This is a genomic window from Psychrobacillus sp. NPDC096426 (genome assembly GCF_044762745.1).
Taxonomy (GTDB): Bacteria; Bacillota; Bacilli; order Bacillales_A; family Planococcaceae; genus Psychrobacillus.
Window position 1 is genome coordinate 1 of record NZ_JBIWEX010000026.1, and the last position, 57,671, is coordinate 57,671.

Annotated in this window: 57 protein-coding genes, 1 rRNA gene and 1 riboswitch (1 of these 59 running past the window's edge); of the genes, 22 read left to right on the plus strand and 36 right to left on the minus strand. The window is 37.1% G+C overall.

Annotated elements, in window-relative coordinates; translation table 11 throughout:
- Positions 1-96 (minus strand): 16S ribosomal RNA (locus ACIQYS_RS18270); the annotation flags it as partial.
- A 464-nt stretch (positions 97-560) separates the two neighbouring features.
- Positions 561-1,427 (minus strand): nucleotidyltransferase-like protein, encoded by an 867-nt coding sequence (locus ACIQYS_RS18275; RefSeq protein ID WP_402983084.1) that lies wholly within the window; start codon positions 1,425-1,427, stop codon positions 561-563.
- Positions 1,428-1,559: 132 nt separating this feature from the next.
- Between ACIQYS_RS18275 and ACIQYS_RS18280 the strand changes: the two genes are divergently transcribed.
- Positions 1,560-1,904 carry a YgzB family protein gene (locus tag ACIQYS_RS18280; RefSeq protein WP_402983087.1) on the plus strand — a complete coding sequence of 115 codons (345 nt, stop codon included), beginning with the start codon at positions 1,560-1,562 and terminating at the stop codon, positions 1,902-1,904.
- Positions 1,905-1,978: 74 nt separating this feature from the next.
- Here the strand turns inward: ACIQYS_RS18280 and perR are convergent, their stop codons facing one another.
- The 3 genes from perR to bcp form a co-directional block, all read right to left on the minus strand.
- Complete coding sequence (perR, locus tag ACIQYS_RS18285; protein WP_402983090.1) at positions 1,979-2,422, minus strand: peroxide-responsive transcriptional repressor PerR; 444 nt, start codon at positions 2,420-2,422, stop codon at positions 1,979-1,981.
- A 120-nt stretch (positions 2,423-2,542) separates the two neighbouring features.
- A complete protein-coding gene (locus tag ACIQYS_RS18290) occupies positions 2,543-3,487 on the minus strand; it encodes a D-2-hydroxyacid dehydrogenase (RefSeq protein WP_402983093.1) in 945 nt (314 codons plus the stop codon).
- On the minus strand, positions 3,484-3,972 hold the full coding sequence (gene bcp, locus ACIQYS_RS18295) for a thioredoxin-dependent thiol peroxidase (RefSeq protein ID WP_402983096.1): 489 nt from the start codon (positions 3,970-3,972) through the stop codon (positions 3,484-3,486). The genes ACIQYS_RS18290 and bcp overlap by 4 nt, the downstream gene beginning before the upstream one ends.
- Before the next feature lie 124 nt (positions 3,973-4,096).
- Here bcp and ACIQYS_RS18300 point away from each other — a divergent pair, with 124 nt between their 5' ends.
- Both ACIQYS_RS18300 and ACIQYS_RS18305 read left to right on the plus strand, forming a co-directional pair.
- Entirely contained in the window at positions 4,097-5,413 is a 1,317-nt protein-coding gene (locus tag ACIQYS_RS18300; protein WP_402983099.1) for a glutamate-1-semialdehyde 2,1-aminomutase, read from the plus strand.
- A 14-nt stretch (positions 5,414-5,427) separates the two neighbouring features.
- Positions 5,428-6,510: an FUSC family protein gene (locus tag ACIQYS_RS18305; protein ID WP_402983102.1), complete on the plus strand. Its 1,083-nt coding sequence runs from the start codon at positions 5,428-5,430 to the stop codon at positions 6,508-6,510.
- A 331-nt stretch (positions 6,511-6,841) separates the two neighbouring features.
- Here the strand turns inward: ACIQYS_RS18305 and ACIQYS_RS18310 are convergent, their stop codons facing one another.
- From ACIQYS_RS18310 to mutY, 9 genes are all read right to left on the minus strand, one after another.
- The gene (locus tag ACIQYS_RS18310; RefSeq protein WP_402983263.1) at positions 6,842-7,729 is read right to left on the minus strand and encodes an ABC transporter permease; all 888 of its coding nucleotides are present in this window, start codon (positions 7,727-7,729) and stop codon (positions 6,842-6,844) included.
- Between the two features lie 24 nt (positions 7,730-7,753).
- Positions 7,754-8,758: an ABC transporter permease gene (locus ACIQYS_RS18315; RefSeq protein WP_402983266.1), complete on the minus strand. Its 1,005-nt coding sequence runs from the start codon at positions 8,756-8,758 to the stop codon at positions 7,754-7,756.
- Between the two features lie 301 nt (positions 8,759-9,059).
- Complete coding sequence (locus ACIQYS_RS18320) at positions 9,060-10,703, minus strand: ABC transporter substrate-binding protein (RefSeq protein ID WP_402983105.1); 1,644 nt, start codon at positions 10,701-10,703, stop codon at positions 9,060-9,062.
- Positions 10,704-10,727: 24 nt separating this feature from the next.
- Positions 10,728-11,711, minus strand: a complete 984-nt coding sequence (locus tag ACIQYS_RS18325; protein WP_402983108.1) for an ABC transporter ATP-binding protein — start codon at positions 11,709-11,711, stop codon at positions 10,728-10,730.
- Positions 11,686-12,705 carry an ABC transporter ATP-binding protein gene (locus ACIQYS_RS18330; protein ID WP_402983111.1) on the minus strand — a complete coding sequence of 340 codons (1,020 nt, stop codon included), beginning with the start codon at positions 12,703-12,705 and terminating at the stop codon, positions 11,686-11,688. Before ACIQYS_RS18330 ends, ACIQYS_RS18325 begins: the two co-directional genes overlap by 26 nt.
- A 241-nt stretch (positions 12,706-12,946) precedes the next feature.
- Positions 12,947-14,695 carry an ABC transporter ATP-binding protein gene (locus tag ACIQYS_RS18335; protein ID WP_402983113.1) on the minus strand — a complete coding sequence of 583 codons (1,749 nt, stop codon included), beginning with the start codon at positions 14,693-14,695 and terminating at the stop codon, positions 12,947-12,949.
- 194 nt (positions 14,696-14,889) lie between these two features.
- Positions 14,890-15,429 (minus strand): nucleoside tri-diphosphate phosphatase, encoded by a 540-nt coding sequence (ntdP, locus tag ACIQYS_RS18340; RefSeq protein ID WP_402983116.1) that lies wholly within the window; start codon positions 15,427-15,429, stop codon positions 14,890-14,892.
- 170 nt (positions 15,430-15,599) lie between these two features.
- Positions 15,600-15,869 (minus strand): gamma-type small acid-soluble spore protein, encoded by a 270-nt coding sequence (locus ACIQYS_RS18345; protein WP_402983119.1) that lies wholly within the window; start codon positions 15,867-15,869, stop codon positions 15,600-15,602.
- 45 nt (positions 15,870-15,914) lie between these two features.
- Positions 15,915-16,979 carry an A/G-specific adenine glycosylase gene (gene mutY, locus ACIQYS_RS18350; RefSeq protein ID WP_402983122.1) on the minus strand — a complete coding sequence of 355 codons (1,065 nt, stop codon included), beginning with the start codon at positions 16,977-16,979 and terminating at the stop codon, positions 15,915-15,917.
- 126 nt (positions 16,980-17,105) lie between these two features.
- On the opposite strand from mutY, the gene ACIQYS_RS18355 reads away from it, so the two are divergent.
- A complete protein-coding gene (locus ACIQYS_RS18355) occupies positions 17,106-18,086 on the plus strand; it encodes a metal-dependent hydrolase (RefSeq protein WP_402983125.1) in 981 nt (326 codons plus the stop codon).
- Between the two features lie 40 nt (positions 18,087-18,126).
- Here ACIQYS_RS18355 and ACIQYS_RS18360 read toward each other — a convergent pair whose 3' ends face one another.
- Genes ACIQYS_RS18360 through recX form a run of 3 tightly spaced genes read right to left on the minus strand, consistent with a single transcriptional unit; the run spans position 18,127 to position 19,526 of the window.
- Positions 18,127-18,393, minus strand: coding sequence for a YfhJ family protein (locus ACIQYS_RS18360; protein ID WP_402983128.1), 267 nt, complete (start codon positions 18,391-18,393; stop codon positions 18,127-18,129).
- Position 18,394: 1 nt separating this feature from the next.
- Complete coding sequence (locus tag ACIQYS_RS18365; RefSeq protein ID WP_402983131.1) at positions 18,395-18,724, minus strand: YfhH family protein; 330 nt, start codon at positions 18,722-18,724, stop codon at positions 18,395-18,397.
- A complete protein-coding gene (gene recX, locus ACIQYS_RS18370; protein WP_402983134.1) occupies positions 18,717-19,526 on the minus strand; it encodes a recombination regulator RecX in 810 nt (269 codons plus the stop codon). Before recX ends, ACIQYS_RS18365 begins: the two co-directional genes overlap by 8 nt.
- A 181-nt stretch (positions 19,527-19,707) precedes the next feature.
- On the opposite strand from recX, the gene ACIQYS_RS18375 reads away from it, so the two are divergent.
- The 5 genes from ACIQYS_RS18375 (at position 19,708) to ACIQYS_RS18395 (ending at position 25,000) form a co-directional block, all read left to right on the plus strand.
- A complete protein-coding gene (locus ACIQYS_RS18375) occupies positions 19,708-20,514 on the plus strand; it encodes a polysaccharide deacetylase family protein (RefSeq protein WP_402983137.1) in 807 nt (268 codons plus the stop codon).
- A 45-nt stretch (positions 20,515-20,559) separates the two neighbouring features.
- Complete coding sequence (gene rlmD / locus ACIQYS_RS18380) at positions 20,560-21,936, plus strand: 23S rRNA (uracil(1939)-C(5))-methyltransferase RlmD (protein WP_402983140.1); 1,377 nt, start codon at positions 20,560-20,562, stop codon at positions 21,934-21,936.
- A gap of 115 nt (positions 21,937-22,051) precedes the next feature.
- Positions 22,052-22,381: a DUF3889 domain-containing protein gene (locus ACIQYS_RS18385; protein ID WP_402983143.1), complete on the plus strand. Its 330-nt coding sequence runs from the start codon at positions 22,052-22,054 to the stop codon at positions 22,379-22,381.
- Positions 22,382-23,279: 898 nt separating this feature from the next.
- A complete protein-coding gene (locus tag ACIQYS_RS18390) occupies positions 23,280-23,705 on the plus strand; it encodes an SRPBCC family protein (RefSeq protein ID WP_402983146.1) in 426 nt (141 codons plus the stop codon).
- 155 nt (positions 23,706-23,860) lie between these two features.
- Complete coding sequence (locus tag ACIQYS_RS18395) at positions 23,861-25,000, plus strand: zinc-dependent alcohol dehydrogenase (RefSeq protein WP_402983149.1); 1,140 nt, start codon at positions 23,861-23,863, stop codon at positions 24,998-25,000.
- 93 nt (positions 25,001-25,093) lie between these two features.
- Here ACIQYS_RS18395 and ACIQYS_RS18400 read toward each other — a convergent pair whose 3' ends face one another.
- Both ACIQYS_RS18400 and ACIQYS_RS18405 read right to left on the minus strand, forming a co-directional pair.
- Entirely contained in the window at positions 25,094-25,540 is a 447-nt protein-coding gene (locus tag ACIQYS_RS18400; protein WP_402983152.1) for a hypothetical protein, read from the minus strand.
- A gap of 155 nt (positions 25,541-25,695) precedes the next feature.
- On the minus strand, positions 25,696-26,892 hold the full coding sequence (locus ACIQYS_RS18405; protein ID WP_402983155.1) for an MFS transporter: 1,197 nt from the start codon (positions 26,890-26,892) through the stop codon (positions 25,696-25,698).
- A 507-nt stretch (positions 26,893-27,399) separates the two neighbouring features.
- On the opposite strand from ACIQYS_RS18405, the gene ACIQYS_RS18410 reads away from it, so the two are divergent.
- From ACIQYS_RS18410 to ACIQYS_RS18420, 3 genes are all read left to right on the plus strand, one after another.
- The gene (locus tag ACIQYS_RS18410) at positions 27,400-27,588 is read left to right on the plus strand and encodes an SE1561 family protein (protein WP_402983158.1); all 189 of its coding nucleotides are present in this window, start codon (positions 27,400-27,402) and stop codon (positions 27,586-27,588) included.
- Positions 27,589-29,118: 1,530 nt separating this feature from the next.
- The gene (locus ACIQYS_RS18415; RefSeq protein WP_402983161.1) at positions 29,119-30,648 is read left to right on the plus strand and encodes a fumarate hydratase; all 1,530 of its coding nucleotides are present in this window, start codon (positions 29,119-29,121) and stop codon (positions 30,646-30,648) included.
- Between the two features lie 144 nt (positions 30,649-30,792).
- Positions 30,793-32,691 carry a heavy metal translocating P-type ATPase gene (locus tag ACIQYS_RS18420; RefSeq protein WP_402983164.1) on the plus strand — a complete coding sequence of 633 codons (1,899 nt, stop codon included), beginning with the start codon at positions 30,793-30,795 and terminating at the stop codon, positions 32,689-32,691.
- 17 nt (positions 32,692-32,708) lie between these two features.
- Here the strand turns inward: ACIQYS_RS18420 and ACIQYS_RS18425 are convergent, their stop codons facing one another.
- Together ACIQYS_RS18425 and ACIQYS_RS18430 are read right to left on the minus strand one after the other, a co-directional pair.
- Positions 32,709-33,674 carry a YihY/virulence factor BrkB family protein gene (locus ACIQYS_RS18425; protein WP_402983167.1) on the minus strand — a complete coding sequence of 322 codons (966 nt, stop codon included), beginning with the start codon at positions 33,672-33,674 and terminating at the stop codon, positions 32,709-32,711.
- Between the two features lie 22 nt (positions 33,675-33,696).
- Positions 33,697-34,071 (minus strand): YtxH domain-containing protein, encoded by a 375-nt coding sequence (locus tag ACIQYS_RS18430; protein ID WP_402983170.1) that lies wholly within the window; start codon positions 34,069-34,071, stop codon positions 33,697-33,699.
- Positions 34,072-34,294: 223 nt separating this feature from the next.
- Between ACIQYS_RS18430 and ACIQYS_RS18435 the strand changes: the two genes are divergently transcribed.
- The gene (locus ACIQYS_RS18435; RefSeq protein ID WP_402983173.1) at positions 34,295-34,516 is read left to right on the plus strand and encodes a DUF1128 domain-containing protein; all 222 of its coding nucleotides are present in this window, start codon (positions 34,295-34,297) and stop codon (positions 34,514-34,516) included.
- Between the two features lie 76 nt (positions 34,517-34,592).
- Here the strand turns inward: ACIQYS_RS18435 and ACIQYS_RS18440 are convergent, their stop codons facing one another.
- The 4 genes from ACIQYS_RS18440 to motA form a co-directional block, all read right to left on the minus strand.
- Positions 34,593-35,501 carry a pseudouridine-5'-phosphate glycosidase gene (locus tag ACIQYS_RS18440; protein WP_402983176.1) on the minus strand — a complete coding sequence of 303 codons (909 nt, stop codon included), beginning with the start codon at positions 35,499-35,501 and terminating at the stop codon, positions 34,593-34,595.
- Complete coding sequence (locus tag ACIQYS_RS18445; RefSeq protein ID WP_402983179.1) at positions 35,498-36,598, minus strand: PfkB family carbohydrate kinase; 1,101 nt, start codon at positions 36,596-36,598, stop codon at positions 35,498-35,500. Before ACIQYS_RS18445 ends, ACIQYS_RS18440 begins: the two co-directional genes overlap by 4 nt.
- A gap of 109 nt (positions 36,599-36,707) precedes the next feature.
- Positions 36,708-37,475 carry a flagellar motor protein MotB gene (gene motB, locus ACIQYS_RS18450; protein WP_402983182.1) on the minus strand — a complete coding sequence of 256 codons (768 nt, stop codon included), beginning with the start codon at positions 37,473-37,475 and terminating at the stop codon, positions 36,708-36,710.
- A complete protein-coding gene (motA, locus tag ACIQYS_RS18455; RefSeq protein ID WP_402983185.1) occupies positions 37,459-38,262 on the minus strand; it encodes a flagellar motor stator protein MotA in 804 nt (267 codons plus the stop codon). Before motA ends, motB begins: the two co-directional genes overlap by 17 nt.
- A 191-nt stretch (positions 38,263-38,453) precedes the next feature.
- Between motA and ACIQYS_RS18460 the strand changes: the two genes are divergently transcribed.
- The 4 genes from ACIQYS_RS18460 (at position 38,454) to ACIQYS_RS18475 (ending at position 42,456) form a co-directional block, all read left to right on the plus strand.
- Positions 38,454-39,686, plus strand: coding sequence for an aminopeptidase (locus ACIQYS_RS18460; protein WP_402983188.1), 1,233 nt, complete (start codon positions 38,454-38,456; stop codon positions 39,684-39,686).
- Positions 39,687-39,785: 99 nt separating this feature from the next.
- Positions 39,786-39,920, plus strand: coding sequence for a hypothetical protein (locus ACIQYS_RS18465; protein ID WP_402983191.1), 135 nt, complete (start codon positions 39,786-39,788; stop codon positions 39,918-39,920).
- Positions 39,921-40,804: 884 nt separating this feature from the next.
- On the plus strand, positions 40,805-41,812 hold the full coding sequence (gene mreBH, locus ACIQYS_RS18470; protein ID WP_402983194.1) for a rod-share determining protein MreBH: 1,008 nt from the start codon (positions 40,805-40,807) through the stop codon (positions 41,810-41,812).
- Between the two features lie 74 nt (positions 41,813-41,886).
- A complete protein-coding gene (locus tag ACIQYS_RS18475) occupies positions 41,887-42,456 on the plus strand; it encodes a beta-class carbonic anhydrase (RefSeq protein ID WP_402983197.1) in 570 nt (189 codons plus the stop codon).
- A 309-nt stretch (positions 42,457-42,765) separates the two neighbouring features.
- On the opposite strand, the gene ACIQYS_RS18480 is transcribed toward ACIQYS_RS18475, so the two are convergent.
- Together ACIQYS_RS18480 and ACIQYS_RS18485 are read right to left on the minus strand one after the other, a co-directional pair.
- Positions 42,766-43,311 carry a GNAT family N-acetyltransferase gene (locus ACIQYS_RS18480; RefSeq protein WP_402983200.1) on the minus strand — a complete coding sequence of 182 codons (546 nt, stop codon included), beginning with the start codon at positions 43,309-43,311 and terminating at the stop codon, positions 42,766-42,768.
- Between the two features lie 6 nt (positions 43,312-43,317).
- Positions 43,318-45,120, minus strand: coding sequence for a M3 family oligoendopeptidase (locus ACIQYS_RS18485; RefSeq protein WP_402983203.1), 1,803 nt, complete (start codon positions 45,118-45,120; stop codon positions 43,318-43,320).
- Positions 45,121-45,276: 156 nt separating this feature from the next.
- On the opposite strand from ACIQYS_RS18485, the gene ACIQYS_RS18490 reads away from it, so the two are divergent.
- Positions 45,277-46,002 carry a tryptophan-rich sensory protein gene (locus tag ACIQYS_RS18490; protein WP_402983206.1) on the plus strand — a complete coding sequence of 242 codons (726 nt, stop codon included), beginning with the start codon at positions 45,277-45,279 and terminating at the stop codon, positions 46,000-46,002.
- Between the two features lie 27 nt (positions 46,003-46,029).
- Here the strand turns inward: ACIQYS_RS18490 and map are convergent, their stop codons facing one another.
- A complete protein-coding gene (gene map, locus ACIQYS_RS18495) occupies positions 46,030-46,779 on the minus strand; it encodes a type I methionyl aminopeptidase (protein WP_402983209.1) in 750 nt (249 codons plus the stop codon).
- Positions 46,780-46,826: 47 nt separating this feature from the next.
- Positions 46,827-47,408 (minus strand): energy-coupled thiamine transporter ThiT, encoded by a 582-nt coding sequence (gene thiT, locus ACIQYS_RS18500; protein ID WP_402983212.1) that lies wholly within the window; start codon positions 47,406-47,408, stop codon positions 46,827-46,829.
- 63 nt (positions 47,409-47,471) lie between these two features.
- Positions 47,472-47,563: riboswitch (TPP riboswitch) on the minus strand.
- Between the two features lie 574 nt (positions 47,564-48,137).
- On the opposite strand from thiT, the gene ACIQYS_RS18505 reads away from it, so the two are divergent.
- Both ACIQYS_RS18505 and ACIQYS_RS18510 read left to right on the plus strand, forming a co-directional pair.
- Positions 48,138-49,205 carry a M20 family metallopeptidase gene (locus tag ACIQYS_RS18505; protein ID WP_402983215.1) on the plus strand — a complete coding sequence of 356 codons (1,068 nt, stop codon included), beginning with the start codon at positions 48,138-48,140 and terminating at the stop codon, positions 49,203-49,205.
- Between the two features lie 35 nt (positions 49,206-49,240).
- Positions 49,241-49,582, plus strand: coding sequence for a magnetosome magnetite crystal formation protein family (locus ACIQYS_RS18510; RefSeq protein ID WP_402983218.1), 342 nt, complete (start codon positions 49,241-49,243; stop codon positions 49,580-49,582).
- 261 nt (positions 49,583-49,843) lie between these two features.
- Here ACIQYS_RS18510 and ACIQYS_RS18515 read toward each other — a convergent pair whose 3' ends face one another.
- The 6 genes from ACIQYS_RS18515 to ACIQYS_RS18540 form a co-directional block, all read right to left on the minus strand.
- Positions 49,844-50,719, minus strand: a complete 876-nt coding sequence (locus tag ACIQYS_RS18515; RefSeq protein WP_402983220.1) for an SGNH/GDSL hydrolase family protein — start codon at positions 50,717-50,719, stop codon at positions 49,844-49,846.
- Between the two features lie 15 nt (positions 50,720-50,734).
- Positions 50,735-51,964 carry an aminopeptidase gene (locus ACIQYS_RS18520; protein WP_402983222.1) on the minus strand — a complete coding sequence of 410 codons (1,230 nt, stop codon included), beginning with the start codon at positions 51,962-51,964 and terminating at the stop codon, positions 50,735-50,737.
- Positions 51,965-51,966: 2 nt separating this feature from the next.
- Positions 51,967-53,118: a DEAD/DEAH box helicase gene (locus tag ACIQYS_RS18525; protein WP_402983225.1), complete on the minus strand. Its 1,152-nt coding sequence runs from the start codon at positions 53,116-53,118 to the stop codon at positions 51,967-51,969.
- A 1,012-nt stretch (positions 53,119-54,130) separates the two neighbouring features.
- On the minus strand, positions 54,131-54,289 hold the full coding sequence (locus ACIQYS_RS18530; protein WP_402983228.1) for a Fur-regulated basic protein FbpA: 159 nt from the start codon (positions 54,287-54,289) through the stop codon (positions 54,131-54,133).
- A 51-nt stretch (positions 54,290-54,340) separates the two neighbouring features.
- Positions 54,341-54,913 (minus strand): VanZ family protein, encoded by a 573-nt coding sequence (locus ACIQYS_RS18535; protein WP_402983231.1) that lies wholly within the window; start codon positions 54,911-54,913, stop codon positions 54,341-54,343.
- The gene (locus ACIQYS_RS18540) at positions 54,914-55,639 is read right to left on the minus strand and encodes an AAA family ATPase (RefSeq protein WP_402983234.1); all 726 of its coding nucleotides are present in this window, start codon (positions 55,637-55,639) and stop codon (positions 54,914-54,916) included. It lies immediately after the preceding gene.
- A gap of 54 nt (positions 55,640-55,693) precedes the next feature.
- On the opposite strand from ACIQYS_RS18540, the gene ACIQYS_RS18545 reads away from it, so the two are divergent.
- Both ACIQYS_RS18545 and ACIQYS_RS18550 read left to right on the plus strand, forming a co-directional pair.
- Positions 55,694-56,302 (plus strand): DUF3298 and DUF4163 domain-containing protein, encoded by a 609-nt coding sequence (locus ACIQYS_RS18545; protein ID WP_402983237.1) that lies wholly within the window; start codon positions 55,694-55,696, stop codon positions 56,300-56,302.
- A gap of 63 nt (positions 56,303-56,365) precedes the next feature.
- Complete coding sequence (locus ACIQYS_RS18550; RefSeq protein ID WP_402983240.1) at positions 56,366-57,142, plus strand: HAD family hydrolase; 777 nt, start codon at positions 56,366-56,368, stop codon at positions 57,140-57,142.
- Between the two features lie 147 nt (positions 57,143-57,289).
- Here ACIQYS_RS18550 and serA read toward each other — a convergent pair whose 3' ends face one another.
- Positions 57,290-57,671 carry the end of a phosphoglycerate dehydrogenase gene (gene serA, locus ACIQYS_RS18555; RefSeq protein ID WP_402983243.1) on the minus strand. Its footprint extends 1,205 nt past the window's final position, so only the last 382 of its 1,587 coding nucleotides appear in the window; the start codon falls outside the window, past its right edge; the stop codon is at positions 57,290-57,292.

Genomic DNA, 57,671 nt, shown 5'->3' on the forward strand with positions numbered 1-57,671 from the left:
ATCAGAAGAAGCAAGCTTCTTCATCATTCGCTCGACTTGCATGTATTAGGCACGCCGCCAGCGTTCGTCCTGAGCCAGGATCAAACTCTCCATAAAGTCCGACTGTCGATATACAGCGCATTGCGTTGTCAACTTCTTTCGTTCAGTTGGTCACGTACGTTAGTACGCTCCCTCCTTCTCTCAATCGTTTCCTAGCACTGCACCACATCTCGACAGCCGGCAAAATAAATAAGTTTAAAAGCTCATTTTGTTTTTGCTGGCATCATCATTAAATGATGTCAAAATTATTTTGCTATCGGACTAACTGAAGTTAGTCTTTCAAGCTATATGTCTTAACGTTTTGCATGTTCAGTTTTCAATGTTCATTTTGTTATGTCGTTTTTTGCGACTTCTCTACTTTATCACTTTCAACAAACAGAGTCAAGAAGTTTTTTGAAAAACTTTTTTGTCTTAAGTTTGTTGTTTCGTTTTTAACGACGCTTATTATAATACATCAGGTAGCATTAGATTGTCAACAATAAAAACGAACAAATTACTCGTTCGTTTTTATTGTGCACTCATTAACCCTTTACTTTGTAGTATCTATGCATGATTTTATTGCTTTTAGTAGTCTGTTCTTCTATTAAAATAAATCCCTTATCTACTAGAAACTCAATAAAAACTTCAAGATCTACTGAATATTTTTTCAGTTCTTCTTGTTCATGGATCTCTTGGATAGCCCAAAATTCTTTGGAAGACAAAACTTCTAATATATGTTGAGCTCCATCCTTTGTTCTTGAATGAATCAGAAACTCACTAGCTAAAAAAAGAAGTTCTAGTCTTTTCTCTAACGATTCCTTACTTGAAATAAGTTCATCATATAATTTATAAATAGCAGGATCTAGTTGTTTGACTTGTTTCCAAACCATCACCTCTGGATGCATCCCATTTTCGAATACAGCTAGACGAGCTAAATGATGTAAAGAATCTACTATATGGTTATAGGCATCTAGATAATTCAGCTGTTCAAAAAATACTTTACCTTCCATGTATCTTCTACTAAGCTTTGCAAATTCAATACCCATTCTTACCTTTCTTCCGTTTATCGGAAAATCATATAACTCTTTTTTCAGGTTTTCTACATATTCATTACGATCAAATACAACTCGTCCATTAATAATCCAATCAACTAGTTTAGGATTGGTTCCTACTAGTAACCATTTTCTTAATTGTTTTTCCGTAATAATATGCATTGCTGTCTTCTTTTCATCATATGAATAATGCTTTGTAAAAATTGGTTTTTCCGCTTCTAATGTTACTATCAATAAAATAGAATCAAAAGTATCTGTAATAGGGCTAACTTCCTCACGTTTTTCTACTGATATGATTCCTATCGTATTTGGATCACTTGCTCTTTCTTGATAAATTGGTCTCAATAACGCTTCCAAAATGAAGCCTCCTTTGTTTCCTTCTAATATAGCTTTTCGACAATTAGTTTTAATTTCCTTCTATGCTTACTTCAAAACATTACTTACTCCTAAAATATGATATAGTGGATTTAGAATTTAGGAGGATGAAAAATGAAACCTTATAAAAACAAAATAAATCGAATACGCTCCTTTGCCCTTGGACTCATATTCTTTGGATTTATCATAATGTATGGCGCCATTTTTTTTAGAGAAAATGCATTTTTAGTTACGATTTTTATGACGCTTGGATTATTATCCATTATAGGTAGTACAGTAGTATATGGTTGGATTGGTTTACTATCGACAAAAGCAGTTCAAGTAGTGTGTCCTAACTGCGGAAAGCATACAAAAGTTTTAGGTAGAGTGGATATGTGTATGTATTGCAAAGAACCACTTACACTTGATCCAAGTCTAGAGGGACAAGAATTCGATCAATCACTAAATAGAAAGAACTAATTGGACACTTAGCTTTTATAGTAACATAATATTCGAGTCCAATAAAAAACGAGCGTAGACGATACGCTCGTTTTTTATTGGACTTTTGTCGCTTGTTCTTTACAAGTAGGACATGTTCCGTATATTTCCATACGATGTGAACTTACATCAAATCCGGTTAGATGGGACGCTAAATGCTCGACTTCATCGAGACCAGGATAATGGAAATCCACAATTTTACCACATGAATTACAAATCATATGATAATGGTCATTCGTGATAAAATCGAATCTACTAGAAGAATCACCGTACGTAAGTTCTTTAACTAATCCCGCTTCTCTAAAAACGCGCAGGTTATTATAAACTGTTGCAACACTCATGCTTGGAAATTTACGTTCAAGTGCTTTATATATATCGTCCGCGGTCGGATGTGACATAGATTGGATAATAAATTCCAATATCGCATGGCGTTGAGGTGTGATTCGTACACCAGTTGATTTCAATGTATCTAAAGCATCTCTTAAATGTACTTCCGTCATCGCAATGCACCTCTCTTCATTCTCTTCATATTCATTATTAGTTTGTAATTGTTATAATAAGTATAATGAAGAAATGTAGGAACTGTCAAATTTTAAGGTATTATGGGAATTAGCGCTCTTTTAATAGCCTCTTTTTATATCAATAATATTTTCCAGTTGGTCACTACCGCTTATCCATTCCGTTAAGTTTCTACAAAAGATTTCTAGCGCTCTTACAACATATTGCGAAGAATGGCTCGAAGCATGAGGAGATATGATGACATTGTTCATCTTCCAAAACGGATGTCCTTCTTGAAGTGGCTCTTTTTCAAAAACATCTAATACAGCATATGCTATGCTCTCTTCTTTTAATGCTTGGAGTAATTCTTCTTCTTTTAAAACATCTCCTCTGCCAAAATTCATAAAGATGGCAGATCGTTTCATACATTGAAAATGCTCAGAGGTAAGCAAATGTTTTGTTTCTCCTGTGCTAGGTAAAATCGATATGACAATATCCGCATCCGGCAATACTTCTTTTAGTCTATTAAAAGAAACCATTGTATCCATAGAAGGTGCCATTTTGCCACTTCGATTACAACCAATGGTATGTACACCAAAAGCTTGTAAAATTCTACCAACCTCACAACCAATTGCACCAGTGCCAAGTATTACTGCTGTTGAACCAAATAGCTCCGATGAATTCAATTTTCGTGACCACTCCCCTTTTCGCTGGTTGTCAGCCATAATTGGAAGTGATTTTTTGATGGAAAGTATATGGGCAAGAATGGACTCTGCCATTGGAATTTTATGAATCCCTCGAACATTCGTCAACATAATATTCCGACTAACTATTTCATCTAGTGGCATCTTTTCTAGTCCTGCAGAAGCAACCATTATCCATTTTAGTTGAGTCGCCGTTTTCAAATGGGACGCACGAAGATCTTCTCCATACGTCACGAGTATATCAGCATTTTTTAAAGCTTCTTCATCTAACGGTTTTCGAAAGATGAAGTCTGCTTGTGGAAACTTTTCTATTAAGCTAGATTGTTGATCTTGTTTCGGATAAAAGGAGAATAATATCTTCACAGTTGCTCACCATTAGAAGCTAATATTTTTAATGTTTCTAATGCTTCTTCTACATGCCCATCCACTTTTACTTTACGCCATTCTTTCACGACAGTACCTGTAGGATCGATTAAAAACGTAGAGCGTTCAATCCCCATAAATTCTTTTCCGAACATCTTTTTCAACTTCCATACACCATATGCTTCGGATACTGCATGCGTATCATCGATTAATAACGAGAATGGAAGACCATGTTTTGCGATGAATTTGGAATGTGCATTTTCATCATCTGGGCTGACCCCTAAAATAACAGCATTTAAATCAGTAAATTTCTCATGGGCATCCCTAAAATCACACGCTTCTGTTGTGCAACCAGGAGTTGCGTCCTTTGGGTAAAAATACAAAACAACATATTGCTTTCCTGCAAAGTCATCTAATGATACAATTTTCCCTTGCTCATCTTTCAATGAAAACTTTGGTGCAATCATTCCTTCGAGTATTGTCATCCTTTTCCCTCCCTAAATTCTACTTCTATCGTATCGAATTACTGGGGGAGATTCAATTTCTTTAGCGTTTTTCAACATAATTGTCTACAATAGAAACATACGAAAATGGCGGAGGTTATAAATAATGAAACAATCAACATCTGAACAAATACAAATAGAAGCACAGGAACATATCGTAGGTGGTGTAAATAGCCCATCTAGATCATATAAAGCAGTTGGTGGAGGAGCACCAATCGTAATGGAACGAGCAGAAGGAGCTTACTTTTTCGATGTAGATGGCAATAAATATATTGATTACTTAGCTGCCTACGGGCCTATTATTACGGGGCATGCACACCCTCATATTACAGAAGCAATTACAAAAGCTGCACAAACGGGTTTACTATATGGTACTCCTACAAAGCATGAAGTGACTTTTGCCAAAATGTTAAAAGAAGCAATCCCTTCTATGGATAAAGTGCGTTTTGTAAACTCAGGTACAGAAGCTGTAATGACTACTATCCGCGTTGCACGTGCCTATACTGGTAGAACAAAAGTTATGAAATTTGCTGGATGTTACCACGGACATTCCGATTTAGTATTAGTAGCTGCCGGATCAGGTCCTGCTACACTTGGAACACCCGATTCCGCTGGAGTACCACAGTCCATTGCAAAAGAAGTTATTACGATTCCTTTCAATGACCCTAAATCATATGAAGAAGCAATGGAAAAATGGGGAGAAGAACTTGCATGTATTTTAGTAGAGCCAATCGTAGGAAACTTCGGTATGGTAGAACCCAATGAAGGATTTTTACCACTTGTTCATAAATTAGCAAAAGAAAAAGGTGCACTTGTCATATATGATGAAGTAATTACAGCATTCCGTTTTCACTACGGTGCTGCGTCTACAATGTTAAATGAAACACCAGACTTAACTGCACTTGGAAAAATTATTGGTGGCGGTCTACCAATCGGAGCTTACGGTGGGAAAAAGGAAATTATGGAACAAGTCGCTCCATTAGGACCTGCCTATCAAGCAGGAACGATGGCTGGGAATCCAGCTTCTATGCAAGCAGGAATTGCTTGTCTTGAAGTATTGCAAATGCCGGGAGTGTATGATGAATTAGACCGACTTGGTGCAATGTTAGAAGCTGGCATAATAGAAGCAGGGAAGAAGAATGAGATTACAATTACCGTAAATCGTATAAAAGGTGCACTATCCGTTTATTTTACAGATGTAAAAGTAGAAAATTACGAGCAGGCCGAAGCAAGTGATGGAGAATTATTTGCTAAGTTTTTCAAACTAATGCTAGCACAAGGGATTAATCTCGCTCCATCTAAATATGAAGCTTGGTTTATCACCATTGCGCATACAGAAGAGGATATTAAAGAAACGATTACTGCGGTCCATCATGCATTCGCCCAGTTAAAGCAGTTAACACTTGAAACCGGCACGAAATGAAAGGATAAGATTCAATGAAATTAGGAGCTCGCGTTTTTAAAACTGGAGTAGCCATCGTTTTCTCGTTATTCATAGCTGATTTACTCCAGCTTCCTAGTCCTGTTTTTGCAGGAATAGCTGCAATTTTTGCCATTCAACCTTCTATATATAGATCCTATTTGACTGTAATCGAGCAAGTACAATCTAATATAATAGGGGCAGCAATTGCAGTGATTTTTGCACTTATGTTTGGGAATCACTTTATAGCCGTTGGATTTGCTGCAATCGTTGCAATTATGCTCATGTTAAAATTAAAGTTAGAAAAAACAATTTCTTTAGCACTTGTCACTGTTATTGCCATCATGGAAATCCAAAGTGATAACTTTTTCACATTTTCTTTAATACGATTTTCAACTGTTTTAGTAGGTGTCATTTCTGCATTTATTGTGAATCTCATCTTTCTACCGCCAAAATTTGAATCCAAATTATTTAATGCGATACATTATACCCAAGACGAGATTATTCGCTGGACTCGAATAGCGGTCCGTAGTGCATCGGAGCATAGCTCTACAAAACAAGCAATCAATCAACTAAAAGAACGTCTAGCTCGAGTAGATCAACTATATTCATTTTTCAAAGAAGAACGTGGTTATACAAAAAAAGCAATTTATACGAAAGGGAGAAAATTAGTTATTTATCGTGAACTAATTTCCACTTCTTATAAAAGCTTAGATGTACTGAAAAGACTTCATCTCCATGAGAATGAGATTTTGGAACTTCCGGATCACTTCCGAATGATGATAAAGGAACGATTAGATGCACTTTTAGCTTATCATGAACAACTACATTTAAAGTTCATCGGAAAGTTAAAGCCAGAACATATTGAATGGAATGGATCAGAAGCTTTTATTCAAAGACAAGAAGTAATGGACATTTTCGTTCAACAAATTGCTTTAACTAGAATAGAAGAAGAATTCTCGACGTATCACTTATTACATCTATTATCATCCATTTTAAAATACGAAGAACAACTAGAGCATGTGGATACGTTAATCACATCCTATTTGAATTTTCATAGTGAAGAGCTTACCGTAGAAATAGAAGAAACGCCATACTAAGAAAAATGCATGCGCCTATGTCTGCCCCGACAGGCACGCTTTTCTGCGACGAGCTTTGCGCAGGAGCAAAATGGGGATGTGGTAGGTCTGCAAAGTACGCCACTTCCTGTGGCAAAGCAGACATGACCCGCTTCGTGCGGGCCCAGGAGGCAGCTCCTCAGCCAAGCCACCACAAGCGATTTTGTTTGCGATGAGCTTGCGCAGGAGCAGCTTTTTCACATTTGACCCCGAGGGGCTAGGCGCTGGAGCTCGATCGAAACTAAGTAAGAAAGTATATACTTTCTTATCTGCCAGAAAAAACGTGTCACCTAAATAGCTAGGTGACACGTTTTTAATTTTTCATACGTGGATCTAGTGCATCTCTCAACCCATCGCCCATTAAATTGAATCCTAGCACCGTCAACATAATAGCAATTCCCGGGAAAATCATCGCCCACGGTGCGTTACGTAAAACAACACGTGCGTCTGCAAGCATTTTCCCCCATTCAGGTGTTGGTGCTTGAGCCCCTAAACCAAGAAAGCCTAAAGCTGCCGCTTCAATAATTGCAGAAGCAACCGCAAGTGTACCTGCGACAATCACAGGAGCCATAGAATTCGGAAGAATATGAGAGAATAAGATTCGAATATCTTTCATCCCGATCGCTTTTGCCGATGTTATGTACTCCTCTTCTTTTATACTTAACACTTTCGAACGAATGAGTCGACCGAAGTTAGGAATATTAATAATCGCAATAGCAATTAACGCATTTTGTAAAGATGGGCCTAATACTGAAACAACCGCAATTGCAAGTAAAATACTTGGGAAAGCAAGCATAATATCAAATATTCGCGATATGATCGTATCAATCCACTTCCCGTAATAACCAGCAATTATTCCTAAAATACTTCCTACAACTACGGACCCAACCACGGAAGAGAATCCAACCCGTAAAGATATTCGAGCACCATGTATAATTCGTGAAAAAATATCTCGTCCAAAATCATCTGTTCCAAACCAATATTGACTGGACGGAGGAAGTAGACGATCTTTTAAAAGCTGATCATTAATTCCTTGTGGTGCAAAAAAAGGACCGATAAACGCTAAAACTACGAAAAAGAAGACGATTCCTGCTCCAACTAACGCCACTTTGTTTTTACGAAAGCTTCGCCATGCATCTAGCCAAGGACCCGTCGACGTATTTGTATTAGCCATTATTTCACTAGTCGAATTTGGAACCATTTGCGTCATATTCATTTCCCCCTTTTAGTCGTATTTAATCCTTGGGTCGATTAACCCATATAAAATATCTACTATTAAGTTAATCATGACAAAAATGAATGCAACAATAAGAATACCTGATTGAATGACTGGATAATCTCGAAATTGAATTGCTTCATAAATGTATCTTCCAATTCCTGGCCAACTAAAGATTGTTTCTGTTAAAATAGCTCCTCCGAGTAACATTCCTGTTTGAAGTCCGATAACAGTTAAAACTGGAATAATAGCATTTTTTAAGGCATGTTTGTAAACAACCCAAAACATTTTTTGCCCTTTTGCTCTTGCAGTACGGACATAGTCAGCACGCATTACTTCTAGCATACTTGATCTCGTCATACGAGCAATGATAGCCATTGGTATAGTCGCAAGTGCAATCCCTGGTAACACTAAATGCTTCAGCACTTGACCTAACTGATCAAAACGACCATTCAATATTGCGTCTAGTACATATAAGTTCGTTACTGGTGACACTGGATTCCTTACTTCTTCTCTACCAGATATCGGTAACCATTGAAGCTCAACTCCGAAAAACCATTGTTCCATTAAACCTAGCCAAAAAATTGGCATCGAAACGCCAATTAATGCAATAATCATTGCGGCATAATCGAACCATGAATTTTGGAACCACGCAGAAATAATACCGGCATTGACCCCAATAATGACAGCGATAATAATAGCAAACAAAGCGAGTTCAAATGTAGCTGCTAAATATGGCCAAATTTCTTTTGTAACCGGTTGAACTGTACGCATCGATTCCCCTAGATCTCCTTTAAAGAGTGCTGCTAAGTAATCGAAGTATTGTACATACCATGGATTATCTAATCCTAATTTAAGGCGCAATGCTTCTATTGCTTCTTTTGATGCTAATTGTCCTAAAATTACTTGTGCTGGGTCACCAGGAATTGCTCGAATAATCATAAATACAACAAATGTCATACCTAGTAAGACAGGGATTAATTGCAGTAATCTTTTTCCGATATAGTGGAGCACTGTCTTCACCTCTCCATCAAATTGAATAAAAAAGGGAGAAATCACGAAGATCTCTCCCCTTCACGATCAAATTCGCCTTGGCGTATTTGCTTCCGCTTCTCTTCGTTCAGCTTCGCAGAAAACAGTGCGCCCAGATTTTTATCGAGCTCGCTCGATAAATTCCTCTAAAAAATCTGTGACATCCGCCGGAGGCTTTAACTTTATTCGGCAGGGGTTTGTAGACCCCCATTGAATTGTATGCTGCTTTGCTTTCTTCTCACCACATATAGAAGTGAGAGACTTCTGCTGAATGAAGTGTTAATTACTTAAAGTCGACGTTTGTTAATTTATCAGATCCAGTAGGATGTGGTAAGAAATTTACGATATCCGCTGTACCTGCAAGTAATGGAGTGGAGTGAGCAAGCGGTACCCAAGGTGCATCTTCAAAGATGATTTCTTGCGCTTGTTTATACAACTCATTACGTTTATCTTCATCTACTTCTGTTTGTGCCTGAATTAAGATTTTGTGTAAGTCTTGGTTGTCATAATATGTGTAATTGTTACTTCCAATGTTATCGCCATCCAGTAAAACATAGATGAAGTTATCTGCATCTCCGTTATCACCTGTCCAACCTAGCATGAAAGCATCTGCTTCCCCATTCCGTGCTTTTTCTAAATACGTTGCCCATTCGAAAGAAACGATTGTTGCTTTAACGCCAATATCCTCTAAATTCTTTTGAATAACTTCCGCAACTTTTGCTCCATCTGGCATATACGGACGTGGAACAGGCATTGCCCATAGTTCCATTTCAAATCCATCAGCAAACCCAGCTTCTGCTAGTAATTGTTTTGCTTTTTCTGGATCATATTCATACCCTGGAATATCTTCATTGTATCCACTAATAGATGGAGGCATTGGGTTTTTCGCAATTTCTGCACGACCTTCGAAAAACGCGTCAACGATTGATTGTTTATCAATTGCATAGTTAATCGCTTGACGAACTTTTACATTGTCGAAAGGAGGACGTGTAGTCGTTAAACCTAAATATCCTACATTCATCGATGGACGTTTAAATAATTGTAGATTAGAATCGCCCTCTACAGTAGCAGCGTCTGACGGATTAATACCATCTGCCAAATCAATTTTATTCGCAAGTAATTCATTTAATCGAGCTGAATTATCTGGTATTGCACGGAAAATGATTTTATCCAATTTAGGAAAACCCGCATTCCAGTATTCTGGAAATTTCTCAATCGTAATTGAGTCATTACGTTTCCACTCTACAAATTTAAATGGTCCAGTTCCAACTGGATTATCACCAAACTTGTTACCAGCTGCCTCAAAAGCAGTTGGGCTTGCAATTCCGAAAGGGCTCATTGCAATATTTTTTAAGAACGGTGCTTGTGCGCGTTTTAACTTGAATACTACTGTGTAATCTCCATCCGCAGTTACAGACTCAATTACATGACCTTCATCTCCTACAAATCCACCGAACATGGAAGCGTAGTATGGGAATTTGTCTTCTGAACCATTTGCCCAACGCTCAAAGTTTTTCACTACAGCTTCTGCGTTAAAGTCTGTTCCATCATGGAATTTAACCCCTTCGCGAAGTGTGAAAGTGTACGTAAGTCCATCTTCAGAAGGCTCCCATTTCGTTGCTAATCCTTCATTGATCGTTGTATCTTGTTCTCCAAAGTTTAATAGTGTTTCAAATACGTTTTGTGTTACTTTGAATGATTCTCCATCGGTTACAGCTGCTGGGTCTAGTGATACGGAATCTCCACCGCGACCAAAAATAAGCACTTTTTCTTCAGCTGTTGTAGAACCAGTATCCCCTTGTGTTGATCCTTCGTTTTCTTTTTCTGTGTTACTTTCGGATGCGTCGTCAGAACTACATGCAGCAAGAACTACACTTAGCGCTACTAACATCAAAAGCAAAAACGACCAGATTTTCTTTTTTCCCAAATTAACCCCTCCGTAAATATATTATCAATGCTGCGCTTGCTCATTATATAAATGGCAGGCAACAAAATGACCAGTTTTTACTTCTTCTAACTTAGGTACCATAGATGTACACACTTCCATCTTAAACGGACATCTAGTATGGAAAGTACAACCAGTAGGCGGATTTGAAGGACTTGGAATGTCTCCTTCTAGAATAATCTGCTCCCTTTGATGTTGTGGATCTGGAACAGGGACTGCTGAAAGTAACGCTTTCGTATATGGATGAAGTGGCTCTGCATATAATGACTCACTAGTAGCAAGCTCTGCCATTCTTCCTAAATACATAACGCCAACGCGATCACTTATATGACGCACCACCCCTAAATCATGCGCAATAAATATATACGTTAGCTTTAATTCTTTTTGTAAATCTTGCATAAGATTAAGTACTTGGGCTTGTATCGAAACATCAAGTGCAGAAACTGGCTCATCTGCAATGATTAACTTCGGATTTGTCATTAATGCTCTTGCAATGCCAATACGTTGTCTTTGCCCACCACTAAATTGATGGGGATATCTTTTAGCATGGTAACTACTTAAACCGACAATTTCTAGAAAGTCATATACTTTCTTTTTACGGCTCTTTGCATTTCCGATATTATGGACAATCAGTGGTTCCATTAAAATTTTTTCAACCGTATGTCTCGGATTTAGCGATGCATATGGATCTTGAAAAACCATTTGAATTTCTCTTCGTGCTTTTCTCATTGCTGTACTGGATATGCTCGTCAATTCTTTTCCTTGAAATGTTACTTTACCTTCAGTCGGCTCTAGTAATCTCATAAGCATTCGACCCGTTGTAGATTTTCCACAACCTGATTCTCCTACAATTCCCAATGTCTCTCCTTCATTCACATGGAAAGATATATCATCCACCGCTTTCACATAACCGGATTGTTTTGCTAATACACCAGAACGGATAGGAAAATACTTTTTTAATCCTTCAACTTGTAGCAGCGGTTTTGTCATTAACTCCCACCTCCTTCTCATCGTATAAGAAGCATCTTGTTTTATGATGAGCGGATGTTTCATATAAAGGAGGATTTTCTTCTGTACATCTTCCGAACACCGATTCACATCTTGCTGCAAATCGACATCCCGTTGGAATAGTTCCAGGCTTCGGTACATTTCCAGGTATGGAATACAAACGCTGCTTTTTGTAGCGCATATCAGGCACAGAAGCTATTAGCCCCTTCGTATAAGGATGTTGCGGATTATCGAATATCGTTTCAACTGTCCCCTCTTCTACTACTTTCCCAGCATACATCACAACTACACGCTCGCAGGTTTCCGCTACTACCCCCAAATCATGGGTAATTAAAATAACTGCGGTATTCAGTCTTTCATTCAATTCTCGCATTAGCTTCAAAATTTGTGCTTGAATCGTTACATCTAGCGCCGTGGTCGGCTCATCTGCAATGAGAACCTTTGGGTCACAAACGAGCGCCATCGCAATCATTACGCGTTGCCGCATCCCCCCTGAGAGCTGATGAGGATAATTCTTCATTAATTCCTCTGCCCTAGGTAGACCAACAAGCTTCAACATTTCAATCGCTCTTACTTTAACTTGTTTTTTACTCCAGTCTTTTTTGTGCAGAGTGATCGCTTCTACTAACTGGTTTCCTATTGTAAATAAAGGATTTAAAGATGTCATCGGTTCTTGGAAAATCATCGCCACCTCATTACCACGAATTTTCCGCATTTCCTTCTCAGAGAACTTTGTTAAGTCTTTACCTTTATACAAGATTTGACCATTTGTAATTTTCCCAGGTGGGCTTGGAACAAGGCCCATTATAGAAAGTGACGTAACACTTTTTCCACAGCCTGATTCTCCAACTATTCCTAGTATCTCTCCTTCTTTCACGTGAAAATCTACATAGTCCACAGATGGAATAATACCGTCATCTGTGAAAAAGGAAGTTTGGAGGTCTTTCACTTCTAAAATGATTTCACGCTCTGCCATAACGCACCCCTTTATTTTTGTATAATTTATAATTTTCTATTAATTAATAAGATATATTAATATTTTACACATATTAACCCTATATGCAACACTTTTTCAAAACACTTGAAACTATTTTCATAAGGGAGACCATTTATATGTGAGTAATTATACATATGATTAAATATCCATTCGCATTTTATCTGCACTAAAAAACGCCCTATAAGCATAAAAAGAACTTATAGGACGCTTTATATTCATATTAATTATCTAATTGTTGTATTTGAAATAAATTATAATATACATTTTTTTGATTCATTAATTCCGCATGATTTCCACTTTCAACTACCCGACCATCTTCAATAACGAATATATTATCCGCATGCGTAATCGTGGAAAGTCTGTGTGCAACAATCATAGTTGTACGATTTGAAGCTAAACGTTCCAAGGAATCTTGAATTAATGATTCACTCTCTAAATCTAATGCCGAAGTCGCTTCATCTAGAACTAAAATCGTTGGGTTTTTCAAAAATACTCGTGCAATGGCCACACGCTGTTTTTGCCCACCAGAAAGCTTCACGCCACGCTCGCCTACTTTTGTCTCATAGCCTTCTGGCAATTGCATGATGAAATCATGCGCATTCGCTGCTTTTGCCGCTTCAATCACTTCTTCATCTGTAGCATTCGGGTTTCCCATTAATATATTCGATTTAACCGAATCACTAAATAAAATATTATCTTGTAGCACAATTCCTACATGCTTTCTTAATGATTCCACCGTAACATCACGAATATCGTGTCCATCCACTCGTACACTTCCATCTGTTACATCATAAAATCTAGGTATTAGACTAATAATTGTAGACTTACCACCACCACTCATTCCAACAAATGCTACCGTTTCACCAGCTTTTACGTGGAAATCCACATTGTTTAATATTGTATTCCCATCTTTTTCATATTTGAATGAAACATTCGAAAAAGTAACTTCGCCTGTAATATTTCCTAATGTAGAAGCCCCTTTTTTATCAACAATATCGTATTCTTCATCCATCAATTCAAAGACACGATCCATTGAAGCGAATGACTGCGTTAATGTTGTGGAGGAATTAACTAAGCGTCTGAGAGGACTATATAAACGTTCAATATATGCAACAAAAGCAGCCATCGTTCCGACTGATAATCTTCCATTAATCGCTTCGTACCCCGCGTAGGCAATGACTAAAAGAGGTGCAATATCTGTTATCGTATTAACGACAGCGAACGCCTTTGCATTCCATATAGTTTGATCAACGGCTTTATCTAAAAACTCACCATTTGCTTTGTTAAATAATTTTTGTTCGTGCTTCTCTAATGTAAATGTTTTAATAATACTCATACCTTGTACACGTTCATGCAAATAACTTTGTACCCCCGCTAAAGCTTGCGAACGTTTTCTCGTTAAATCGCGTAGTCTTCCAAAAAAGTATTTCACACTAAATGCATAAAACGGAAAGGCTAGCAATGTTACGAGCGTTAACTTCACATTCATCGTTAGCATAATACCAATTGCGATTAAGATTGTTGCTAAATCTAGCCAGACATTCATTAGTCCAATGATTACAAAGTTTTTTGTTTGCTCTACGTCATTTATTACCCTGGAAATAACTTCTCCAGCCCGCGTATTAGAATAGTATTTTAAACCAAGTTTTTGAAGATGGACATAAAGTTTTTCACGTATATCAAAGAGTATTTTATTACTTACTAACTGTGCTAAATATTGTCTATAATACTCAATCGGTGGACGAACAATTAAAAAGACTAATGCAGTCCCCCCTAGCCAATAAACTAATTGCTGTATTTTTTCATCTACTGTTAATGTTTCCGCATCAATAATATTATCGATAACGATTTTGATAAGAATTGGTATGAATAATGGTATCGCAAATTTGATAATTCCAATAACGATCGTTAAAAATATTTGAAAGTTATACGGTTTAACAAATTGCATATACCGTTTGAATGACCCCATGTAGTAACTTCCTTTCTAAAAATCAAATTCGCCTTGGCGTATTTGCGCCCAGATTTTTATCGAGCCCACTCGATAAATTCCTCTAAAAATTTGTGGCATCCGCCGGAGGCTTTAACTTCATTCAGCATGGGTTTGTGGACCCATGCTGAATGAAGTTAAAAAAACCTGTTGTATGTATTCAACAGGTTTTTCGTCTACTCATTTAGCTGTTTATTAAAATGATAGCGACTCGTCCATGCCTCGATAAAATCCGGAGCAAATGGTCCCCTTCTTTGCTTTATCCAAGAAATGAGTTTTTCAATATTTCGATCAAGAATACCGTCCATTTCTTTCGGATACTTCATTTCTTTTTTATGTTGTTCGTATTCATCTTCATCTAGAATTGTATAGGTCATGTCTGGAAAAACCTTTACATCTAAATCGTAATCAATATACTTTAACCGCCCATCATTATAAACAAAAGGCGAACTCATATTGACATAATAGTATACACCATCTTCTCTTAACATACAAATGATGTTAAACCAATGTTCGGCATGAAAATAACAAATGGAAGGTTCTCTTGTAACCCAAGTTCGACCATCCGCCTCAATAACAAGCGTTCGCTCATTTGCCCCTATTACAATATTTTTGGTCCCTTTTAAAACCATTGTTTCTTGCCAGACACGATGGATACTACCGTTATGCTTGTAGCTGTGAATTTGTATCATTTCTCCTTCTGTTGGAATCGCCATCATTTAGCCACCTTTTCGACAAGCGTAAAAATAATTCGCCTTGGCGTATTTGCTGAAATAAATTAAATTTTTTCTTATTTAATCATTATAACAATCCATTCCGAAAAACTATAGTAAAAAAAATCAGCGAAGGCAAAATGCCTTCGCTGATTTTTGGTGAACCCATGCAACTATTTTGTTTGGTTATAAGAACTACCTGCTTGACCGTTAGCTTGTTGTTTTTTCATCTCAGCTTGACGGTTTTGTTCTCTTACCTCTTGAACATCAGTTTCAGATGCAAATTCAGGGGTCTTGAATTTGTTCTGAGATTGACCGCTTTGAGATTGGCGGTTCTGTTCTCTTACTTCTTGAACATTCGTTTCTGAAGCGTTGTTTTTCTTTGTCATGGATTTCACCTCCGGTACACAAATATCTTGTGCACTTTTAGGCTTTATATGCATTTAAAAAAACGAAAAAACTTTTATTAAATACTTCGATCGCATTCATCAATGATTCCTGTCTTTCCATGCGTTCCATATTTTTAGTACTGGTACTGGCATTGGTTGATTGGCTATTTCTTCTATATTGAACCACTTGCACGCTGTTGGAAGTTTCTTTTCCACGAGCAATTTGCCATCAAAGCTTTCCATCTCCCATACTAAATGAGAAAATACATGTTTGAACGTAACTAATTCTTCCCCTTTTAAAATTTCTATCCCATAGTTATGTTCGATTATTTCTTCTATAGTATGTGTTACCGTTGGAAGCTCTACCATTGGAAATTGCCACATATTAGCGAGTAAACCTTTCGATGGTCTCTTTTCTAATAAAATTCGATCATGATCATCCTCTACAACAACTGCTTTCAATTTGTGTACTTTCGTTTTTTTATTAATCGTTTTAATCGGTAACTGTTCTTGCATTCCTTCAAAAAATGCCGTGCAATTTTCTCTCACTGGACATAATAAACACTTTGGTTTTGTCGGCGTGCATATAATAGCTCCAAGTTCCATTAATCCTTGATTGAACGCAGAAGGATTGTCCTCATCGATTAACTCCATCACTGCTTCTTCAAATATTTTCTTCGTTTTTGGCTTCGCGATATCTTCTTTTATCAATAAAAGACGAGAAAGAACCCGCATGACATTACCGTCTACTGCATGCTCTGGAACTCCGTACGCTATACTAAGAACTGCTCCAGCGGTATATGGTCCTACACCTTTTAATGAGGAAATTTCTTTTCGGGTATTTGGAACGGTACTCCCATATGATTCAACGACTTCTCTTACGCCTGCTTGTAAATTTCGTGCACGGGAATAATAGCCTAAACCTTCCCATTCTTTTAGTAATTCTTCTTCTTTTGCATGTGCAAGCGATTCAAGGGAAGGATATTTTGCGATAAATCTTTCATAATAAGGTATAACGGTATCTACCTTTGTTTGTTGAAGCATCACTTCAGATACCCAAATCTTATATGGATCTTTTGTCTTCCTCCAAGGTAAATCACGTTTTTCTTCTAAAAACCAGGATACTAAAGCATTTCTGACTTGTGTTTTATATAATTCGTTCAATGTTAAGTCCTTCCTTACGATTATTGACATGAAAAAGGGGGTATATCATTAATAAGTACTTTGTTATTTTATCGATTTTATTTTATGATGGGAATAACTTAGTATCCAAAAAGGAGCTGGTGAAGCATGGATACAGGTACACATATTGTTATGGGTATTGCACTTGGTGGATTAGCACTTGCGGATCCCGTCGTTGCAAGTAGTACCCTAACGACTACTGCTGTTATTGCAGGCACAATTATTGGATCTCAGGCACCTGATATAGATACAGTATTAAAATTGCGAAATAATGCAGTGTATATTCGACATCATCGTGGTATTACGCATTCAATTCCGGCGGTTATATTATGGCCGTTACTAATTTCGGGCGTACTATGGCTCATCATACCAGAAGCAAACTTATTGCATTTATGGTTATGGACGTTTTTGGCTGTTTTTTTACATGTGTTTGTTGATATTTTTAATTCTTACGGAACTCAAGCTTTGCGACCGTTTTCAAGAAAGTGGGTTGCGCTTGGTGTTATTAATACATTTGACCCGATTATTTTCGGTATCCACATAATCGGTTTGTTGTTTTGGATGTTTGGTGCGAATCCAGTTTCAACATTTCTTATTATGTACGCGATTATATTCGTCTATTACATTTTACGATTTGCTGTTCAAAGCGCAGTTAAAAATTCCGTGAAGCATACGATACCCGATGCGGATGAAATTATTGTCGCTCCTACGATGAAATTTTTCCAATGGCGAGTTGCTGCCATTTCGGAAACTCATCATTATGTCGGACGCGCTTATGGTAGATCTATTTCTATTTATGATAAATTTGAAAAAGTACCATTACCCGAAACTGATCTAGTAAAAGCTGCACTAGAAGATAAAAACGTAAGTGCATTTACTTCGTTCTCGCCAATTTTTAGATGGGAAATTACGAAATTTGAAAAACTATATGAAGTTCGATTAATCGATCTTCGTTATAGAAGTAATGATTACTATCCATTTGTTGCAGTAGCTCATTTAAATGAAGAGCTAGAAATTATCAATTCCTACACAGGCTGGATTTTTAGCGAAGACAAACTTCGAAAAAAACTCGACTTCATGCCAAATTGAAATGCGAAAGCGCTAGGATCTAACATGTCCTAGCGTTTTATTAATGAAAGAAATCGTCTGTTTCTAGTAAGTGCTTGTACTTTTCATTCGTACTCGCAAATTCATGAAGCTGTTCACCGTAACTTTCTATCCATTTTTTAATAACCATTTCCGTTACTGCAGCTCCTTTATATTCGTAACCAGCACGGGCATAAGACGATTCAAAGTCTGACCAAAGCAGTTCTATCCATGTACGTGCTTTTGCTGCCGACAATTGGTCATTTTTTTCGAGCAATTGATAGATTAATGCATCTATTTTTGTTTGCATATTATTTCCCTTCCTTTAATGGCTCTAATAAGGAAATAGGTAACGCTTCTTCATACTTATCGCCACCTAAACGGTATCCCCATGCAAATCTACCTTTTAAGTACTCCACTTGAAAGAATATACCAGGATCACTCGTAATTCTGTACATTTCTCCCGTTTTAATGGAGGAAGGATCTGTTAAGAAGCTTTGAGCCATTGTTGCTTTTCTTTCATATACTGCATATTCATTTACTATTCCGAGCTGTTCTGCTTTTCGCGCTTTCTCTTTTAAATTGGCGATTTCTGCTCTCAGTTCTAGTTCGGTCATGTCACTATATTTTTTTTCACTCATGTTGTTCCAGCTCCTTTTTTTCTATATACAAATCAATATGTTCGGCAGGAAATCCTTTTTGATATAACGCTTGTTTAACACGTCTTCTCAAATCGAAGCCACTATATTTAGAAGCGTATTTTCTCCAAATGCTATCGCCTTGACTTCCGATGATTTCTACCCATTCTTCTTCGTTTTTTTCCAGTTCAAAGGAGGCTATCGCTTGGGAAATAATCGTAAAATTATATCCTTTTCTTTGCAAAGCATCCTGTACTTTTTGTTTTATTTGTCTTGGCGTTTTCGTCTCGTTTTGATTAATGATTTTCTCCGTTAATGTACGTGCAATTGTAAGTTGCTCTTCTTCCGAATATCCGGCCAATACTTCTTCTTGAAGATCCTTTTCAATCCCTTTTTTCTTTAACTCTTGCCTTATAGCCGCCGGACCTTTTTTACTATTTTTCTTTTGCGTAGCTACTAATGCTTTTGTAAAACTTTCATCATTTAAAAAACCATGCTCATACAGTTTGCGGATAGCCTCCAATATGACCGCTTCTCCAAATTCACTTTGTAGAAGCTTTTGTTTTACTTCATGCTCGCTTCGCATGCGATAACTTAAAAAGTGAATTGCTTTATTATAAGCCTTTCTTACTTCATCATCAAAAACCATTTCATCGATTGTAAATGCTTCGATTACTTTTCCTTTTGTCAGTTGATACTTGATCAACACTGCTTCGTCCAAACTAAAAGCGTACTTTTCATCTAAGTATAAATTATACCGTTCATTATTGTTTTTTTGACGACCTATTTTTGTAATAATCGGCATACGTATATCTCTCCATTCATCTTTCTACTATTATAACGTATATATTCATAGGTGATAAATGTTTCGCAGCAAATGGATTTACATTTGAATTTCCTAATTTACCAAAAGCTTTATCCGACATTTATTCGTGAATAAATAAAACGCTCTAGCGCAATCTACTTATAAAGGAGGTTGCGTTTTAATGTGGAAATATCATGTATTTGGAATCGTCATAGCAGCTTTTGTCATTAGTATGGGCTTCTTCTATCAACCATTCGCAGCACAAGCGAAAGAAATTCATTGGGGATTTAAAAAAACAACAAATGAAATCCCTCCTGAAGCTGGAGCAGAGTTAGATGCTATGCTTAAGAAACATGGCGCCGTTTATAAAGGATCTCCAGACGAAAAAATCATTTATTTCACTTTTGATAATGGGTATGAAAACGGCTATACCGAAAGTATTTTAGATACGCTAAAAAAAGAAAATATTAAAGCGACATTCTTTTTAACAGGGCATTATTTAGAAAGCGCTACTCCACTTGTAAAACGGATGATTACAGATGGGCATCAAATCGGAAACCACTCTTATGGACATCCAAACTTAGCAAGACTTTCAAAAGAAGGAGTTCAAAAAGAACTAAAACAGTTCGACCAAAAATTAAGTGAACTAACATCATTAAAAAGAACAACTGTTACTCGACCGCCTGAAGGGACCTTTAATGAGCAAGTGTTAGAAGCTGCAAATGAAATCGGTTATCAGCATATCTTTTGGTCCATTGCTTTTATTGATTGGCATCGAGATCAGAAAAAAGGTGGAAAATACGCCTATGATCAATTAATATCTCAAATTCATCCTGGAGCAATCATCTTAATGCATACAGTTTCTCCAGATAATGCAGAAGGTCTTCCAATGTTCATCGCTGAAGCAAGAAAAATGGGTTATACATTTGGAACACTTGATCAATTAAACATGAATAATCAGGATATTCCATCTTATTTGCAACCATGATATTGTCCTTTATAATAGAAGGAAGATTATAAAGGACGTGAAGCAATGAAAGAACAAGCAGTGATACAAGTAGGACAAGAATTTCCTCTAACGATAAAAAGGCTCGGGATTAATGGAGAAGGTGTCGGATTCTTTAAACGAAATGTTGTTTTTGTAAAAGGTGCGCTTCCAGGCGAAGTAATTACAGCACAAGTTACAGAAACAAAAAACAAATACGCTGAAGCGGTGATCAAGAAAATCCGTCAAGCTTCTCCAGACCGAGTAACACCACCATGTCTGATCTATGACACATGTGGAGGCTGCCAACTACAACATATGACATACGAAAGACAGCTAATCGAAAAAAGAGATCTAGTCATGCAGGCACTTGAACGCTATGTGAAAGATTTAGCTACAGAAATTGAAGTGAAACAAACAATTGGAATGGAAGATCCATGGAACTATCGCAATAAAAGCCAGTTCCAAGTAAGACAGCTCGGCCGTAATGTCATTGCTGGTCTCTATGCAGAAAGCTCCAACAAACTAATTGATATTAATAAATGTATTGTTCAACATCCTGTAACAACGCATATCACAAATGAAATTAAAGGGTTTTTACAAAAACTGAATATCCCTATCTATGACGAAAAAAATCCTCAAGGAATTGTTCGTACAATCGTCGTACGTACTGGTATGAAAACTGGCCAAATCCAAGTGACGCTCGTTACAACAAAAAAGAAAATGCCTCACAAGGAAGATCTTGTTCAACTTATTCGTGCAATCGATCCTAATATTGTGTCCATTAGCCAAAATATTAATGCAGAAAAAACATCACTAGTATTTGGTGAGACAACTTTTAATCTATTTGGGAAAGAAACGATCCATGAAAAACTTGGAGAACTTGCTTTTGACTTGTCTGCGCGTGCCTTCTTCCAGCTGAACCCTGAACAGACCGAGCATTTATATAACGAAATTGAAAAAGCGGCAGCATTAACTGGTAAAGAAACGGTAGTCGACGCTTATTGTGGCGTTGGAACAATCGGACTTTGGCTTGCTAAAAACGCCAAAGAAGTTCGAGGAATGGATATTGTGGAAGAATCTATCCAAGATGCTAAAAGGAATGCAAAACGAAATGGTTTTAGCAATACAAAATATGTACAAGGGACAGCTAAACAATGGCTTGGAAAATGGAAAAATGAAGGCTTCGTTCCAGACGTGCTAACAGTTGATCCACCACGAGCTGGACTCGATGACGAATTACTAAAAACCATTCTAGACATTAAACCTAAACGTTTTGTTTACACATCTTGTAACCCGTCTACGCTTGCAAAAGACTTACAACAATTGACTAAAGTGTATGATGTGAAATACATTCAACCAGTGGATATGTTCCCTCAAACTTCACATGTGGAGGCTGTTACGTTGTTGGAATTGAAGAAATAATACTACCTTAGCATTGGTGAATGGCAGAATGCTCCCCCTTGTTCTACTAGTAAATCTGGTGTGGAATGTTTTTTAGCAAAATACTCATCCTATAGAAAAGGAGATGAGATTAATTATGCTAAAAGCATTTATTGCAGTTGGGATGTTTCTTACAATCAATTCAGTACTATTCTATATCCCAGCTATTGTTCCTGCACTACAAGAAACTCCAGCCTATGCTAAGTGGGGGCAGCTGGCTATAGAAGAGGCACAATCCAAATATCCCAGTGCGAATATTATTGATTACTTGCATGAAGGTAGCGAAACTAAACACGATTCAACCATTGAAAAGTTTAAGCTATGGTTAAAAGATGGTGACCACGAATTCGGCGTTTTTGTGAGAATCGAGTATAGTACTATAACTAAGAAAGTGGTAAATATTGAACTGCAAGAAACTATAAGATAAAATATCTACATCTAAAAAGATCCAATAATATTAAAGGTTAGCCAAGAGATCTGGTTAGCCTTTTTTGTACGTCCTTGGAGCCGAGCTTGCTGTTAAAAAAGGACAAATGAAGGAACTGAAACGTTATAATCTAGGGATAATGCGTCTTAGTGAGATACCGCAATAGCAGTTGATTTTCGCTCCAGGCGGACGCTTTCAGCGGGCACGGCTTCAATCAACAAAATGTGCTAACGAAATAGTGAGTAGTAGCTTCTATATGTTAGGATTAACCAAATAATGTATATTTTCATCATCATAATGGCCTTCTCTAATTCAGTAAATTCCTTGTTTAGAGAATTGATTGCTTTCATACCCAAATCGGTTGCTCATGTGCTAATTTGATTGCTTTCAACTTAGAACTAGTTGCCTCCCATAATCAATTGGTTGCCCTTAGCCATCTACTGGATATTACTTAATGAAATATTTGCTAAAAGTGTATTTTCCTCTGCTAATAAATCTATCAATTTTTAAAGCAATTCGCTAATTAGTAGCAATCTTGTGGATTGGAGCGGAAGGGCGGCGACTCCGGCGGAGGCCAACAGGATGTTGGTCACGAAGGCGTTGCCACACGATGTGGCGCTCTTAGCCTTTGTTCCTTAGTGAGACAGATGAGACTTCACAACGTACGCGTTAGCGGCGGTGAAGGCTCATCGCTCACCCCATGGAAAGCGTCCGCCCTGCAGCGGAAATGCTAGCGGTAATCTCCTTAAGACGCATTTTACCTAATAAGCGCAACTTTTTCTACTGTAAGGTTTGTCCGAGATGGTTGTTTTGCTTTATCAATAGTGAGACACTATGTTACTATATGATCATAATTATAATATTTATAAAAAACCTTATAAGGAATGGTGGCTAAATAATGGCTAGCGAGAACACTCCAAAAGTAACAATTGAAACAATAGTTAATGCACCAGCAGAAAAAGTATGGGAATATTGGACCAAGCCGAATCATTTAACAAAATGGAATAGTGCTTCAGACGATTGGCACACGCCATTTGCAGAAAATGATTTGCGGGCTGGCGGTAAATTTCTTTCGAGAATGGAAGCGAAAGACGGAAGTTTTGGTTTTGATTTTGGTGGTGTATATGATGAAGTAAAATTACATGAATTCATCTCTTACACATTAGGTGACGGAAGAAAAGTGGAAACAACTTTTCTCAATCAAGAAAATGACACGAAGATCATACAAGTATTTGATCCAGAAACGGAAAATCCTATCGAAATGCAGCAACAAGGTTGGCAAGCAATTTTAAATAATTTTAAAAAATATGCAGAGCAACAATAATAATAAGAGCAGTCAAGACTTTCAACGTCTTGACTGCTCTTTTTCAATAATCCATGAGACTTAGCTTTTAATAAATCCACAAATTTAAAAGAATTTAAGTTTTTTTATATAAAAAGTGTAAAGACTATATAAAAAGCATTTGAGGAGGAGATTTTTTGAAGGCTGTAACATACCAAGGAGTTAAAGATATTGAGGTAAAAGAAGTGACAGACGCAAAACTTGAGAAAAATGATGACATTATCGTTAGAATTACGACAACGGCAATTTGTGGTTCTGATCTTCATATTTATAGAGGTTCCATTCCTACTCGAAAAGATTTTGTCATTGGTCATGAGCCAATGGGTATCGTAGAAGAGGTTGGACCTAATGTAACAAAGGTGAAAAAAGGAGATCGCGTCGTTATTCCGTTTAACGTATCTTGCGGGGAATGTTTTTACTGTCAAAATGATTTGGAGAGTCAGTGTGACAATTCAAATGATAATCCAGCGGTAGATTCAGGAGGTTATCTTGGTTATACGGAACGGTACGGCAACTACCCAGGTGGACAAGCCGAATTTTTACGAGTTCCATATGGAAACTTCATGCCTTTTGTTATTCCCGAAACTTGTGAATTAGAAGATGAGTCATTGTTATTTATATCAGACGTTCTTCCTACTGCCTATTGGAGTGTGGAAAATTCAGGTGTGAAATCTGGCGATACAGTGGCAGTACTTGGGTCAGGTCCAATCGGATTGATGGTTCAAAAATTTGCCTGGATGAAAGGTGCAAAGCGAGTGATTGCTGTAGATCATCTCCCTTATCGTCTCCAACACGCTGTTAATATGAATAAAGTAGAAGCATTTAATTTTGAAGATTTCGATGATATAGGAGGTCATATTAAAGAAATCACAAATGGTGGTGTAGATGTGGTCATCGATTGCGTAGGAATGGATGGCAAGCTGAATATCATGGAAAAAGTGGAACAAAAGTTGAAGCTTCAAGGCGGGACATTGAGTGCCATTGAAATCGGCTTAAACGCGGTTAGAAAGTTTGGAACAATTCAGTTGACTGGTGTTTACGGTGCACTTTATAATATGTTCCCGCTTGGAAATATTTTCGAACGGAATGTTACGCTCAAAATGGGACAGGCTCCAGTCATACACTATATGCCTATGTTATATGACATGATTAATAAAGGAGAATTTGATCCAAGAGAAATTATTACGCATAGCGTTCCTTTGGATAAAGCAAGCGATGCTTATCGAATTTTCCATGACCATGAGGAAGAAAGTATTAAGTTCATCTTAAAACCGTAACAAGAACTCTTTACCTAAAAACAAGAAAAACGTTGGATACCAGATTTTTAATTAGTTAATAATCACAGTTGAATCTGGCATTCAACGTCCACTTCATTTATAATTATTTACTCGTGCAGTGTTACTAAACAATCCAATTATTAATGTTAATCCCGCTACTATTGCCGGAATTCCATAAGTAGTTATTTTCATCAACCAAGATGGAAAAGGCACTGAATAATTATTAGAGTCTTGTGCTATGTTTTGTACGAATGTAATGGCAATCGGAAGATAAATAGAAATAATTAATAACGGTATAGTCACACAAACGATTAACGACCAGTTCCATTTAACTGACCATTTTTTTATAAAAAGTAAAGAAAGATAAATCCCTAATACAAAATTAGCAATAAATTGAAACCAAATAATAGGGAGCATTTGGAATGTAGTTGCCACATGATTTTTCACCTTAAGCTCCAGCTTGTAACTAATAATCAATAAAACAATTAACCCGACAGTCCATAATAATTTCCAAACATACGGAGACCAATTTTTACGCACTATACATCCTCCTTTCCCTATAATTTCCTTACAATTATCATATACATATTTGAATACATTTGCACCCCGATCTAATTTAATTTTCGGAATACTACAAAAAACACTACAAATCCATATCTCCTTTTAAGAGTAACGAATCTGTAGCGCTTTTATATTTAATACAATGTACTTTCATCAAGCTTTGTATTCTTTTGCGGATTAGCAAAAAAGATGATACACGCTAACGTTCCAAGGAGAAGCGCAACTAAGACTAAAAAGCTAACTCCCTCAAATAATTGGATAAAAAGACCTCCCAAAAATGGACCAGAAAGGCTTCCAATACTAAAAGAAATTCCACACATCAAATTACCGGTTGGGAGAAGTGCCTTTGGTGTTAAATCAGCCATATAAGAAATTCCAAGTGAAAATGTGGATCCAACAAACATACCTGCAATGAAAAATAGTGTACCTATCGTTAACAAGGAAGTTTCGAAAAAGCTTGCTATTCCAAAAGTTAATGCCCCTAGACCTATCATGATGATCAGCACTTTTCGTCTTCCTATTTTGTCGCTTAATACACCAAGCGGTAATTGCGAGACAACCCCTCCTATTGAAAAGGCTGCCAATATGTATGATAAGCTAGTTACTTCTATAGAATTACGAAGTGCATACACCGGGTAAATGGCATTAAGCGATGATTCTAAAAAACCATAGCTAAATGGCGGTATAAATGCAACCCATGCAACTGCAAAAGCTGCTCCAAAACGCTTCCATGTCCCTTCTCCATGAGCAGGAGTACCATTAAGAATCTCTGGTTTTTCATTTTTCACGAAGAAAATCAGTACCCAAGCACCTAAACAAAGAATGCTAGAAATAATAAACGGCAGTCCTTCGAATATTTCTACTAGTTGAACAAACAAAGGACCAACAGCGAAACCCACCCCAAAAGAAAGTCCATAAATAGCGATATTTCGTCCTAGTCGATGCTGAGGCGAAAAGCTCGTAATCCAAGTTTGGGTAGAAAAGTGAAGTGCATTATCACCAATTCCTATAAATAATCTCAAAACAAACCAAAAAGCCACACTTTTCCATAAAGGAAAAAGTAACAAGGAAACAATGACGATTAATCCACCTACGATAATAATCGGCTTATACCCAAATTTACGCAGTGGCGGTTCTATAAAGGGAGAAATCAATAGCGTCCCAATATAAAGACCTGTTGCACTTAACCCATTTATCATTGGGCTTACTCCATCCTGCTCAAATATAACAGATATAAGTGGCAATAACATTCCTTGTGAAAATCCTGATATAGATACAATTGCCACGAGTATCCAAAACCTTTTTCTTTCAATTGCTGTAAATTGCTGCATACACTACCTCTTTAATATATTTAAAATTATTCTAATGAGTAGTGTATCAGACAACGGACGTACTTCCTATTAAAAATTTGTAAAGGTTCACTTCATTTACCCGACCATTTAATTTTTTCGTTCAACTATAGTGTGTGTATTCTTACAATTAATACATATATTCATCAATCATCACTTGAATTCCATTTTTAAACCAACAACAAAAGGCTCAGTCGATATCTGCATAAGATCTGACTGAGCCTTTTACATATAACTAATATCCTCTTGAGTCTTCATAATTGCATTTGCGGCGTTGCCGGTGAAATGTCTAAATCCCCTCCTTCTACTGAATGAATGGTTTCGACTATTCACTACGCCCTCCCTTCTATGTATGGGTTGTAAAGATCATATCATATAAATTAAATAATGTAAATATTCAAAATTAATAATTTACAAAGATAACACCTTCGAACTATCTTTTCTCTTCGTTTTGTTTTATTCTTATCATATAAAGTGAGGTGTTATTCTGTGGGTAACCAAATTTCAAATCCAGAACAACAAGTATCTTATTTAAAAGATCGACTACAAATGTTTTTAGAAGTATTAGACACTATTGAACCCGAATCAACTGACCTAGAAGATATCGATCGTCTAATTCAAATGATGGATGATTTAGAGTTGAAAATGGAGCAGTTTAAAAATACACGATTTGAGTAATTCGAAAGAAGTTTGGAAAGCACTTTTTCCAAGCTTCTTTTTTTATCGTTTAGGAAACTATAAAAATTTAGAACTCTGGATAACTTTTTTAAGTAACATAAGATATTTTATTTTTTATATTGAACGCAATATAGGGATACTGCGCACTAAAAAGCTCGATTAAGTGTCCACTATGATTTCCGCTGCAGGCGGACGCTTTCCGTGGGGTGAGCGATAATCCATCACCGTAGCTACGCGTCCGTTGTGATGGATTATCTGTCTCACTCATCCCACTGGAGTCGCCACCTTGCGCTGCAATCAATAGAAATTTCTTACTAAATTGGCGTCTGCAGTTATCAGAGATTTAAAATTAGCAAGTCCACTACGTAATATTTATTAACCCTAATTAGAAGATGCTGGCTCAAAATTAGTGCCTAGGATAAGTACTTCATTCAACTATTTATTTGAACAATACCTTCTATTCATCGCCGTCTCACCCCAAGTAAACCTGGTAATTTAAGAACTGGTTGCTTCCACCAGCAATTTAGTTGCTCTCGTTCAAATTTAGTTGCTTTCCGTATAGAACTGGTTACTTTCAATAACTGATTGATTGCTCTTAGCTATTTACTGGATACTTACACATCGAAAATACTACACCGTATAGGACAAGTGCGCAACAGAAGCTTTAGATACGGTTTTGATCAATTGATTTGTTACTTACAGTATTAATTTGATTGCTCTTGATGACTGGTTTGTTGCTCTTCCCCATTTACTGGATTAAACAATAAAAAACAAACACAATAATTTTTTTGATATATTGCCGCACTCAATTGATGGAAAAAGAATAGTAGAACGCTTAATGCCAGCAGATGTCGTTTTTATAATTACAAATAATGTATAGAAAGCAGTAGTTTGCCGTCGTCTCACTCGAAGTAAACCTTTTATTTTGAGAATTGATTGCTTTCGATAACTAATTGGTTGCTCTCAAATAGAATTGATTGCTTACCGAATAGTATGGTTGCTTTCAAAGACCCGTTTGTTGCTCTTCGCCATTTACTGGATTCATATATTGTAAAACTACATAATTTTGGAATTCAAAGTGGTGTTTCTTTTGAAAAATTTGGAAATGTGTTAAGCTCGAATGCTGATTAGTGAGCAAGTTCCATTGATTGAAGCGGAAGTGCGGCGACTCCGGCGGGATGAGTGAGACAGATGAAACTTCACAACGCACGCGTAGCGTCGGTGAAGGTTCATCGCTCACCCCGCGGAAAGCGTCCGCCCTGCAGCGGAAATCCTAGGGGATACTTCCTTACGACGCAGTAACCCTATTATGTGCGACATTCCATTCATCGTTTCCATTTGCCATATTAGGGTAGAGACGGGCGCTTGCGCTTTTGTTCTTGTAAAGGGTGAATATACCGATTACCACTCATTTGTTCGGACGCACGTTCTATAAGATAGTGTCCAAGTGAACAACCCTTTTTTTCATAGAAATATAATAGTATACTAAAAGTGTTTAGAACATTCATACATAAAAGGAGCGTTTACAACATGCAACTGGAGCAATTAGAAAAAAGTATTTATGATTTAATTACTGAAACCTCTACAAATCTACCAAAAGACGTACGACGCGCTATAAAAAAAGCAAAAGCAGCAGAAAATGCCGGTACAAGAGCAGCAATGAGCCTTGATACCATTACGAATAATATTCAAATGGCAGATGACAATGTTTCACCGATTTGCCAAGATACTGGATTACCAACATTCAAAATTAAAACACCAATTGGCGTAAACCAATTAGAAATTAAAGCAGCGATTAAACGTGCGATTGTAAGCGCTACAAAGGATGCAAAGCTTCGTCCTAACTCTGTAAATTCACTAACTGGAGTAAATAGTGGAGACAACCTTGGAGAAGGTGTCCCTGTTATCAAATTTGAACAATGGGAAGAAGATTATATTGAAATGAAGCTCATCTTAAAAGGTGGCGGCTGTGAAAACAAAAATATCCAATATAGCTTACCGACTGAGTTAGAAGGGTTAGGTCGTGCGGGGCGAGATTTAGATGGAATTCGTAAATGTATTTTACATTCAGTTTATCAAGCGCAAGGACAAGGTTGTTCTGCAGGCTTTATCGGAGTTGGCATTGGTGGAGATCGTTCTTCTGGATACGATCTTGCAAAAGAACAGTTATTCCGTCATGTCGAAGATACGAATCCAAACCCAGATCTTGCAAGTTTAGAAGCGTATATTGTAGAAAAAGCAAATACATTAGGTATCGGAACAATGGGATTCGGTGGAGAGGCAACTTTGCTAGGTTGTAAAATTGGTGTCATGCACCGTATTCCGGCAAGTTTCTATGTATCTGTTGCGTACAACTGTTGGGCATATCGTCGTATGGCGATTAATATCCATCCTACAACAGGGGAAATTATCGAATGGCAATACCAAGACGGGGAAAAAATTGAATTTAAAGAAGAAACAACAGAAGAAGCACCTAAAAAAGTGGTGGAACTTCAAGCTCCTATTACAGAAGAACAAATCCGTTCACTTCAAGTTGGAGACGTTGTATCTATTACTGGTCGTATGTATACTGGCCGCGATGCAATTCACCATCATTTAATGAGCAATGATGCACCAGTTGATTTAGATGGGCAAATTATTTATCACTGTGGTCCAGTTATGCAAAAAGATGAAGAAGGTAACTGGCATGTACGTGCGGCTGGTCCAACGACTTCTATTCGTGAAGAGCCATACCAAGGAGATATAATGAAAAAGTTCGGTATCCGTGCGGTTATTGGTAAAGGAGGTATGGGGCCGAAAACACTTGCTGCATTAGGAGAACATGGTGGGGTTTACTTGAACGCAATTGGTGGAGCAGCGCAATATTACGCTGACTGTATTAAAGATGTTGAAGGCGTCGATTTAATGGAATTCGGTATTCCAGAAGCAATGTGGCATTTGCGTGTTGAGAACTTCACTGCTGTTGTAACGATGGACTCACATGGAAACAGCCTCCATGCAGATGTAGATAAATCTTCGTTAGAAAAATTAGCGAACTATAAAGAGCGTGTTTATAATTAATCTAATTAATTGACGTATGCCTCTCCGCAGTTTATAATAATTATAAATTAGTAATGAATATAAAATGGATTTCTACCTAGAAATCCATTTTTGCTATTTTATAGCTGGAATAAGAGTGAAAATCATTATCAAGGAGGGTGTTATATGTCAACAGTTCAAGAGGTTTTTCCAAGGAAATCTTTTATTCAAACAATACTGCCACATGCTGAGTTGGTAGCTGCACTGTTTTCGGGAATACTTATTTTAATTGCCTGGTTAGTTGGAAATGAAACATCTATCTTCTTTTATGTATTGGCATTTATTATTGGTGGATTTGCCAAGGCAAAAGAAGGTATTGAAGCAACGATAGAAGATAGAGAACTAAACGTCGAAATGTTGATGATTTTAGCTGCTATTGGTTCCGCCATCATTGGATACTGGACCGAGGGTGCTATTTTAATATTCATTTTCGCCCTTAGTGGAGCTTTAGAAACTTATACGATGAATAAAAGCAATAAAGAAATCTCCTCGTTAATGGAGCTTCAACCAGAAGAAGCTTTGATATTAAACAGTGACGGCACGACGACTCGCGTTTCTATTAGTGAGCTTAAATTAGGAGATCAACTAGTCGTAAAACCCGGAGAACGAGTTCCTGCTGACGGAATAGTTGTGAGTGGAGCAACATCCATTGACGAGGCGGCAATTAGTGGCGAATCGATTCCTGTATCAAAGCAAGCAAACGATGAATTATTTGCCGGTACTGTTAATATGAGTGGCGCCATTACAATGGAAATGACTAAAGAAAACGCGGATACGCTCTTTCAAAGAATTATTCAATTAGTTCAGTCTGCACAGGATGAGAAATCTCCTGCACAGCAATTTATCGAAAAGTTCGAAGGTACGTACGTTAAAGTTGTACTTATAGTTGTAGGTTTAATGCTCTTTCTTCCTCATTTTTTGTTGGAGTGGGATTGGAACACTACTTTCTATCGTGCAATGGTTTTATTAGTAGTGGCATCGCCTTGTGCACTTGTTGCATCTATTATGCCAGCAACACTTGCGGCTATTTCAAATGGAGCAAAAAGTGGTATTTTGTTTAAAGGTGGAGTTCACGTAGAAAATGTTAGCGAGATGAAAGCTATTGCACTTGATAAAACAGGTACTTTAACACAAGGAAAACCAGTCGTAACCGATTTCTTTGTGCGAGAAGATTTAGATTTTCACGCTACACTGACTACCTTAGCAACGATAGAAGCACAGTCGAATCATCCTTTAGCGCAAGCTATCACTGCCTATGCAAAATCGAACGGAATTGGCCAGCTCCCTCATCTTCCTATTGAAGATAAACCAGGATTTGGCTTGCAAGCAACCTTAAATGGCCAAACGATTATCGTCGGTAAACCTGACTTTGTAAATAAACAAGACGCACTTGCATTCCATCATGGCATTGCAGAAACATTAGCAGGAGAAGGAAAAACGGTTATCTTTATGCGCGATGAAAAAGGAATTGCCGCAGCGGCCGCATTAAAAGATACCGTCCGCGAGGAAGCAAAAAAAGCGATAAAACTTCTCCATTCATTGGGTATTAAAACTGTTATGCTCACAGGAGATAACGAAACAACTGCAAGCGTAATTGCGAAAGAAGCTGGTATCGATCAGTATTTTGCAGAATGTCTCCCCGAAACAAAGGTAGAACATATGAAGACATTATTGAAAGAGTATAAATTTGTAGGAATGGTTGGAGACGGCATTAATGATGCCCCTGCTCTTGCAACGGCAACTACAGGCTTTGCAATGGGAGAAGGAACAGATGTAGCGCTTGAAACAGCCGATGTTGTTCTCATGAAAAACGATTTATCGAAAATTGCATATGCGGTGAAAATGTCTCGAAAAATGCAACGCATCGTTAAACAAAATATTGTATTTTCTATTTCCGTAATAGCGGTTTTAATCATTTCTAATTTCTTGCAAGCAGTAGATTTACCTTTAGGAGTTATTGGACACGAAGGAAGCACAATTTTAGTAATTTTAAATGGTTTAAGAATGTTAAATCGCAATGGTTAAAGTTAAAAGCAGAAGGATTATTTTCCTTCTGCTTTTTCTATTGCTATTTTACGTTCCTGCGTAACTGCATTTATTTGACCACCTATTAATAGTACGATACCTGAGATGTATAACCATAACATAAGTACGATTATCCCTCCTATACTCCCATAAGTGGAAGAATAGTTTCCGAAATTACTAACATAGTAAGAAAAACCTAGAGATACGATAATCCAACCTACTGTTCCAAATGCTGCTCCTGGTAATGCGCTACGTAAAAATAGTTTTTGATTTGGTACAATCCAATATAATGCAGTTAATACAATTAGCATAATAAGAGGAGTAATCGTCCATCTTAAATTATTCCATAGTTTAATAAATCCTTCTTCAAATCCAAAATAAGAAAATAAGATGGAGCCAATCTGTTGTCCAAATACAGGTAAAATAAGTGCTATTACAAACAAAATAATCATAAGTAATGTGAAGATAACCGACATTCCCCGTACGATAAAAAATGGACGAGTTTCATCGAGGTTATACGACCTATTTAATGATTTGACAATTGCATTCATACCATTGGAAGCTGACCAAATAGTACCGATAATCCCGAAAGATAGCAACCCACCGTTTCGAGTTATTAAAATGTCTGAAATAGTTCCTTCGATAAGAATATATACATCATCTGGCGCATAATTTTCTAGAAAGCGGAATACTTGTGCTTCATCGAAATTTAAATAAGGTAATAATGTAACAATAAAAATAAGTAAAGGGAATAATGATAGTAAAAAAAAGTACGCAAGTTGAGCAGCAAGTCCTGCTATATCCGTTTTTTGAATATGTAAGATTAAATGTTTAAAGTAACCTTGCCATGTCGTTAAATCTTGGTGCTTTTCAATCTTTTTCTCTTTCTTTTTAATATGAAGAAACTTTAACTTACTAAACCAATTAGTGGAGGATGAAGCATGCTTTTCTGTTATATGTTCTTGTTTCTGTTTATGATTCACTTCATCCTCTCCTTTATGTTCATTATTGTTTGACTATATGCTCATCTGATTCCGGAACGACAATTGATTTGTATTCCTCTTTGGATTGTGCAAATGCTTCTTTCGTATCATTTACAAGCGATTTGACTTGAGGAGTGATTTCTTTTACTTCATTTACTTTTTGCGATATGTAAGTCGCATCAGAATTAATCTGCTCATAAAATGATTTCCATTTCGTAAATTGATCTTCAATAGTCGTTTTTAATTCTTGTCTATTTGTACTGTAATATTTTATTTGACGTCCAATACTTTTCGATTTTTGAACAACTGCATTTCTTGTGTTATTATCTAACATGGTTAATGCACCACCAATTAGAGCACCACATACTACACCTTTAACAAATTTACTTTCACCCATCTAATAACCTCCGTGTATATCTTTATAAATTAATTATACCCCCGACTTAGAGGAATAAAACAAAGTATTTTTTATTTAGATTTTAAAATTATCTTGACTACGCATCTGGATTTATTGAATATTATTAATAAGGAGAAAACGCTACGAAGCATATTTAGTATTTGACAATAGATACGCTGCGTGAAATGATTAGATTCTAATGTATGAAAGGTAGGTACTAAGAATGAATTTATCAGAACCATCTGTTGAAAATGTTACGTTTATGATTGAGACAATAAAAGAAAAACTTCGCATGGTAAACGTAGATGCAATGAAATCAGAAGATTTTAATGCATCCCAATATGAAGATTTGGTCTATTTGTATGAAATGGTGAAAAAGAGAGATTCCTTTAGTCCGAGTGAAATGCAAGCAATTGCGTCTGAACTAGGAAGTTTACGAAAATAAAAAATCCTTCCCAATATAACGTTGGGAAGGATTCTTTTTATTTGTAACCGGATAGGATTTTTTTACGACCAGTCAATTATTTATTCAATTCAACCGCAATTTGAGCTCCAACTTTTGCATTGTTATACACAAGCTCAATGTTAGATTCTAATGATTTACCTTCTGTTAACTCTTTTACTTTTCCAAGTAAGAAAGGTGTCACGTCTTTTCCTTTAATGCCATTTTCATCTGCTTCTTTTAAAGCTGTATGAATGATGTCATTGATATAAGCTTCGTCTAAAGAAAACTCTGTTGGAATTGGGTTTGCAATAATTGCTCCCCCGTTTAATCCTAGTTCCCATTTCACTTTAAGCATATCAGCCACTTCTTTAGGCTCGTCTAAACGGAAGTTAGCAGCAAATGGGCTTGTTGCTGTATAGAACGCAGGGAATGCATCAGTTCCATAACCAACTACTGGCACGCCTTTTGTTTCTAAATATTCTAAAGTTAAACCGATATCCAAGATAGATTTTGCACCAGCACATACAACTGCTACATTTGTAGAAGCTAGTTCTTCTAGATCAGCTGAAATATCCATAGTTGTTTCAGCACCTCTATGCACGCCACCAATACCGCCAGTTACGAACATTTTAATACCTGCAAGTTCTGCACAAATCATCGTTGTTGCTACTGTTGTAGCGCCAATTTCTTTAGAAGCAACTACATATGCAAGGTCTCTTCTAGATGTTTTTCTTACATTTTTGCTTGTAGCAAGCGTTTCAAGATCTTCATTTGAAAGACCGATTTTAATCTCGCCATCCATGATCGCAATTGTTGCTGGAACCGCTCCGTTATCACGAATAATTTGTTCTACTTTTTTAGCCATTTCTACGTTTTGTGGATACGGCATACCATGTGAAATGATTGTTGATTCTAAAGCTACGATTGGTTGTCCTGCTGCCATTCCTTGTTCTACTTCTTGTGAGTATGTTAAATATTGTTTCATAATTTATATTCCTCCAATTCATTATTCAAACCAATTTTTGATAGTTCTGTCCGAACCGTCTCAGGGGACTGCAATGTTTTATTCGCATTAATCATTCCCGTTTGTACTGCTTCACTTATTTCGACGCCTTCTAGCCAAGCATGTAATGTTCCCGATACAAATGCGTCTCCTGCTCCAGTTACATCTACTATGTTGTCTGCCTGTATGGCTGGTGCTATCGTTGTTTCTATCTGTTGACCTGCGTATACGACACCTTTACTACCACCAGTTACAATTACTTGTTTTATTCCTTTTGCTACAAATAAATCTGCAGCTTTTTTCCAAGATGAATCGTCTTCTATTGTCATTTGAAAATATGTTTCCGCTTCATCTTTGTTCGTTATCAACCACTCAATTCCTTCTAAAGAATCTGGCATTCTGTTCATCTTTGGAGAAGATACCGGAATAATCGCGAGTGGCACTTTATGCCCAACTGAAATAGTTTGTACATATTCAATGACGTCTTTTGGACAATTCATATCAATGATTAGCAGTTGAGCATTTGTTAAATGTGTTTCTTGTTTCTTTAAATATTCTACCGAAAATTGTTCATAAATATCCATGTTTGCTAATGCAAATAACATTTCTCCATTCGTGTCTAATATAGCGGAGTATGTTCCTGTCTGATAATTCGATAATTTTTCAACCGAAAATAAATTCATCCATGGACTGGAAGCTTTTTCAATAGACTCATATTCCATATCATTCCCGACTACCGTAAGCATCCGCACAGTATGACCTAATCTTCCTAAGTTTTCTGCAATATTCCTTGCTACGCCTCCAATGCTTTGTAAGCTTGTCGTGGGATTGGATGTGCCCATTTGTAAGTTGCTTTTTACTATATACTTTCGATCGACATTGGCGCCACCGATACAAATAATCTCTTTGTTTTCAGGTAAAATATACGCTCTTCCAGTTATCTTGCCGACTTTAATAAGCCCCGAAATAATATTAGCAACGGCCGGTCTAGACATTTGTAATTCATTTGCAATCTCTTGTTGAGAAGCGTAAGGATTCTTGCTAAGATAGCTCAAAATTTTAACTTCTTTCGATTCCACTTATTTTCCTCCTTCCTCATCAGAATGAACTTTTGTTTCTATTATAAACTTTTGTTAGAAAAAGTCAAAAAAAAAACCTGACAACAAAATTTGTTGTCAGTTAGTAGTATTACTGTGGAGAGTCATTTAATGTACCATCTTCTAACACACGTGGTTGGATAAGTACTTCTACTCTTCTATTTTGTGCACGACCTTCCCGAGTGTCGTTAGAGGCTACAGGTTTGAACTCTCCATAACCTTTCGCACTAAAATAAAGAGGGTCAATCGTATTGTTATTTACTAAAATTTTTAAAAAGTTAACAGAACGCATAACGCTTAGTTCCCAGTTAGATGAAAACTTATTACTTGATATAGGAATATCATCTGTATGTCCAGTTATAACAACATTTCTAGGAGGGTCAAATACGAGAAGTTCCGCTATATCTTGTGCTATTTGTCGATACTCTGGCTTCACTTCTGCTTGTCCCATCTCAAATAATATACTATCCCGGATTGTAACGAGCAATCCTTCATTCGTTAATTGAGTAGCAAATTGTTTTTCTAACGCATTTACTGCAATATATTCATCTACACTATTTTGAATTTCCGCCAATGCTTGCTGGTCTTCTATATATGCAGAAGTTTCGTCTGATTCATTTGTCTTATTCGGTGTCACTGGTACATCTAAAGGAGATGGATTTTCCATTAGACCTACCCCACCATCAAAAATTTGGGTAAATACTTGAGACATCTGTTCAAGCTTCTTTTGATCAACAGTGCTCATAGAAAAAAGCACGATGAAAAGCGCCAATAATAACGTGAGAATGTCTGCATACGGAATAAGCCAAGATTCATCCACATGATCTTCCTCTTTTGTTCTTTTACGCTTCTTTGCCAAGGCCATCCTCCCCGCTTTCGCCTAAAATTTTCTTGCGGTCCGACATCGACAAATAAGAAGCTAATTTCTGTTCAATAACACGTGGAGAATCTCCTTCCAATACTGAAAGAATTCCTTCTAGCATCATCGTTTTTTGGCGAACTTCTTGTTTGGACTTCCGCTTTAATTTATTTGCAAATGGATGCCAAATTACATAACCTGTGAAAATTCCCAACAGCGTAGCTACGAATGCCGCTGAAATGGCATGACCTAGTTTATCAATATCACTCATATCTTTTAAAGCAGCGATTAGCCCAATAACTGCTCCAAGCACTCCAAGTGTCGGTGCATATGTACCCGCTTGTGAGAAGATAGCAGACCCTCCTGCATGGCGATCCTCTAAAGCATCAATTTCTTCAGTTAGTACATCTCGGATATAATCCGCATTTTGACCATCAATGGCCAATGTTAATCCATTCTTTAGAAAAGCATCCGTTACATCATTAGATTTACTTTCTAAAGCAAGTAAACCCTCTCTACGGGCTAAATCAGCCCAGCTAGAGAACATCTTTATTATTTCTGCATCTGATTCTAGTTTATTATCCCTAAAGAGTACTCCAAAAAGTTTAGGAACTCGTTTTAACTCACTCATCGGAAATGCAATAACAACAGCGGCTACAGTTCCAAAAATAATAATGAAAATAGCAGCTGGATTTAATAGTGCGTCCGGTGTAACTCCTTTAAAAAACATCCCTACTAATAAGGAAACTATAGCAATAATAAGACCAACAACCGTAGATATATCCAAATTCGTAACCTCCACATTCTATTTCTGTACTTTATTTCGGCAGTATTAATTAAATTTGAATATAAAAATTTCCATTCAATAAGATAAATCAGTAATATTGAACAAATTTCTACTTTTTTATGCCAATGAATATTGTCATATCATTCGAAAAACTGATAATATGAAAGTAAGTATAGAAAGGGAGTATGAATATGTCATCATTTAATACTAAATTAGAAAAATATGCTGCATTAGCAATAGAAGTTGGGGTAAACATTCAACCTGGACAAAAGTTATACATCGCAGCTTCCATCGATAGCGTAGAACTAGTCCGTTTAATCACGAAAAAAGCTTATGAAATTGGTGCAGAGCAAGTACTTGTAGACTTTTCTGATGATGAGATTACACGTTTACGTTATGATTTAGCTCCAAAAGATTCTTTTGACAATTTCCCATCATGGAAAGTACAAGAACGGGAACTTTTGGCAGAAGAAGGCGCTGCATTTATGAGCATTGTGAGCCAAAGTCCTGATCTATTAAAAGGAGTAGACACAGCTAAAATTGCTGCATTCCAAAAAGCTGCCGGGCAAGCTTTAAGTAAATACCGTCAATATGTACAATCGGATAAAATCAGTTGGACAGTAATCGCATCTCCTTCTAAAGATTGGGCAAGCAAAGTTTTCCCAGAATTAGCAGAAGAGGAACAAGTACCAGCATTATGGGAGGCTATTTTCAAAGCGGTTCGTGCAGATTTAGAAGATCCAGTCGCAGCTTGGAAAGAGCATGATTCTCTTTTACACACGAAAGTAGATTATTTAAATAATAAAAACTATAAAAAACTACATTATACGGCACCTGGAACAGATTTAGTAATCGAACTTCCAAAAGGACATTTATGGTGTGGAGCTAGTAGTGTAAACGAAAAAGGCGAAGATTTCATGGCAAATATGCCAACAGAAGAAGTATTTACAGTTCCTTTAAAAACAGGTGTTGAGGGATATGTAGCGAGTAGCAAGCCGCTGAGCTATGGTGGAAATATTATTGACAATTTCACGGTCACTTTTGAAAAAGGTCGTATCGTAAAAGTAGAAGCGGAACAAGGTCAAGAAGTGCTAGAAAATCTTGTTGCTACAGACGAAGGTTCTCACTATTTAGGGGAAGTCGCGCTCGTACCGCATGATTCACCGATTTCAAATTCGAATCTGTTATTTTATAACACATTGTTCGATGAGAACGCTTCTAACCACTTGGCAATCGGAAGTGCATATGCTTTCTGTCTAGAAGGTGGAAAGAAAATGAGTCGTAAAGAGCTTGCAGAAAATGGATTGAATGAAAGTATTACACATGTAGATTTTATGATTGGTTCAGACAAAATGAATATAGATGGCATTAAAGAAGATGGATCTATAGAACCTATTTTCCGTAATGGCAACTGGGCATTCTAAAACTGTTTACTTGAAGTCTTAGTTTCTAAATGTTTCTTCTTACTATTTTACTAAAAATAAGTTATAATGATAGTATCATAACTAGTGAGGTGTTTAATAATGGGCTTATTCACAGTTACAGTTCTTGGTTTTGTAGTATGTATAGGAATTTCAGGATATACTATTCTACATTACTTCGCTAAAGGTATGAACTCACATGATTCAATCCAAGTAGATCCGAAACCTTCTAAATAATCCAAACAACCGCATTTTATGCGGTTGTTTTTTTGTGGCTTAGAAAATTATAAGATTAATGTTTTGTGCAAAACTATTCCTATACAACTATGGTAGGTTACTTTTTAGGAATACTGCGTCGTAACAAATAGCCACTGAGCCGGCGCGCTACGGCAAACGTATCAACTTTATTTATACGAAGAATATTATCTCATTAATAGTGTGCATCTATTACACCTCGTTAAAATAAGGCATAATGCAATATTAGTAATCGTTGTCTCACATGAAGTAACCCTTTACTTTGAGAAATCGTTGCTTTCTAAATAGGTTTAGTTGCTTTCCATGGCCCGCACGTTGCTCTTATCCATTTTCTCGATTTACTTATTTGAAAACTTCATAATATTAGGAGTGGTGGGCCTTATACATAAGACGTTCCGTTATGTTTAGATGCTGACTAGTTAGCTTGATCCATTGGATTGTAGCGAAAGGGCGGCGACTCCTGCCGGATGAGTGAGAAGATGAGCCTTCACAGCGTACGCGCAAGCGTCGGTGAAGGCTCATCGCTCACCCGGCGGAAAGCGTCCGCCCTGCAGCGGAAGTCCCATCGGTAACTTCCTTACAACACAGTATTCCTATATTGCGCAAACAAACTTTGATAAATTAGATGTCATTACGTCTCTTTTTCCTTTCATTTCTGTAACAATTTCATTTCAAACTCATGACAATATAGTACTATATTGTCATTTTATCAATTCTACCTAATCATAAATGATCATTTATTCTTGAAACATACGTAAACTTCCAACATATAACATATGGCAAACCTCTATTTATCTATTATACTTACATAGAAGTTAGAATTGGCGCTTACACTTCTATTGTACGATTGGATTGGAGGAACAAATATGTTTTCAAACGCACATATTGGAATAGATTTAGGAACAGCAAACACATTAGTATATACAAAAAATAAAGGCTTACTTATAGATGAACCTACTGTTGTGGCAGTTAATACAAAAACAAAAGAAATAGTAGCTTTCGGTGAAGAAGCAAAGAAAATGATTGGTAAAACACCAATATCAATTGAGGTAATACGTCCACTAAAAGATGGGGTCATTGCAGATTTTGATATTACGACTCAATTATTGAAATTAATTATGCAAAAGGCCAGTAAAAAACTAGGTACTGCACTCAGAAAACCGACTGTCATTGTTTGTACCCCTTCTGGTGCAACTTCAGTGGAGCGTCGAGCTATCCAAGATGCCGTTCGACAAAGCGGTGCAAAAGAAGTACAACTGATGGAAGAACCTGTAGCAGCAGCTATCGGAGCCGGTCTTCCTGTTAATGAACCTGTTGCCAGTATGATTGTCGATATCGGTGGAGGTACGACGGAAGTTGGTATTATATCGTTTGGTGGTGTAGTTGCTTCTAACACGGTAAAATCTGCGGGTGATCGAATGGATGAAGCTATCATCCATTTTATTCGAAAAGAATATAATGTCATTATTGGAGAACCAACTGCTGAAAATATAAAGAAAACAATTGGTCATGCATTAGTTCCACATACTGTAGAACAGATGGATGTGCGCGGAAGAGATGTTGTAACCGGTTTGCCTAAAACTATTCATCTTTCTTCTACTCAAATTCAAGGAGTTTTGAAAGAATCACTTGAAATTATTTTAGAAGCAGTCCGAGCAACGCTAGAAATATGCCCTCCTGAACTTGCGGGGGACATTGTCGATCATGGAGTAGTACTTACAGGTGGCGGTGCTCTATTAAAAGATCTAAAAGAATGGCTTTCAAGTGTTATTGAAGTACCTGTTCATCTTGCACCTGAGCCGTTGCAATCAGTAGCAATTGGAACAGGAAAATCATATTTTATATCTGAACGAAAACAAAAATTAGCGAAATAATATGAAACTAAATTAGCATTCCCCTAACATTTGATATAAAATAAAAAGTAAACTATATTTGAAGGGGTAATATAATGTCTAAGTTAGATGAAATTTTAACGTTTAATAAATCTTTTGTAGAAAACAAACTATACACACCTTATTTAACTACGAAATTCCCAGATAAACGAATTGTGATTTTAACCTGTATGGATACTAGACTTACCGAAACACTTCACAAAGCAATGAATATTAAAAATGGTGATGTAAAAATAGTAAAAAGTGCCGGTGCGGTTATTAATCATCCATTCGGTGGAATCATGAGAAGTTTAATCGTGGCCGTTTATGAACTTCAAGCAGATGAAATTTTTGTCATTGGACATTATGATTGCGGCATGAGTGCGATCAAAACAGATAAAATAGTAGAAAAGATGATTGATCGAGGCGTAGATTCCCGTACTTTTGATACTTTGAAGTACTCTGGTGTCGATGTGGATAAATGGTTAGAAGGCTTTTCCGACGTGGAAGAAAGTGTCTTACATAGCGTGGATATGATACGAAATCATCCCCTTATGGTACCAAGTGTTCCTGTTCATGGTCTAATAATTGATCCAACCACGGGACGTTTAGATCTAGTTACAGATGGTTCTATCGACAAGGAATAAATTATTTCCCGGGAAATCGACAGAGTACAAAAGCGCATTTGCCTGTCTCTGCCCCGACAGGCAAATCCGGGATGGCATCCTAAGTACGCCGCATCGTGCGGGCCCAGGAGGCAGCTCCTCAGCCACCACAAACGCTTTTGTTTGCGACGAGCTGTGCGCAGGAGCAAGGCGCTAGAGTCTGGATGTAGAAACTCTCGTAGAAAGTTATCCATAAGTCTTAAATTTTATAGTTTCCTAAGAAATTAAAAAGCCGGTTGTTCAGAAATGGAACAACCAGCTTTTTAATTTTTTATAAAGACTCTTACCTTTTCAATATTCTTCACTTAGAGAAGCATACATATAATGGTCTTCCCACTTTCCATTAATAAATAACAATTTACGAAGCAAGCCTTCTCTTAAAAATTCATTTTTTTCTAACACGCTAATAGAACCAAAATTTCGTGGAGATACATAGGCCTCTATGCGATTTAAATGAACTTGCTCAAACCCAAAAGTTTTTACGATTTGTACCGCCTCTGTCGCTATCCCTTTTCCAACAAACTGTTCATCAATAGAATAACCAATTAACCCACTTGAAAATGGCATTCTTTTTAGACTGTATAACGAGATGTGACCAATCATTTTATCTGTATTATGCTCGAATATACCAAAGCCAAACTCCCTTTTTTCTTGCATCAAAAGCATGGATTCTCTAATTTTCTCTCTTTGAACAGTAGTAGTATAGTAGTCATCTCGATGCAACGGTTCATAAATGGACCAATAATATTTGTTTCGATAGACAAGATCTGCGAGGCTTGGTGCATCTTTTATACTTAATGTCCGTAAATAACAAGTATCTCCTTCTAAGTAAATCAAGCTTTTTCACCCTTTTGCATTAGTAAATTGCATAAATTCGTTCACATCTTGAATGCAAAGTTTGATCCCTTTTATCCAAAACGCTTCCTTCGTAATATCTTCTCCTAAATGCTTCATCGCTAAATCTTCCACCGTCATCACAGCTGTATCTTGAAGTAGAGCGATGTATTTTTCTTCAAAGTTAGCACCCTCTGTAATAGCTTTCGCATAAATGCTTAAAGAGAATAAATACCCAAACGTATATGGAAAGTTATAGAATGGTACGCCCGTGATATAAAAATGTAATTTAGAAGCCCAGAAATGTGGATGAGTTGTTTCAAGTGCATTTCCATACGCTTCTTTTTGAGCTGTTTCCATTATTTCATTTAATCTGGTTGCAGAAACAACTCCATTTTTACGTTCTTCATAAAATCTCGTTTCAAATAAATAGCGTGCATGGATATTCATAAAAAATGCTACACTACGTTGAATTTTATCTTCTAGAAGGGCAATTTTTTCTTCATCTGTTTTCGCTTCTTTTACTGCAGCATCGGCAACAATCATTTCAGCAAATGTGGAAGCCGTCTCCGCTACTCCCATTGCGTACTGACGATTCATCCAATGTACCGGTCTTAAAGCATATGAATGGAAAGCATGTCCCAATTCATGCGCTAGCGTCGAAACATTGGACATCGATCCACTATACGTCATGAAAATACGAGATTCTTCTGATACTGGCATTCCCGTACAGAACCCTCCAGGACGTTTGTTCGGACGATCTTCCGCTTCAATCCATCCTTTTTCAAAAGCATTTCTTGAAAAAGCGGCAAGTTTAGGACCGAACTCATTGAAATGCTTCAAAATGAACGCTGCACCTTGTTGAAAGTCCATCTTTTCAGTTGAAGCACTTACCGGTGCATCCAAGTCATACCAATGCATTCTTTGTTCGCCTAGCATAGCCGATTTTCTCTGTAAATATTCGACGAATGGCGCTTTATTTTTAGAAATAGCTCCCCACATAGCATCCAGTGTTTCTTGTTTCATGCGATTAATTTGTAAAGGTTCTTGTAAAACGGAATCCCATCCTCTTTTTTCGTATACAGCTAGTCGGTATCCTGCAAGGTGGTTAAGCGTTTTAGCGAAAAAGTCTTCTTTCTCTGTCCAGGCAGCTTCTAATGCCTCAAAAGATTCTTTTCGAATGGTAGCATCCTCATGGGAGCTAAGATTATTCGCTTGTCCAACAGATAACTCTCTTTCCACCCCATCAAGTGTTACTTTAATACGAATGTCTCCTACTAGTAAATCGTATAGCTGACCCCAAGCATGATATCCATCAACACTAAGCGTTGTTATCATATCTTCTTCTTTTTCAGATAGCATTTTCTTTGCTTCGTCTCTCCATTCGTTTAGCACAAATGCAAATGTAGAAAGCTCCTTTGTTTGAAGCAAATCTTGCCAAACTGATTCCTCAGTTTTACTAAGTACTTGTTGGATAGTAATCATTAAGGAAGATAATTTTGCATATAGAGATCGTACTTCCCCTTCTAATAATGCAGCTTGTTTATCCGTTGTGTCTTGTGCTAAAAAGCAGCCGATTACTGCCCCTCCTTCGGATAAGTTCACTGCAATATCCTTTAACTTGTTAATCGTATGTACAATTTGGTCTACCTCTTGAATGGATGACGGTGTACAAAAGCTTCTCAGCTCCTCTTCAAAGGCTACCAATATACTTTTTACTTCATCTAAATGTTTTCGAAGTGCCGTTGAACTACTCCCCCCCACAAAAAAGGAATCTAAATCCCATACAACTGGATAACTTTGTTCAATCATTCAAATCTTCCCCCTATAATGACAATATATTTAGAAATTTAGTATACCATGTTTTTGATATCTGATTATGCGATTTTCGTCACATAATATTCATATTTCCAATTTGTCGTACGATTATTTCAAAGGTATACTTACTATATAGAAGGAGGAGATCGAATGGTCAAAATAATCCTTTTGATTCTAAGCTTAATCTCTACTATTACTGTACATATACTTGCAAACACACTTCCTATAAATGATCAAACAACTGGAAGTATTTTAAATAGACTTCCTATATTTTTCACACCTGCCCCTTATGTATTTTTTATTTGGATAATTATATATATATTATTGGCATGTTGGATTTGGAATAGTATAAACGAGTATCGGGCTACTAGACAACTTCCTTTAAAACGAGTGTTGCTATTCGCCGTTACTTCTATTTTTCATATTGCATGGATTCTTTTTTGGCATTTTGAACTATTTAATTATTCACTTATAATGATGTTTGCATTACTTGGAACATTGTTTTTACTTTATACAACTTATCCAATACAAGAACAAAATTGGATGAGCAGATTACCTATTTCTATCTACTTTGGATGGGTGTTTATTGCCACATTCATACATATTGATTACCTTTTAACTTATCATGAACTAAGTGGGCTTTGGATAACAAAATCACTTTGGACCGTTATTTTCTTAACTATTGCCACGGCTATTGCCCTTCATTTCCGCTATCATTACAAAGACAGTGCAATTGTAGTTGTTTTTATTTGGGCATTTATTGGGCTTGCTGTTCGTCACCTGTTTAACGAATTACTCATATCGACTGCTTCTATATTTTTAAGCAGTGTGCTCGTTGTAGGTATCCTTTTCATCAAAAAAACGCCATCGAAATGATCATTTCGAGTGGCGTTTTTTCATTGGTTAATCTAATTTTGTTAATAAAATCGGTCCTTCTTTTGTTACTACAATTGTATGCTCGATTTGAGCTACCAACGACTTGTCAGGTGTGATGAACGTCCATCCATCTCCAGACTCTACAATATGTTCTGCCTTTTCGGATATAAAGGGCTCCACTGCGAGTACCATACCTTCTTTTAAAATCGTTGGATCCCATGCATCATAATAATTTAATACATGCTGTGGTGCTTCATGAAGTGATTTCCCAATGCCATGACCCGTTAAGTTCATAATAACGTGTAAATCATTGTCTTTCGCTTCTCTTGCTACTGCTTTGCCTATTTGGTTTAAGCGAGCACCTGCCTTCACTTTTAACATCGCACGGTTGAAGGCACTTTCAGCTACAGTACATAGCTTTTCTTTTTCTGGGTATCCATCACCTACAACAAATGAAATACCCGTATCCGCAAAGTATCCATCGTATGAACCAGACACGTCAATATTAACCATATCCCCTTCTTGGATGACACGTGATCCCGGAATTCCGTGCGCAACTTCCTCGTTCACACTAATACAAGTATATCCCGGAAAATCATATTCACCTTTTGGCCCTGAAATGGCACCTGTTTCTGCAAACATTTTCCCTGCAATTTCATCTAGCTCTTTTGTAGTGACACCTGGTTTTGTTGCGGCCTGCATCACATTGCGTACTTCTGCCACAATCCGACCAATTTTTTTTAACGCTTCTAACTCTTCATTTGTTTGTACAATCATCTATATAAGATCCCTTCTCCTTTAACTGTAGAATAATCATATCATATTTATACTCTATTCGGCAGTAAAAGGCGTGGTGCTCTTACGAATAAAACAGTACAAATAAATGCTGCAACTAAAAATACTGGAATCATATAAGTAGAGTTATAAATGACCGAATATAAAATAGGATTTTGATCTCCAGCATATTCACTAAAAAATAATATACCTGAAGTTACATGTGCTAAATAACGAAGAAAGGCTGCAACAAATGTACCCGCAATAACTGCTGTAGCCATTTTTTTCGTATCCTTGTCTTCCAAAGCCCTTATAAACGCAGGTCTAAAGAAACCGGCAAATCCGGCCACCATAAACGCGATAAAATAATCGATTCCTACTTGTAAAACGACAAATATAAATGATAGTGGAGCAAAGTAAGCACTGCCTGTTGCTACTTGCAATAAACCAATCAAAAATCCTGTGATTAGTCCTGCAACAACTCCACGTCGAAACGCAATTAAAATGACTGGTACAAGTACGAACGTAACCGATCCACCTTGTGGCATGCCAAACCCAATCATGTCTAATACATATCCTAAAGCTGCAAAAATAGCTATTTCCACTAACAATAATACACGTTGATTTCTCATTGTAATCCCCTTTTTTGCCCACAAAAAAACGACGCCTGGGATAGACCCAGACATCGCGCGATTGTCAGTTTCCATCCACATCCCTACGCAAGCATTAACTTACAGGTTCGAAGGGTACGATCTCAGCCGCATAAGCGACGCCCCTTGTGGTTATGAATTATTTAGTTCGAATTCATTGTAGCCCAATAAAATAAGGAATGCAACCCTTCTTTCTTCATTGGTATACTTATAGAAACAATCACAGTTGTTTATTATAGGGATAGTGTGTCCTTCGGATAGGTTCTTTGGGTTTGTTGCGTTGAGCGGTCTTTTTGTCGCGCTCGGGTAGTCTTTGTCGTGTTCGAAGGCTAGTTTGTCGCGTTCGCAGTGGATTTTGTCTTGTTCAACCATATACTGTAAGATTTGAAGCTGATTAGATTAGATAGCAATTTTCGTGAAATGGAGCGAAAGGGCGGCGACTTCGGCGGAGGCCAACAGGATGTTGTCACGAAGGCGTTGCCACACGATGTGGCGCTCCTAGCCTTTGTTCCTAAGTGAGACAGATGAGACTTCACAACGTACGCGCTAGCGGCGGAGCTGCAGCTGAAATCCTAGCGGTAAATTCTTTAAGACACAGTATCCCTATATAGCGAACCGAAACATCAAACTGTAAGTCTTCTTTTTTATCATAGAAAAGAAGATAGATAGTCAACAGAAGTGAGAAATAGTAAATAACGGAGGGGTTACTCAATGATAGAGTTATTAAAAAATTTAATACGTATTAAAAGTGATAATATCGAAGGAGCAAACGCGGCACTTTTATTTTGTAAATCTTGGCTCGAAGAACGAGGTATTGCTCCAGTTTTATATGAACATCATGCTAAATTCATTCTATTTGCAGAAATAGGTAGTGGAGAAGAATGTATCATATGGAACGGTCATGTGGATGTTGTCCCGGGTAATCCGGAACAATTCATCCCTTATTTAGAAGGCGATCTGTTGTATGGACGAGGATCTGCCGATATGAAAGCAGGAGTAGCAGCAATGATGCAAGCTTTCTATGAGCTTTCATTAGCTCCTCAAAAACTAACGAAAAAAGTACAATTGCATATTGTGACAGATGAAGAAACGTCGGGAGATACATCAAAATTTCTAGTCGATCAAGGATTTCACGGAGATTTCGTCATTTGCGGTGAACCAACCCAATTACATATTGGACTACAAGCAAAAGGTATTGTCCAATTAGATATCGTTTTAAAAGGAAAACCTAGTCATGGTAGTCGTCCATGGGAAGGAATTAATGCGATCGAGCAAGCTTTCCAATTCGATCAAGAAATACGGAAACTCTCTTTTTTATCTGCAAGAAATGCACTTTATGATTATCCATCTTTAAACTTGGCAAAAATACATGCAGGTGAAAGATTCAATGTAGTACCGGACAAGTGCGTACTGTCCTACGACATTCGCTTTGTGCCAGGACAACAAGCTGATAGTATTATTAAAGAAATAAAACACGCGGCTAGCAGTCACTTTCCTACTAGCAATGTGATAATCCATTCTATAGCTCCTGCAGTAACGACAGAAGAAAACAATGAATATGTGAAAAAAATACAACAAATAACGTCTATTCTAACGGAACGCCCGACTAAGTTATTTGGTCAACATGGCTCTGCCGACACTCGCTTTTATGCAGAAACAGGTGTCGGCGCCATTGAGTTTGGACCAAGTGGTGCAGATTGGCACGGAGAAAAAGAATATGTTTTAATCTCAGCAGTACAGCAATTTAAGCAAATTCTAGTTTCATTTATTTTGGAATGAACGATCGATTTAATATGGAAAGGAGATTCGAATAAATGAATAATAGTAAGCTGTTAAGTGCTTTATCGTATTTTAGCGTATTATTTGCACCATTCATTGTACCGATTATTGTCTTTTTTGTTTCACACGACAAAGAAGTAAAATATCATGCAAAAAAGTCATTTATCTCGCATATTATACCTGTTGTCCTCATGATTATTATTTTTATAAGTATATTTACAACTACAATTCCTACCTCTGCTTCCATGGTATGGACGTTTGAAAAACCATCATTATGGGCAACATTTGGGCCTTTCTTATTTATTGCTTTATATATAATTATTTATCTAATTGTTTTAATTTGGAATATTATACAGGGGATTAGAGTGTTAAGATAATGTTTACGGTACGACTATAATGGGAATGTAAACAACATAGAGTAAAGCCAGGGAGAGATTATTATGAAAGTAAAAACTATCATAAAGACTGCGATCAAATTAGCCCCAATCGTCTATCCAATCGTAAAAAAAGCAATAAAAGCTAAAAAAACGACGAAATAAAAACAAAAGCGCAAGCGCCTATGTCTGCTCCGACAGGCAAATTTTATTATTTCCTAAATAATCAAAAGCTGTCTCCATTCAATCACTGGAGACAGCTTTTTAAATTAGTGGCTTTAATTCTGTTAGCGATAAATAGTTTTCCAAACCTTCTACTCTGGAAATTGGCGTTGGTGCGGCGGCTGCTTCTTTTTGGCCGTTTATAATTTCTTCAAATGTAAGAGGATTCGGAATTGGTAACTCATTTGGTCGCACTTGTAATCGTTTATTATATTGTGCAAAAAATGCGTTTGCCATTATGCGGTATCCTTCCATTGAAGGGTGCACATCTGCAGGGTTCGGAATAAGTTCCTTTGCTTGAGGTGCAAATGCTTCTTCTACGGATACATATACTGCATCATTACTTTCTGCTTGCGTTTTTAATATTGTATTCAATGTATTTAATTCTTGTTGAACACCTTGTTTTTGCGATTCATGTACATGCGGGTAAGCAAAATAATATCCCATTACATAGACTTTTGCTTTTGGAGCAGCTTCTTTCACTTCTTTTATAACTGCAGCGATGTTTTTTCTTACATTATTTAATGCAAAATTGACTGGAATTTGTTGATACGAAAGGGAACCATTCGATGGGTTTACTTGCACAAGTCTTAGTAAATCGTTTGCGCCTGCAGAAATAGTAACGAGCGTCGCATTTTTTAGTAATTCTTTTGCTTCCTCTGATTGCACGGTTGATAGTACGTCAGCCGTAGTAAACCCCGGAAAAGCTAACCCTTTCGAATACAAAGCAAGTTGATGGGAACGCTTCAATTCCCCTGCGATTAGATCTGTATATCCAGCATCAATTGCACGATATGGCGTTTGCCCAGCTGCCAAAGAATCACCGATTGCAATATACACTTCCGGACTTTTGGCTTCAACTGAGAAAGCCGAAAAAGGAAGCAGTAAAAAAACGATTGTCACAACCCACTTTTTCATGCAGCATACCACTCCTTAAAATGCCCATGTACCTTTTCGGAAAATAGGCTCCATTGTGCCATCCTCTAGTTCACCCATTATATCCATGTCAGCACTACCAATCATAAAATCTTCATGGACAATGGACGTATTAAGTCCAATTTTTTCAAGCTCTTCATGAGTTAAGCCGCGAGCACCTTCTACACATGTCGGATATGCCTCTCCGATTGCAAAGTGATTTGATGCATTTTCATCGAATAATGTGTTGAAGAACAATACATTCGATGCAGAAATTGGAGATTCATGCGGAACTAATGCAATTTCACCTAAATACTTAGAACCCTCATCTGTTTGTATTAGTTCTTGTAATAGCTCTTTACCGATCGATGCTTCTATTTTTGTAATAGCTCCATTTTCAAATGTTAAAGTAAAATCATCCATAATATTTCCTTGGTATACGAGTGGTTTCTTGTTTTTCACATAACCATTCACACCAGTTTTTAGTGGAGCTGTATACACTTCTTCTGTTGGCATATTAGCAATATAAGGAACACTTTGCGCATTTCTACTAGCCCCAGTTAACCAAATATGTTCTTTTGGCAGCTCTACTTGGATATCTGTTCCTTCTGCTTTATAATGAAGCTTTTTAAAACGCTTTGCATTTAAAAGTCCGGCACGACTTTCCAAGTGTTCTATATGCTTTTTCCATTTTTGTACCGCTGTACCTTCCCCAACTCTCACCACTTTGAAAATTAGATCCCATAGTGCTTCCATTTGGTGTTCGACTGCTAACTGTGGGAAAACTTTAGCAGCCCATTTTTCAGAAGGAATTGCAACGATGGACCAAGTAATCACATCATTCATCACTGCTTTTCTGTAATTTTCTAATGCTTTTCCTGCTGACTTTTGAAAGTTGGAAATACGATCAATCGAAACGCCTTCCAATAAATCTGGGTTGTCTGCATCTATCCATAATAATGCACCTTTATTTTCGATTAACTCATCTCGCTGCATTGCTAGCCATTTTGGATATTCATGAAATGCTTCATCAGGAGCTAAATCGTAAAATGCTCGTGCATTTACTTCATCCGTATAATTTACGTCTACTCGTTTTGCTCCAGCTTCATATGCTTTTTTTACGATAAGCCTAGTAAATTGGATGGTGTCTGTTGTTGTCCCAATTAATAATGGTTGATCCTTTTGAATATTTAAGCCAACTTTTACAACTAGCTCTGCGTATTCTTCTAGTTTTTGTTGGAAATCCATCTTTATTTCCCCTTTTTCTCTACAGTTTTAGCGTTACCCTCTATTAAAGCTCCACGATGCCAGACTTTCTGAACCGGCTTGCTCGGAAGTTCTTTTGTCCATTTCTTGTACGTTTTTTCATCTGAATAAGTCAATAAAGTCAATACTTCCCCGTCTTTTCCTGCACGACCAGTACGCCCTGAACGATGTAAATATTGTTCAATCGAATGCGGGACATCCACATGAATGACATGTGTTAAACCTGAAATATCGAGACCACGCGCTGCAACATCTGTCGCTATTAATATGCTCACTTTTCCATTTTTAAAATCGTCCAATGCTTTTTTGCGTTCTTCTTTTTTCATCTCCGAGTGAAGGGAAACAATTGGAGCATCCATATACGTCAGTTTAGAATCTTTCATAAGCAATTGGTCCAGACTATTTACAAATGCAAGTCCTTTCATCCCTTTTATGTGTGAGAGTCTTCTTAAAAGATCTGTTTTATCCCTAGGCTCTGTTTTAACGAAACTATGGATTACTTCTCCCTTCGCAGGAATCTCCTCTGCAGATACTTGAATCCGAATAGGACTATTCATCATTCTATCTGCTACTAGCTCAATTTCATCGGTAATCGTAGCGGAAGTAACAACAAGCTGTCTTTCTACTGTTGCATCGATTAATCCTTTTACAGTCGTACGGTGTTCCCTACTTAAAAGTTGGTCGCCCTCATCTAATACGATTGTTTTAATTTCATGCATTTTTAGTTTTTTCGTCTTTACAAGTTCTTGTAGTCGTCCAGGTGTTCCTACTACAATCGTCGGTTTCTTTTTTAGTGTATCTATTTGTCTGTTGATATTGGCTCCACCGATTAATTGTGCAACGGTAATGTCTGTACCTGCAATCCACTCACGAAAAACTTCAATAATTTGCATGCCTAGTTCTTGAGAAGGTACGACAACTAGTGCTTGTACTTGTTTCTTCGTAGGATCTACCTTTTGTAAAAGTGGAATAACATAAGCTAACGTTTTTCCTGTTCCAGTCGGAGATTCTGCTACTATATCTGAACCATCGAGCATATGCGGGATTAGTTTTGTTTGTATTGGCATCTCAAATGCGAAATTTGCTTTCGCCCATTTTTCTTGCAATGATTCATTTAAATTTTGTAAAAAAGTCAAGTTTTTTTCCACCTCATCTATGTTTGATTCAAGTGTACCACACTTTTATTATCGGCAATTAGTGATTCAGTGTTGAAAGAATTTACAAAAAAGTGTAAGTGGCCTTTAAGTATATCTTGTTTACCGGAGCTACCGAAAAAGGATAGTTTATGCATTATAAAAATAAAGCGTCTTAGCAAGTTGAATAAAGTGTCCGCCATGATTTTCGCTACAGGGCGGACGCTTTCCGTGGGGTGAGCGATGAGCCTTCACCGCCGCTTGCGCGTACGTTGTGAAGTCTCATTTTGCTCACTTGATCCCACTGGAGTCGCCGCCTGTAGCGAAAATCAAAGGAACTCGATAACAAATCAGTGTCTAATATTAACAATAAATGGTTGAACGAGACAAAATCCACAGCGAACGCGACAAACTTTCTACTAGTAAAGACTTACTTGTCATGATATGGAGTTTTCTAATCCATTTATAAATGCGCAACATATCAAGGCGTTACTCGCAACTTTGCAGGGCGCATATGCGCAACGTTCCTCTTCAAACTCGCAACATTATGGTCAAATCGCGCAATGTTAATAAATAATACGTCACAGTCATGGTCGTCTAATTCCAAGTAAACTTGTTATTTTAGAAATGGTTGCTTTCCCAATAGAATGGATTGCTTTCAATGACCGATTTGTTGCTCTTAGCTATTTTCTGGATATACAAGTTTGATAAACTGTATAAAATTTTGTTTCTAGCGAGTCGGTACTGATAAATAGACATTCATTTTGGATTGGAGTGGAAGGGCGGCGACTCCTGCGGGATGAGTGAGACAGATAAGCCATCACAACGCACGCGTAGCGTCGGTGATGGCTTATCGCTCACCCCGCGGAAAGCGTCCGCCCTGAAGCGGAAATCATAGCGGTCACTAAGACGCATTATCCCTTAAAAGTGGACTACCTTATATTGTGGAGAGAAGGTTAGCCTCCTGCCATAGACTTTATAAGCAATAAAAAAGCGCCTTTCATATCGGCACTTTTTAACTTTCTTCTTTTGCTATATATTCTTTCATCAATTCATAATAATTTAGTTGGTATAGTTGCCTTCCGTCAATTTTAAATACGCCTTTATTGACTAAATCCTCTATCATATTATCTCGTTTTTCTTCCATTTTAGATTCTTTACTTTGTATGTTCATAGTTGTCTCCTTGCATAGTTAGTACAATGTATGTTTACCCATTTAAGAAGATTATAAACGGTTTTTTTTAAAAGATTTCGTGAAAGTGGGAAAACGCCTGTGTATAAATAAATAACATAAATACCCTAAAAACGTACCTAGCGTATTCAACCAAAGATCGTCCACATCACTGCTCCTATTTTGCGGAATTTGCGTAATTTCTATAAAAAGTGATATACATAATCCAATAATGACGCTATTCGGAAAAAACTCCATCCTTCTAAAAAGCAAAGGCACTAAGAAGCCAATAGGCATAAAAAGAATAATATTACCAAGAAAATTAATATAAAAAGGTTGCCAAAACCCTAAATACACAATAGCATTATACGTTTCTTTTAAAACACGAAACAAATGCAAGTTCACACCTGTTCCATAAACTTGCCCCGTACCTGATTTTGGAATAATGGTTTGCGAAAATATTCCTATAAGTACACATATGAGCATCAAAAAACCGATTTCATGCAAACTTTCCTTCCTATTAAACCCTCTTTTCCTCCACCGAGCAATACGCCAAATAATCATGATTGGAAGTACTATACAAATAAAAAAGAACATATCGTCCAAGTATGCAATAATGACATTCATTTATTCACCTGCTAACAATTCCTCTAGAAATTTTTTACGATGATTTAGAAAGTACTTTGTTATTTGGTAATGACCCGTCATTTCATATTCCACTTCTTCAATTTCGCCATGATCGAAACTTAATATGGTAGCATTAGGATATCCTAAGATAATCGGCGAATGCGTGGCAATGATAAATTGACAATCTTCTTCTTCCACAAGATTATGCATAATGCGTAAGAAAGACAGCTGCCTTTGTGGAGACAAGGCTGCTTCTGGCTCATCCAATAAGTAAATAGCGCGTCCATTGAAGCGGTTTAAAAATAACGATAGAAATGATTCCCCATGTGATTGCTCGTGTAAAGATTTCCCCCCGTAGCTATCTAAAATGCCCGGTTGTTCTCTTTCCAGCTCATCAATATGGGAGGCGAATTGATAAAATGATTCCGCGCGCAAGAAGAAGCCATTCGTTACTTTCGGCATCCATGACAATCGAATATGCTCTCCTAATACACTTTCAGCAGCATCTACTGCAAACACATTATTTCTGCTTCCACCCGCAGTATTAAACTCACAATTATCCGCAATTCCTTCAAGTAAGGTCGATTTACCTGTCCCATTTTCGCCAACTAAAAATGTTACACTACTTGTCAGTTCTAATTCTGTTAAATTTTTTATCGTCGGTATTGTAAATGGATACTGATTCTCTACACCACTCTTCAATATCGAAACTTTTTTCAAGAACATAAGTCTTCCCTCCTACTCATACTATCTATTAATAACTGCGAAAGGCTGTGAACCTTGAATCTACCGACTCTCATTGAAACAAAACATATTTTTAAACATTCACCAAGTGTAAATGTGTACTATCCCATTGTAACTAACTTACCTCATCCACATATAGAAAAGAAGATTAATTCGGATATTATTACGCTTCTTAACAAAATGTTAATAGAGCAGGGCTTTTACACAGAAGGCGTACAAGAGATTACCGGCTATTATGAAATAAAAAATAATCAACGCGGAATTTTAAGTATATTACTAATCCTTTACAGTTTTTCTGGCGGGGCACATGGATTGACAGTTTGCAAATCCTTAACTTTCGATGTGACTACCGGAAAAATGTATACTTTAAGTGATTTATTTAAACCCAAAAGTGATTATGTGAAAACATTATCTTTCATTATAAATAATAAAATAAAAGAGTGGGATGTTCCGCTTCTTGGAAAATTTAAAGAAATACGAACGGACCAAGATTATTATATAGCAGATCATTGCCTAGTCATCTATTTCCAATTATACGAGATTACACCGTATGTATATAATTTTCCATTTTTCCCGATTATAATTAAAGATATAGAAAGTATTATTCCATTAAACGGTCCTCTCGAAAAAATGCTTTACTTCTAGTGACACTTCTCCTTTACTACGTTAAAGTAATATTTAAGAAAGTAAAGGGGGTATTTGGGAACAATGAAAGCTATTTTTTTCGATTTAGATGATACTTTATTATGGGACAAAAAAAGCGTGGAAACTGCCTTCCACAAGACTTGTAGGTACGCATCGTCAAAAGTCGACATCGATCCAAACGCTTTAGAACAGGCTGTGCGAATGGAGGCAAGTGCTCTTTACGATACATACGAAACACGTCCCTTCACGCAAATGATTGGCATTAATCCATTTGAAGGATTATGGGGAACTTTCGATGACCCGAGCGAGGATTTTCAAAAGATGAAAGCAATCATCCCCGAATATCAAAAGCAAGCATGGACAAGAGGATTAAGTAAATTAGGTATTGAAAATGAAGAGCTTGGAAGCGAGCTTGCCACATATTTTCCTAACATGCGAAAAGCAAATCCTTTTATATATGAAGAAACATTCGAAGTGCTTGATCAATTAAAAGGAAAATACACTCTTCTTTTAATGACAAACGGTTCGCCTAGCTTACAAAATACGAAGTTAGAAATCTCACCTGAAATCGCTCCATACTTCGACCATATACTCATTTCCGGAGCATTCGGAAGAGGAAAACCAGATCCCTCGATATTTGAACACGCTTTAGATTTAGTCGGGCTTACTGCAGATGATGCTCTAATGGTAGGGGATAATCTAATGACAGATATTCTCGGTTCATCCAAAGTCGGCATGAAATCAGTTTGGATTAATCGAGAAAACAAACCAGCAAGTGATGAAGTAAAACCTACTTATACTATCGCGAACTTACGAGAGCTTCTAGCGATTCTTGAATAAACTAAAAAGCTAGTCCTAGGTTAATTTGACTCTGGACTAGCTTTTTAATGGATTGTATTAGATTTTGTTTGACTGCTCGGTGTATATGTGAGGAATACCCATCATTTATACTTGGATAGCAGCTCTTTTTGCCCGCAACCTTTTAAATTACAAATCAACCGGCGTCGCATCATAAATATCTGCTAAGCCCTTCAATTGTTCCACACCAGTTTCTTCTACATGCTTATCAATGGAAAGCATCATAATCGCATCCCCACCCACTTCAGAACGTCCAACTTGCATCCCTGCAATATTAATACCTTCCGTTGCAAGTAGCGTTCCTACGCGACCAATAGCACCTGGTTGGTCTTTATGGCGAATGAACAATAAATAACCTTCTGGCACAACGTCAACAACGAAATCATCCACACGGACAATTCGAGCTCCTAGACCGTTTAAAAGTGTACCGGATACTTTACGAGTTTCTGCAGCTGTTTTTACTTCCACTGTGATCAAGCTAGTAAAACCTTTAGACTTCGTTGTTTTATGT

What these genes read in the sequence shown, in the direction of transcription:
- ACIQYS_RS18280 (WP_402983087.1), top strand. Translation starts at nt 1,560, where the DNA reads ATGAAACCTTATAAAAACAAAATAAATCGAATACGCTCCTTTGCCCTT.
- perR (WP_402983090.1), bottom strand. Translation starts at nt 2,422, where the DNA reads ATGACGGAAGTACATTTAAGAGATGCTTTAGATACATTGAAATCAACT.
- bcp (WP_402983096.1), bottom strand. Translation starts at nt 3,972, where the DNA reads ATGACAATACTCGAAGGAATGATTGCACCAAAGTTTTCATTGAAAGAT.
- ACIQYS_RS18300 (WP_402983099.1), top strand. Translation starts at nt 4,097, where the DNA reads ATGAAACAATCAACATCTGAACAAATACAAATAGAAGCACAGGAACAT.
- ACIQYS_RS18305 (WP_402983102.1), top strand. Translation starts at nt 5,428, where the DNA reads ATGAAATTAGGAGCTCGCGTTTTTAAAACTGGAGTAGCCATCGTTTTC.
- ACIQYS_RS18310 (WP_402983263.1), bottom strand. Translation starts at nt 7,729, where the DNA reads ATGGTTCCAAATTCGACTAGTGAAATAATGGCTAATACAAATACGTCG.
- ACIQYS_RS18325 (WP_402983108.1), bottom strand. Translation starts at nt 11,711, where the DNA reads ATGACAAAACCGCTGCTACAAGTTGAAGGATTAAAAAAGTATTTTCCT.
- ACIQYS_RS18330 (WP_402983111.1), bottom strand. Translation starts at nt 12,705, where the DNA reads ATGGCAGAGCGTGAAATCATTTTAGAAGTGAAAGACCTCCAAACTTCC.
- ACIQYS_RS18335 (WP_402983113.1), bottom strand. Translation starts at nt 14,695, where the DNA reads ATGGGGTCATTCAAACGGTATATGCAATTTGTTAAACCGTATAACTTT.
- ntdP (WP_402983116.1), bottom strand. Translation starts at nt 15,429, where the DNA reads ATGGCGATTCCAACAGAAGGAGAAATGATACAAATTCACAGCTACAAG.
- ACIQYS_RS18345 (WP_402983119.1), bottom strand. Translation starts at nt 15,869, where the DNA reads ATGCATATAAAGCCTAAAAGTGCACAAGATATTTGTGTACCGGAGGTG.
- ACIQYS_RS18355 (WP_402983125.1), top strand. Translation starts at nt 17,106, where the DNA reads ATGGATACAGGTACACATATTGTTATGGGTATTGCACTTGGTGGATTA.
- ACIQYS_RS18360 (WP_402983128.1), bottom strand. Translation starts at nt 18,393, where the DNA reads ATGCAAACAAAAATAGATGCATTAATCTATCAATTGCTCGAAAAAAAT.
- ACIQYS_RS18365 (WP_402983131.1), bottom strand. Translation starts at nt 18,724, where the DNA reads ATGAGTGAAAAAAAATATAGTGACATGACCGAACTAGAACTGAGAGCA.
- recX (WP_402983134.1), bottom strand. Translation starts at nt 19,526, where the DNA reads ATGCCGATTATTACAAAAATAGGTCGTCAAAAAAACAATAATGAACGG.
- ACIQYS_RS18375 (WP_402983137.1), top strand. Translation starts at nt 19,708, where the DNA reads ATGTGGAAATATCATGTATTTGGAATCGTCATAGCAGCTTTTGTCATT.
- rlmD (WP_402983140.1), top strand. Translation starts at nt 20,560, where the DNA reads ATGAAAGAACAAGCAGTGATACAAGTAGGACAAGAATTTCCTCTAACG.
- ACIQYS_RS18385 (WP_402983143.1), top strand. Translation starts at nt 22,052, where the DNA reads ATGCTAAAAGCATTTATTGCAGTTGGGATGTTTCTTACAATCAATTCA.
- ACIQYS_RS18390 (WP_402983146.1), top strand. Translation starts at nt 23,280, where the DNA reads ATGGCTAGCGAGAACACTCCAAAAGTAACAATTGAAACAATAGTTAAT.
- ACIQYS_RS18405 (WP_402983155.1), bottom strand. Translation starts at nt 26,892, where the DNA reads ATGCAGCAATTTACAGCAATTGAAAGAAAAAGGTTTTGGATACTCGTG.
- ACIQYS_RS18415 (WP_402983161.1), top strand. Translation starts at nt 29,119, where the DNA reads ATGCAACTGGAGCAATTAGAAAAAAGTATTTATGATTTAATTACTGAA.
- ACIQYS_RS18420 (WP_402983164.1), top strand. Translation starts at nt 30,793, where the DNA reads ATGTCAACAGTTCAAGAGGTTTTTCCAAGGAAATCTTTTATTCAAACA.
- ACIQYS_RS18430 (WP_402983170.1), bottom strand. Translation starts at nt 34,071, where the DNA reads ATGGGTGAAAGTAAATTTGTTAAAGGTGTAGTATGTGGTGCTCTAATT.
- ACIQYS_RS18435 (WP_402983173.1), top strand. Translation starts at nt 34,295, where the DNA reads ATGAATTTATCAGAACCATCTGTTGAAAATGTTACGTTTATGATTGAG.
- ACIQYS_RS18440 (WP_402983176.1), bottom strand. Translation starts at nt 35,501, where the DNA reads ATGAAACAATATTTAACATACTCACAAGAAGTAGAACAAGGAATGGCA.
- ACIQYS_RS18460 (WP_402983188.1), top strand. Translation starts at nt 38,454, where the DNA reads ATGTCATCATTTAATACTAAATTAGAAAAATATGCTGCATTAGCAATA.
- ACIQYS_RS18465 (WP_402983191.1), top strand. Translation starts at nt 39,786, where the DNA reads ATGGGCTTATTCACAGTTACAGTTCTTGGTTTTGTAGTATGTATAGGA.
- mreBH (WP_402983194.1), top strand. Translation starts at nt 40,805, where the DNA reads ATGTTTTCAAACGCACATATTGGAATAGATTTAGGAACAGCAAACACA.
- ACIQYS_RS18475 (WP_402983197.1), top strand. Translation starts at nt 41,887, where the DNA reads ATGTCTAAGTTAGATGAAATTTTAACGTTTAATAAATCTTTTGTAGAA.
- ACIQYS_RS18485 (WP_402983203.1), bottom strand. Translation starts at nt 45,120, where the DNA reads ATGATTGAACAAAGTTATCCAGTTGTATGGGATTTAGATTCCTTTTTT.
- ACIQYS_RS18490 (WP_402983206.1), top strand. Translation starts at nt 45,277, where the DNA reads ATGGTCAAAATAATCCTTTTGATTCTAAGCTTAATCTCTACTATTACT.
- map (WP_402983209.1), bottom strand. Translation starts at nt 46,779, where the DNA reads ATGATTGTACAAACAAATGAAGAGTTAGAAGCGTTAAAAAAAATTGGT.
- thiT (WP_402983212.1), bottom strand. Translation starts at nt 47,408, where the DNA reads ATGAGAAATCAACGTGTATTATTGTTAGTGGAAATAGCTATTTTTGCA.
- ACIQYS_RS18505 (WP_402983215.1), top strand. Translation starts at nt 48,138, where the DNA reads ATGATAGAGTTATTAAAAAATTTAATACGTATTAAAAGTGATAATATC.
- ACIQYS_RS18510 (WP_402983218.1), top strand. Translation starts at nt 49,241, where the DNA reads ATGAATAATAGTAAGCTGTTAAGTGCTTTATCGTATTTTAGCGTATTA.
- ACIQYS_RS18515 (WP_402983220.1), bottom strand. Translation starts at nt 50,719, where the DNA reads ATGAAAAAGTGGGTTGTGACAATCGTTTTTTTACTGCTTCCTTTTTCG.
- ACIQYS_RS18520 (WP_402983222.1), bottom strand. Translation starts at nt 51,964, where the DNA reads ATGGATTTCCAACAAAAACTAGAAGAATACGCAGAGCTAGTTGTAAAA.
- ACIQYS_RS18530 (WP_402983228.1), bottom strand. Translation starts at nt 54,289, where the DNA reads ATGAACATACAAAGTAAAGAATCTAAAATGGAAGAAAAACGAGATAAT.
- ACIQYS_RS18535 (WP_402983231.1), bottom strand. Translation starts at nt 54,913, where the DNA reads ATGAATGTCATTATTGCATACTTGGACGATATGTTCTTTTTTATTTGT.
- ACIQYS_RS18540 (WP_402983234.1), bottom strand. Translation starts at nt 55,639, where the DNA reads ATGTTCTTGAAAAAAGTTTCGATATTGAAGAGTGGTGTAGAGAATCAG.
- ACIQYS_RS18550 (WP_402983240.1), top strand. Translation starts at nt 56,366, where the DNA reads ATGAAAGCTATTTTTTTCGATTTAGATGATACTTTATTATGGGACAAA.